Here is a 57,671-nt window from a genome sequence, read left to right as displayed (position 1 = left end):
GCGACAATCTGGCTGGCGTGGGCGTGGTCAGCGGTGACCACCACCAGTGTGTTGCCATCCTTTTTGGCAAATTCCAGCGCCCGCTGTACGGCTTCATCGAGATCGACCGTCTCGCCAATTTGGCCACAAGGATTCGCGGCGTGATCCTGTTTATCGATCGACGCACCTTCAACTTGCAGGAAGAATCCTTTCTCATTTTTGCTCAGTAGTTCAATGGCTTTATCGGTCATCTGCGCCAGCGTAGGCACACTGTCATTGCGTTGCGGATTCGGGGTACAGGTGACTGCGGGCTTATCGATATTACCGTGGTACGTTGCTTTCGGTCCTTGCCAGCGCACTGGCATATTGCCGTCAGCAAACAGTCCAAGCAGGGGCTTTTGCTGGTTCGCTTCCGTCACCGCATTCAGCGATGCGGTATCGCTGACTAACTGATAACCACGCGCCTGCGCCTGTTCACGCAGCGTTTTTCCCTGCCATTCACCGGCGGTAGCCGTTTCAGCAAAGGTTTTTGCACCGCCGCCAAGCGTAACATCTGCACGGGCGTTAAGCAGTTGTTCAGTAATCGATCCTTTTCCACCTTTTTCCAGCGCGTTGCTCGGGCATTTTTCGCTGGTAACGCTCGGACCATAGCATTTGCGCGAGGTCACATGTGCCACTAGCGCGGCGGGAGTGGCATCCTGTATTTCAGCCGTTGAAACGTTGCCGGTCGCCAGCCCTGCGGCTTTTGCCAATTCCAGAATCGTTGGATGATCTTTTTCATGAATATCGACACCCAGCGCGCCGTTATACGTTTTGACGCCAGTTGACCAGGCTGTTGCTGACGCTGCGGAGTCGGTCACGTAGTCTGGTTTTCCGGTTTTTTTATCCAGCGCATAATGGGTGTATTGTCCGGTAAGCGGCAAGGCATCGATCCCTTTAAAAAAACCGCCCGCGCCTTCAGCATAATTGCGTGCGGCAGTGATTTCCGAATCCCCCATCCCATCACCAATCAATAAAATAATATTTTTCGCGGGTTTATCGCTAAGAGAATCGCGTAAGGCAACGGTCTGATCGCTCGTTAATCGGCGAGCGCCGCCAGGCGCGGTAATATCCCCCTGTGCCGCCCGGTTTTCCAGAATTGGCATCTCTGGGGTCCGGGCTTTAGTAACAGGGGTAAACAGTAACGGCAAGAGAGCCAGTGCAATAGTGCTTTGTTTCACTTTATTTTCTCCATGTACAAATACATTAAAAAATAAAAACAAAGCGACTATAAGTCTCTGGCATGACAGCATTATGACAACTGTTGGAGGGCTTAACTTTTTACTGACGAGGATGCCTCAATAACTTCTTTACGTAATCGCGCAGCAGCTCCGTATCGTCATCAGGAATGCTGGCATCGGGCTTTACCGAGTATAGCGCCCCTTCAACCTGATCAATCAACCGCTGTTGGTCATTTTGCGCCATATTGCGAAGCATCGCAGTAACGATAATCTCTAGTGCTTCGACCTGCGCGCACAATTCTTTCGACTCCTCTTCCTTTTGGGCAAGCTTAAATAACAACTCAGCAATGAGATTTTTCATATCTGTATTTCCTTATCCAAAGTATGGAGAAGTTAACATTATGTTTCACAACTGCATAGAGTCTTGATGTAGTATTTTTATGACAGAGGAAATAATTTTAGCAAATATTTTTTTCACATTTATCAGCGAAACGTTTCTCTATTTTTAAATAATTCCACACATAAAATATAGGTATACAATTATTAATGTTTTTTATAATAAAAAGTTATGGAATATATACTCTTGGTTAACTTATTATTACGTATAATAACCATCCAGGCAGCAATTCACACCAGGAATAAATTAGTTTCCCGTTCATCATTTTTGTGATCTTACGCACATAATTTAGTCAGCGATGAATCTTACCCCGCAAGCTGCACGGTTTATCAGCAGAAGATTGCAACAAACTGTCAGAAGGCCGCGAATCCCCCGTTTTGTCGTGGTAATGTATGCTCTTTGTGTTCTACGGGATAGGTTTTTAAGATGGAAAAACTGCGGGTAGGAATCGTTTTTGGTGGAAAGTCAGCAGAACATGAAGTGTCTCTGCAATCGGCAAAAAACATTGTCGATGCCATTGATAAAAGTCGCTTTGACGTTGTGCTGCTGGGCATTGATAAACAAGGGCAATGGCACGTCAGCGATGCCAGCAATTATTTGCTGAACGCAGACGATCCTGCCCATATTGCGCTGCGCCCTTCGGCCACCAGTCTCGCGCAGGTGCCGGGTAAACATGAACAGCAACTTATTGATGCGCAGAACGGCCAGCCGTTGCCGACGGTGGATGTCATTTTCCCAATTGTCCACGGTACGTTGGGTGAAGATGGTTCCTTACAGGGAATGCTGCGGGTCGCCAATCTACCGTTTGTCGGTTCCGATGTTCTGGCTTCTGCTGCATGCATGGATAAAGACGTCACCAAACGTCTGCTGCGTGACGCTGGATTGAACATCGCGCCATTTATTACCCTGACGCGCGCCAATCGCCACAAAATCAGCTTCGCCGAAGTGAAGTCTAAACTTGGGTTGCCGCTGTTTGTAAAACCAGCTAATCAGGGTTCCTCTGTTGGCGTCAGCAAAGTGACCAGCGAAGAGCAGTATGCCCTTGCTGTCGATCTGGCGTTCGAATTCGATCACAAAGTGATCGTTGAGCAAGGGATCAAAGGTCGTGAGATCGAATGTGCGGTTCTGGGTAATGACAATCCGCAAGCCAGTACCTGTGGCGAGATCGTACTGACCAGCGATTTCTACGCCTACGACACCAAGTACATTGACGAAGATGGCGCGAAAGTGGTGGTTCCTGCGGACATTGCGCCGGAAATCAACGATAAGATTCGGGCGATTGCCGTTCAGGCTTACCAGGCGTTGGGATGTGCTGGCATGGCGCGTGTAGACGTCTTTTTAACGCCGAAAAACGAGGTGGTGATCAACGAGATCAACACGCTGCCAGGGTTCACTAACATCAGTATGTATCCGAAGCTGTGGCAAGCCAGTGGCCTGGGCTACACCGACCTGATCACACGTTTGATTGAGCTGGCGCTGGAGCGTCACGCAGCGGATAACGCATTGAAAACCACTATGTAATTTTTGGATGCCCAATAACTTTTTTGTTGGGCATTTCAGGCTGATGGCAAACGTAAGATTGCCTGATGCGCTTCGCTTATCAGGCCTACCAGATAATTGCAATATACTGATTTTGCACGATTTTGTAGGCAGGATAAGGCGTTTACGCCGCATCCGGCATAAACAACGAGCACTTTGCCGGCACTCCAGAACGCCCAATCTTCTGTTATTGGGCGTTTTCAGTATCGTCATCGCGACGACGAATAATCAGCCCCGCCAGCCAGAAACTCATCACCCACGTCACCAGACCGACGGCATAGGTCTGCCAACCTTTAGCTTCAAACCCCAGCAACCCCACCACGCCATTAAGAATGAATATAAGGCCAATGGCGAACGCATAGTAATGCCAGTCGCGGCGGATTTTTACAGGCAGATTCATGGCAGCTCCGTTAACGAAAAACAACATCCTTGCATATTCTGCAACATCCGTCTGTGGTGTAGACAGCATTTCCAGAACCGTTAAGAAATTTAACTTAAGGTTGCAATTTTGTGAGTCATGACGAAGATTCTCGCTTCGGGAATATTCCCAACATCAATTTACCATGATTCTGATATTGACAATCCCAATGACCTGTCAGACTTGCCATAAGCCGCTGGTATCACACCAGAAGAGAAGCAGATGACTTCCGGAGGTTTTTATGGCTGATTTCACCCTGTCAAAATCGCTGTTTAGCGGAAAATATCGCGATGCCTCTTCAACGCCTGGCAACATTGCCTATGCATTGTTTGTGCTGTTTTGCTTTTGGGCTGGGGCGCAATTGCTGAATTTGTTGGTGCATGCGCCAGGTGTCTATGAGCGTTTAATGCAGGTCCAGGAGACAGGCCGCCCACGAGTGGAAATTGGTCTGGGAGTCGGCACCATTTTCGGGCTGATCCCGTTTTTGGTTGGCTGCTTCATCTTTGCGGTGGTTGCGGTGTGGCTGCACTGGCGACATCGCCGCCAGTAAGATTTATTTTGCCAGATGCGACGTAAACATCTGGCCTACGATTACCTATTGGTCACGGCCTCATACAGCGCGCTCGTCTTTCATCGACGCGCTTCGCAAACCATGCGGTGGTAAGGTTACGGGTGATTTTCGGGCTTTCCAGTTGAATACCGGGCAACATTTCTCGCGGTAGCAATTTACCCGTTTTCGCTTCGGCGAGTTGATAAACCTTCTTATACAACGCCGTCTCTTCAAAAGAGAAACTATCCCCTTTCTCGAGCTGACGACGAATTTCGCTGTCGCTCATTCCCAGTTTGCCCGCCAGCTTACGCGTCGCCAGTTCTGTTTTACCCGGCTCTTTACTGTCATAACGAATCAAATCACCATCCAGCGCCAGCTTCACGCCGCTGGCTTTGCTGACCGCATTCTGAAACGCGGCATTACGACTAGCGTACCAACCGGCATTAAAATCGGCGAAACGGAAAATCGGCGCGCTATAGCTGGCAGGATAATTAAGTAAATGGTAAGTCCCGAACCATAATCCGCCGCGACGACTGAAGACCTCCTGACGTACCGTACCGTCCATTTTCCACGGATACCCCCTGGTATGCTGTTCGGCAAAAGCAATGCTGACCTGCATCGGCCCACCGGTGCGCACCGGGTTAAGCGAACCAAACAGTGTCTGCCCCATCGGCACCATGCTGATCAGATCGTCAAAAATTGCACTCAACTGCTTTTCCGTGCGCACGGAATCTAACCGTTCGCTGTAGCTTTTACCGTTTGGCGATTTGATTTTTAGCGCGGTATGAACCAGAAAAGCAGGAATGTGCATCCGTTCGGCGCGGCGGTCAATCTCTTGCCAGGCGATTTTACTTAATCCAGGAACGACCGGATCCGCCTGATAATTTGACTCCTGTTGCACCACCGCCAGCACCGAGCAGACATTTTCCAGTGTCGGTGCCAGCCCCTGGCTTTCAAAAGTAGTGGCAAGATCTTTCGCCCAGGCATCGCGGTCTTTTACGCTGGCGGGTAACTTCTGCCGCACCACGCTCGCCACATCTATCGCTTTTTCGCCCTTTTTCAACGGCTGTGGCGCCTGATTGCTACACCCCGCTAAAACCAGAACCGCCAACAATGAAAGCGAAGACAGATGATTGACTCGCGACATTACCTCTCCTTTTTAACTCAATGTATGGGTTACTTCCTGAATTTTGTCATTATCCAGTTCATGTTCAAAGCTGCGCAGACGTTTGTAGATCGACATCAACTCGACCAGCGTGGTCCATGAGTTAATCAGATACTGGAAAGCGCCGCGAACCTGACCAAAAACGTTGGTGATTTGGGTCATCAGGCCGAGCGTAATCGTACCGGCAACAATCGACGGAAACAGCAAGAACAAACCGAAAACGTTATCGACCTGCAGGTAGAGGATGCGGGCGATGTTGAAATACATATAGTGAAAATAGAGGCGGAAATAGTTCTTCCGTACCGCGCTGAACAACTCGCGCACCGTTGGCGGTGTCGCACGCGTGGCGTCGTCTTCACCATAGACCAGCTCTTTACGGAAAGCTGCTTCTACTCGCTGGTTTTTAAACTCAAGTCCCGGCAGTTTGATCCCCACAACCGCCAGTAATCCGGTCCCCATCAGCGACCAGATAATCGCGGCAATCACCAAACCATACGGAATGTGCCCCACAATCGGCAACTCTGGCACGTGCGCGGAGAGCGTCACCAACACCGGCAAGAAGGCGATCAGCGTCATGATGGCATTAATAAAGCTGACGCCCATATTCTCAAGCGTTGAAGCAAAACGCATGGTGTCTTCCTGCACACGCTGCGCGGCCCCTTCGATATGGCGCAGTTGCTGCCAGTTCGCCATGTAGTATTCGTTCATCGCCGTACGCCAGCGGAACACATAGTGGCTGACAAAGAAATTGTTCAACACACTGATAACCACCGCGATCAGCGCTATCCCCAGAAAGACGCCCACCTCGCGATAAAACTGTTCGATGGTCACTTTATGCGGCGAACTGAGCGCGGTTTGAATCAGGTCATAAAACGGTGCATACCAGGCGTTGACTGCAACCCCAACTTCCACCAGAAACCAGGTCACGAAGATAATTAGCGCAGTGCCGAGTATTGACCAGTATTGCCAACGATGTGGGCTGTAGATAAACCAGAACAGCGCGAAAAGTCCTACGCAAACAATGTAATAAGCGTAAAAAACCAGGAAGTCTAACGACCAGAAACGGGCAGCGCTAATCGGTATCTGCCCAGAAGCCCCGGTGATGTGGGCAACCCAGTCACCGCCTCCCGCTTGCCAGAAGATGACGGCAATCAATGCCCAAACAAAGGCCGAGAGAAAAAAGGCTCCCGGTTTTGGGAAAAAAGACTTAAACATATGCTCTCCTGCTAGCTTCTTATCGTTTTAGCAACTGCTGTGTATTAACCGCATGGCCGCTTCAAAGAATCAGCCAAATGAAACCGCCCATTGTGACCAACCGCGGGGCGCTTAGTTCGTCCTCCTGACCGGAAGAATTGTTTCGACGGATTTCACAAACAAAGGATTGTTTACATAAGCGCATTAACACGAACAGGATCACAAATGCAGACATTGGTGAGCAGGAAAAAGATCGTGTTTACGCGCCGTTACGTTTTTAACACTATTATTGCACTAATTTGCGCTTTGCAATCCATCAACGAGTAGTATAAATACGCTCAGTTACCTTCATTTAATTTATGGACACCACCGTTGAAACGTAGTCTGCTTTTTTCTGCCGTGCTGTGTGCGGCGTCATTGACCTCTGTCCACGCGGCGCAACCTATCGCCGAACCTGAATTCGCCTCTGATATTGTTGATCGCTATGCCGATCATATTTTTTACGGCAGCGGTGCCACCGGGATGGCGCTGGTCGTTATCGACGGTAATCAGCGTGTCTTTCGCAGTTATGGCGAAACTCGCCCTGGTAATAACGTTCGCCCGCAGTTGGATTCAGTAGTACGTATTGCTTCGCTCACCAAGTTGATGACCAGTGAGATGCTGGTGAAATTGCTGGACCAGGGGACAGTGAAGTTAAACGATCCACTGAGTAAATATGCCCCGCCAGGCGTACGCGTGCCAACTTATAACGGAGCCCCCATCACATTGGTGAATCTGGCAACCCACACCAGCGCCCTGCCCCGTGAACAGCCCGGTGGCGCGGCAAATCGTCCGGTGTTTGTCTGGCCGACGCGAGAGCAACGCTGGAAATATCTTTCTACGGCGAAGCTAAAAGCCGCGCCAGGCAGCCTGGCCGCGTACTCCAACCTTGCGTTCGACCTGCTGGCGGATGCGCTGGCGAATGCTTCCGGCAAGCCTTATACCCAGTTGTTTGAAGAGCAAATTACCCGTCCGCTGGGGATGAAAGACACCACCTACACACCATCGCCGGACCAGTGCCGCCGTTTGATGGTTGCCGAGCGCGGTGCCAGTCCGTGTAACAATACGCTGGTGGCCATTGGCAGCGGCGGCGTTTATTCCACACCTGGCGATATGATGCGCTGGATGCAGCAATATTTGTCTTCTGATTTTTATCAGCGCAGTCACCAGGCGGATCGCATGCAGACGCTGATTTATCAGCGTGCACAGTTTACGAAAGTGATTGGCATGGATGTGCCAGGCAGAGCGGATGCACTCGGTTTAGGCTGGGTGTATATGGCACCGAAGGATGGACGTCCGGGTATTATTCAGAAGACCGGTGGTGGCGGTGGTTTCATTACCTATATGGCGATGATCCCGCAAAAAAATATCGGTGCGTTTGTGGTCGTGACCCGCTCACCATTAACACGGTTTAAAAATATGAGCGATGGCATCAATGATTTGGTGACCGAACTTAGCGGGAATAAACCGATGGTCATTCCCGCTTCCTGATTAATACTCTGAAGGCAAACGGTTGATAGCGACCAGTTTGCCTTTATTCATTTCGATATAGCCGCCCTTGCGTAAAGCCGCAAGAACTTCTGCCACGACGGAACGTGATATGCGTGTACGTTGATGGATATAATTCATTACGCCAATGCGTGATCGTAATTCATCATTCCAATCAATCATTGATAATAATGTCGCACGGATTTGCTCGTAGGAATTATGCCCAATGAGCTGAACGTCGCGTAATTCCAGGATTTTATTTTGCCAGGCTAACCAGTAAAAAGCGTCACGCCAGAGTTGATTTTGTTCAATAAGAGTAATGGTTTGTTTGGCTGGTAGATGATATCCCGTACAGTTTCCTTCTGATATTAATTTGTATGGTATATCGTTTTTCATTAAACCATCAGTCAGTCCCATAATATAAGGGGCTTGCGTAATACCGATAAGTACGTTTTCTTCTCTACGGAGAGAGATAACACCTTCTAAAATAACGAATGTATCTTCGCTGTTTACATCACTGGAGAATATGACTTGTTTTTCATTATTAAACTCGAAGCGCGTGCCGTATCTGGACAAACATTTATCGAGCTTACCAAATTCCTGAAGAGGTTTAACTACAGATAACATTTGCGCGTCCTTTGCAGTAATGCCCGTCAAATCCTTGACGGGCATTATTTAGATTAAATTACCAGTATTTCTTCAGAGTGAAGAATATTACCAGGTATATTTAACACCCACGTTCGCGGACCAATCTTGATCTACGTCACCACCACCGAGGTAGTTAGCATCGGTATAGGCGCTGAAGTTCTTGGTGAAGCTGAACTGAGCCCCCAGACCAACACGTACCGCAGACCCTTCAGTACCGTTATCGATGGAATCGCCGTTCACATCGTTATCGTTGTTAGAGTCGTCGTAGACGTAAGCCAGTTTGAAGTACGGAGTCAGAGCCTGGTCTTCGCTGTAAGTGAAGGTATAACCTGCATCTACACCCAGTTCATAACGCATGCTGTCGTAAGACTGACCGTCAACTTTCATGTCGTTGCTCAGCTGGTAGTCATCACCAGACTGGAACAGACCAGAAATGCTGCCGTAAGGAGTTACGTAACCAGCATCACCCAGTTTGAAGTCGTAACCGGCTTTCAAACCGAAGCCCCACGCGTCAGAGTTGGTGCTACCGTCAACGTAAGTACCGTTGCTCATGGTTGCAGACAGATCGTTGTTGAAGTGAGAGTAGCTCAAGCTACCATCAACAAAGATATTGTTCGCGAAGCGAGCAGAAGAGTAGATGTAGGCAGACTGGCTGTCTTGATCCACCTGACCAGAACGGTCATTCATGTCGCCTTTACCGAAGCCTGCAGCCGCACCGACGATCCACTTAGCGTTGTTACCATCAATTTTGGTATCAACACCGACCATGATGCCGTTAACATCCTGATCGTAGTCAATGGTACCGTTGTTGCCGTTGAAGTTACCACCGAAGTAGCTTACCCATGCGCCGCCGTTATCAGCCAGACCATGACGAGAGTTGGTCAAACGAGTACCAACGGTGTCTTGTTCCAGGTTCCAGATATTGGTATTTGCAGACGGGATGCTCAGCGCCATGTTAGCGTAGTCAGTCAGCTCGGTCTGATGCAGAACAACGGTGTTACCTTCCTGACGAGCTTCGTAGGTGTATGCACCCAGGTCAGCTTTGTTAGCAGCAGAGAAGGTAGCGTCGCTGTTTTTGTCGTTAACGTAGATCAGCTCGTTGCCGTTGTAGTCAGCGATAGAACCAGCACCAGTAGCGTTGTCGATACGAACTTTGTAGTTACCGGTTGCAGCTGCAACATGGTCACCATTGTTATCAACTTCGTTCTGACCAGCTTCGATAGAAGCAGTGTTATCGTTATCGCCGTTACCGTTAATAGTCAGGTGACCATCAGAGTTCATTGCGATTAAGCCATAACCGTAGTTTGACTTGGTAGTGTCGTTGGTACGGTCGTTGGTCAGGTCTGCATCAAGTACGAAGCGGTTGCTTTCGATGTTGAATACACCAGCGTGAATGTTACCACTGGTATCAGTGGTGCTGGTCAGGTTCAGAGTATCAACCTGAAGAGCATTCGCCGCGGTGTTACCTACATCCAGAATACCGTCGTTAGTCACTTTGATATTGTTCGCATACAGAGCTGCATCACCTACAGCCCAACCAGCAGAAACTTCATCAGAGATGGTTACGGTACTGTTGTCGATAGTCAGTGAATCAGTTGCAACGTGACCATCTTCGTTGATGTTCAGCGCAGAAAGACCTGTCAGAGAGATAGAGTCAGAAATCAGCATTGAATCAGCAACATTAACAGTTGAACCACTGTTGATGCTCAGAGTGTCGATCAGAGAAGTTTTGGTGGTATCCCACTGTGAACCGGTGTTCAAGGTCACATTGAACAGACCGCTCTGGTAAACTTCGTTACCGATGATGTGATCAAATTCGCTGTATGCAGAGTCGCTGTTTTCCACGCCCACTGTTGATAAAGGCCACAGGCTGTTAGCTGCGATGTCGATCAGAGTGGCAGTGGCTTCGGTATTGATATCATAGGTATAAGATTCATTTACACCATCGCCATCAATATCAACACCAACCTGATGTGCAGACATTGCCGCACCAACCCACTTGCTACCATTGTTCAGGGTCAGATCCAAGCGATCGGTACCATCCCAACCGTTAGTATCTACATCACCGTCAGCATCACGATAGCTATCACGACCATGTGGGAAGAAGTTCTCATCAAAGTTACTTGAGAAGAATACATCACCCATCAGTGTGGAATTATCGAATGTTGCAGTGGTCTGCATAGCGTTATCAGCATCAGGATGTGCAATAACGGCTAATGCGATATCATCAGCATTCCAGCCATTACCATTGTAATCACTGGCATTACCGGTATTACCAAACCAACCAGTAGTACCTTCATCAGTCCATGAACCAGAGGTCACGGTAGAATCTTTAACAGTGATGGTATTATTAAATACTTCGCTGCTGTTTACACCAGTGCTGACAGTGTTGTCGTCGATATCTTCCCACTCATAACCCTGAGTCAGCGTAATACCTGCTACGTGAGAGTTATTAGAGATGGACAGATCAACTTCCTGATCCAGAGTGATAGCCGTGCCAATGTTAAATACGTTTACAACATGAGTATCAGCGGCATTATTGTAGGTGCCGTTATATGTATAGTGTTCGTAGTTGTCGTCGATCGTTGAGTTATCAACGGTCAGCGCCAGACGGTCATGGTAGTAATCATCCGCACGATCAGCACAATCAGTTGTCATGCACTCGGAATAAATCATACCGTGAATAGTGCTGTTTTTGATTGTCAGACTATTGGCGTTGGTATTAGTAGAAATACCGTCGTCCAGATAGTAGGTAGAAATTACGCCGTTAACGGTAGCGTTATTAATGACCGGGTAGATATCGCCGTTGTAATAGCTATCAGCGGCATAGTTGTTCCAGCCTACATAACCATCATAGTAAACGTCATCAGCATAAGTGGTGTCGTTGTAGTGATGAAAAGTATTGTAAGTTTGACCAGAAATATCGTTGGTCGCTGCATTAGCCTGAGAGGTGATAGCCAGAGTGCAAGCCAATGCTAATTGTGATACTACAAGTTTCTTTTTCCAGGAGTGCATTTGTCATCCCTCCTCAGGGACGTAATAAGTTGATCCATCAATTATCAATGCATAGAAAACATCTTATGTTTCGCGTTTACGATTATGCGGCGTTATAGAGGAATGGTTCAATTATTCTTTCCCCTAAGTCCGATTGTGGACATATATAAAAAACATCTACCCACGCAAAGAAAAAACTGACAAAAACACAGTTTTTCAACACGTTAATGAAAGCGTTAATTTTGAATTATAGCTTCTAAAAATATCAAACCAACAAACCAGATAAATAATTTATCAATAAACAATGAACTTTAATCCATTCAATTTTTGACAGCTCAACCAAATCAACAAAAACAATAATTGAGGATTATAAATAAAAATTAAAAATATTTGCAGTGAATATAAAATCATTGCTATTTCTATTACAAAGATGTCCTGACCTCTCTTTCGTTCTCTTCTTATCAACATCGCGACAACTTTCGTAAAACACTCCCGCCCAGCATCAGGTATACTGTGCACCTTAATTCCACAAAAATCAGGCAGACCATGACAGATTTAATCCAACGCCCTCGTCGCCTGCGCAAATCTCCTGCGCTGCGCGCTATGTTTGAAGAGACAACACTTAGCCTTAACGACCTGGTGTTGCCGATCTTTGTTGAAGAAGAAATTGACGACTACAAAGCCGTTGAAGCCATGCCCGGCGTAATGCGCATTCCAGAGAAACATCTGGCGCGTGAAATCGAACGCATCGCCAACGCCGGTATTCGTTCGGTGATGACTTTCGGCATCTCTCACCATACTGATGAAACCGGCAGTGATGCCTGGCGGGAAGATGGTCTGGTGGCGCGTATGTCGCGCATCTGCAAGCAGACCGTGCCTGAAATGATCGTCATGTCAGACACCTGCTTCTGTGAATACACTTCTCACGGACACTGCGGCGTATTGTGCGATCACGGTGTCGACAACGACGCAACTCTGGTGAATTTAGGCAAACAAGCGGTGGTTGCAGCTGCTGCCGGTGCTGACTTCATCGCCCCTTCCGCTGCAATGGACGGTCAGGTGCAAGCGATTCGCCAGGCGCTGGACGCTGCGGGCTTTACCGACACCGCGATCATGTCGTATTCGACCAAGTTCGCCTCCTCCTTTTATGGTCCGTTCCGTGAAGCGGCCGGAAGCGCATTAAAAGGCGATCGCAAAAGCTATCAGATGAACCCAATGAACCGTCGTGAGGCGATTCGTGAGTCACTGCTGGATGAAGCCCAGGGCGCAGACTGCCTGATGGTTAAACCAGCTGGCGCGTACCTCGACATCGTGCGTGAGCTGCGTGAACGTACTGAATTGCCGATTGGCGCGTATCAGGTGAGCGGCGAGTACGCGATGATTAAATTCGCCGCGCTGGCAGGTGCTATAGATGAAGAGAAAGTGGTGCTCGAAAGCTTAGGTTCGATTAAGCGTGCGGGTGCGGATCTGATTTTCAGCTACTTTGCGCTGGATCTGGCTGAGAAGAAGATTCTGCGTTAATGATCATTATGCCGGGTTATCCCAACCCGGCATTTCCCCTTCACCCCGCCCGATAAAACGGTTTATCCCCGAGAATCGTCGCGCGATGCATAATACGCCGCTGCGGCAAATAATCGGCATTCGCATAATGCTGAGTCACGCGATTATCCCAAATCGCAATATCATTCGGTTGCCAGCGCCAACGCACCTGAAACTCCGGTTTGGTGATATGGGCAAACAAAAAGCCTAACAAGGCTTCGCTCTCTTTCTCGCTGACATCAACAATTCGCGTGGTAAATCCTTCATTAACAAACAGTGCCTGTTTGCCGCTCACCGGATGAGTACGCACCACTGGATGTAACAACGGCGGATTTTTCGCAGCCGCCTCGCGCCAACGTTGATGTTCCTCTTCAGTTTTGCGGTACTTGTATTCCGGGAACGATTTACGGAAATCATGCTCCGCGCGCAGCCCGCTCAAAAGCTGGCGGAAAGGAACAGAAAGCGCCTCATAGGCCGCAATACCGCTGGTCCAGAGCGTATCGCCACCGGTCGATGGCAACTCTTTCGCTGCGAGAATCGCCCCTGCTGGCGGCGTCTCAATAAATGTCACATCGGTGTGCCAGTTGTCGTTATCCGGCGGATTATCGTTATGGGTGTCCAGTACGATGATCTCGTCAACCCCTTCGGCATGAGGATAAACAGGATGAATATGCAGTTCGCCAAAACGCTGGGCCAGCGCACGTTGCTGCAGTGGCGTTATCGCCTGTTCACGCAGAAAAACCACCTGATGACGCAGCACCGCATGGTAAAGCTGTTCAAACTGATTATCGCTTAACGGGCGCGTCAGGTCGGCACCCGAAATTTGTGCGCCAATATACGGCCCCAGCGGGGTAATGCTCAGACGTTCACTCATTGTACTTCTCCATGCCAGGGCGTCAGGCGGCGTTGTAACGCACGCAGACCCAGTTCTAAAAGAAAGGCGATAATCGCAATCACCGCGATCCCCGCCAGCACCACGTCAGTCGCGAGGAATTCACCTGCTGACTGGACCATAAAACCTAAGCCTCGCGTTGCGGCAATCAACTCCGCCGCCACCAACGTAGACCAGCCCACACCCAGACCAATGCGTAATCCGGTGAGGATTTCCGGCAGCGCGCCAGGCAAAATGACAAACCACAGCACCTGTATACGGCTGGCCCCCAGCGACTGCGCGGCACGAATGCGAACCTGCTGCGCGCTTTTCACCCCCGCCAGCGCCGACATCGCCACCGGTGCAAAAATCGCTAAATAGATCAATAAGATCTTCGACGTCTCGCCAATACCAAACCAGATCACCATCAGCGGCAAATAGGCCAGCGGCGGCACCGGACGATAAAGCTCGATTACCGGATCCAGAATGCCGCGTACCGTAGGGCTAAGTCCCATCGCGATCCCGACCGGAATACCGATCAACACCGCTGCAAATAGCGCCAGCATAATACGCGTCAGGCTGGCAGCCAGATGCTGCCACAGCGTGGCGTCCATAAAGCCTTGCGGTCCGGCAATGGTGAGCAGTTTTTCCAGTACCTGTTGCGGCGGCGGCAAAAACAGCGGGCTAATCAGTTGCAGCGTCGCCACCGTCCACCATATGGTGAGTAAAACCGCTAACGTACCAATGCTTAAGGTCACTTGCCGTGAGAGCGGCCAGCGCCATTTCAACCGACTCGAATGCAGTTTTTCGTTAATGAGCACACTCATGAGAACGCCTCCCGTTGCTCAAATACGCGGCTTAAAACATATTCGCGAATGGCAATAAACTGCGGATCGGACTTGATGCTGCGACTCGATTCTCCCGCAACAAAACGGCGAGCGAAGTCGAGCGGAAGACGCTCCAGCACACGCCCTGGCCCTGGCGAAAGCAGAACCAGCTCGGTCGCCATAAACACCGCTTCCTCTATATCGTGAGTAATCAACAATACCTGCTTGCCCGTCTCCTGCCAGAGTTTCAGCAACAAGGTTTGCATCTGGTCGCGGGTAAAGGCGTCCAGCGCACCAAACGGTTCGTCGAGTAATAACAGTTGGGGATTTGCCGCCAGCGCGCGGGCAATCCCCACTCGCTGACGCTGGCCTCCAGAAAGCTGCCAGATGAAGCGTTTTTCTGCGCCTTCCAGACCTACTTTTTTCAGCATCTGGAGAGCAATTTCCAGACGCTGCATTTTCTCCATCCCCGCCAGTTGCAGACCGAACGCCACGTTATCCTGCACATTGCGCCACGGTAGCAATCCTTCATTCTGAAAAACCACGCCGCGTTCTGCTCCCGGTCCCTGAATGTGTTTGCCCGCCAGTTGAATGCTGCCGTGCTGATAAGGCACAAAACCAGCAATTAAATTCAGCAACGTGGTTTTGCCGCAGCCGGACGGTCCCAGCACAACCAGCAGCTCGCGGCTTTCCAGCATCAGGTTGATATCTTCCAGTGCTGGTTTACCGCCATAATCGGCGTAAAGATGAGAGATTTGCAGCATCTGCGCCTCCTTTTATTGCACGAAGCGAGAGGTAACGTACTGGCTGTAATCATTTGCCACGGCGGGGACTTTGCCCTGATCTTTCAAAAACTGGGCAGTGTCGATGATCGCTTTGTTCACCGGTCCGGTCAGTTCTGCCGTTTGCTGCTGCGGCGTCAGATAGGTGTTTCCCTTCACTAGCCCCGGCACATCGCCTTCCGGCACGCCGCTTAAACGCGCCAGTTTGCTGATGTTTTCCGACTGTTTCAGCCAGGCGTCAGGGTTAGCAATATACGGTTGCTGAGCATTGATGGCGCTTTTGGCGAACGCTTTCACTACCTCTGGATGTTTCTCGGCAAAATCTTTCCGCACTACCCAGACGTCCAGCGTCGGCGCGCCCCACTGCCCGACCTGTTCAGAATCGGTCAGCACCTTGCCGTCTTTTTCCAGGGCGTTAACCGCAGGCGCCCAGACATAAGCGCCATCGATATCTCCTCGTTGCCAGGCGGCGATAATCGCGGGCGGCTGCAGGTTCACTATCTCCACTTGCCCAGGTTTAATGCCCCAGTGTTTCAGCGCCGCCAGCAGGCTGTAATGTGTAGTGGAGATAAACGGCACGGCGATACGTTTACCAATCAAGTCTTCCGGTTTGCTGATGGTTTTCTTTACCACCAACGCCTCTGAGTTGCCCAGTTTTGACGCCAGCAAGAAGACTTCAATCGGCACTTGTTGGCTGGCAGCTACCGCCAATGGGCTGGAACCAAGATTACCGATTTGCACATCGCCCGAGGCCAAGGCCCGCACGATGCTGGCCCCGCTGTCAAACTTACGCCAGTCCACCGTCGCCCCGCTCTCTTTGGCAAAGGTGTTATCAGCCTGTGCGACTTTCGCCGGTTCGGCGGAGGTTTGATAGGCCACGGTGACGTTCACCGCCTGCGCCTGAAAAGCGATGAATGCCAGTGCGGCAAGAAGTGTGTTACGCGATGAAATTGCCATGATTGTCTGCTCCCCTGTCTTGTTATGGGAGCAGTATTCGCGGACAAAGACATTTGATAAAAGAATTAGTCGTTATGGTACAGATAATTTTATTCTTAGCAAAAAAACAGCAAAGGAAAGGTTAATTATGCAATTAGCATCATCCCACAACTCGGGGAAATTGCTGTACTGCATTTTATTGATGCATAAAAAGTCAGATTACGAGATTTACTATCTTCTGATTTTTATTAAAACCAAAATATATGACAAAGTTATTATATTCGCATTAAATATACTACTGTATTGTTTTTCACCCACCGCATATTACATTCACAACATGTATATAAACAATATCCGTTCATTGAACATATTTTTTAAATGCAATTAATTGACAAACTAATTCACATCTAAATACAATGCGCAAAAGAAAATAACTATACATAGCAAACACACAAAAAACTAACATATGAACTACGTAAAAAAAACTTTGCCCTGTCGATTTTCAGGCCCTCATAGCATCCTGGCACTAAGTTATTAGCAACTTTCACTACGTATAAATTTTAACGTCTGTTTGCGCCAGAGATTACGTCTCTGCGCGTATCGCTGCGCTTGTAGTATAATAATTAAAAATGGAGTGTCATTAAGTGGATAAGGTTTTAAATTCTGTTCTCCTTTCTTCAAAAAATAAAAAGAAAGGTATTCTTGCTATTGGCGCACACCCTGACGATATAGAATTAGGCTGCGGCGCATCGCTCGCTCGTCTTGCGCAAAAAGGGATTTATATTGCTGCCGTAGTTATGACTACCGGCAATTCTGGCACAGATGGAATAATCGATCGCCACGCAGAGTCACGCGAAGCCCTAAAGATATTAGGATGCCAGCAGACTATTCATCTTAATTTTGCTGATACCCGTGCTCATTTACATCTCAATGATATGATTACCGCCCTGGAAAATATCATTAAGTCTCAAATTCCGTCTGATGTTGAAATCATTCGTGTCTATACCATGCATGATGCCGACCGCCATCAGGATCATCTGGCCGTTTATCAGGCGTCAATGGTGGCCTGTCGGGCAATTCCTCAAATTCTCGGCTACGAAACGCCAAGTACCTGGCTTTCATTTATGCCCCAGGTTTTTGAATCCGTGGAAGAGAAATATTTTTCTATAAAACTAAACGCGTTACAAAAACATAAAAGTCAGAGTCTGCGTGATTATATGCGCCCGGAACGTTTGCGTGCTGTCGCACAATTTCGCGGACAACAGGTCAATAGCGACCTGGGTGAAGGCTTTGTTATTCATAAAATGATTCTTTGAGCAGATTGCATGAAAACCTGGATCTTTATATGTATGGCCGTAGCAATATTACTATGGTTCCTGAGTACGTTAAGGCGTAAGCCCAGCCAAAAAAAAGGCTGTATTGACGCAATTATTCCTGCCTATAACGAAGGCCCTTGTCTGGCACAGTCGCTGGAAAATCTGCTACGCAACCCTTATTTTTGCCGGGTAATTTGCGTTAACGACGGCTCCACTGATAATACCGAAGCAGTCATGGCAGAAGTAAAACGTAAATGGGGCGACCGCTTTGTTGCCGTCACGCAAAAAAATACCGGTAAAGGCGGTGCGCTAATGAATGGCCTCAACTACGCCACCTGCGACCTGGTTTTTTTAAGCGATGCTGATACTTACGTCCCGCCCGATAAAAACGGCATGGGCTATATGTTGGCGGAAATTGAGCGCGGCGCTGACGCCGTAGGCGGCATTCCCTCCACCGCGTTAAAAGGCGCTGGCCTGTTGCCGCACATCCGCGCGACGGTGAAGTTGCCAATGATTGTTATGAAGCGCACGCTACAACAACTATTGGGCGGTGCGCCGTTTATTGTCAGCGGAGCCTGCGGGATGTTTCGCACCGATGTGCTGCGTAAATTTGGTTTCTCTGATCGTACCAAAGTCGAAGATCTCGACCTTACCTGGACGTTGGTGGCTAATGGCTACCGTGTTCGTCAAGCGAATCGCTGCATCGTTTATCCGCAGGAATGCAATAGTCCGCTTGATGAATGGCGACGCTGGATTGTGGGCTACGCGGTATGTATGCGCCTACATAAAAAACTTTTATTTAGCCGCTTTGGCATATTCAGTATTTTCCCCATGCTGCTGGTTGTGCTTTATGGCGTTGGGATTTATCTCACTACCTGGTTTAATGAATTCATCGCCACCGGGCCACATGGCGTAATATTGGCAATGTTTCCGCTTATCTGGGTCGGCGTAGTTTGTGTTATTGGTGCTTTTAGCGCCTGGTTTCATCGTTGCTGGTTATTGGTGCCTTTAGCGCCTTTTTCCGTTGTGTATGTATTATTAGCTTATGCCATCTGGATTATTTATGGACTTATTGCCTTTTTTACTGGACGCGAACCTCAGCGCGACAAACCCACCCGTTATTCCGCACTGGTGGAAGCGCCAACCGCTTATTCCAACTCTTCTGTCGCAGGAACTGAAAAGCTATCTGAAGCTTAATGTTAAAGAGAAAAATATTCAGATTGCAGACCAGGTAATTATTGATGAGAGTGCCGGCGAAGTTATTATTGGCACCAATACCCGTATTTGCCACGGTGCAGTGATTCAAGGACCGGTAGTGATTGGCGCAAATTGCCTGATTGGCAATTATGCTTTTATTCGCCCCAACACGGTAATCAGCAATGGTGTAAAAATTGGTTTTGCCACAGAAATAAAAAATGCGGTTATTGAAGAGGAAGCAACGATTGGTCCGCAATGTTTTATTGCCGACTCGGTGGTAGCAAGCGGGGCATATTTAGGCGCGCTGGTGCGTACCAGTAATCATCGTCTGGATGAACAGCCAGTATCGGTTCGCACCGCGGAAGGTACTATCGCTACCGGATGCGATAAATTAGGTTGTTATATTGGTCGGCGTTCACGACTTGGTGTGCAGGTTATTATTTTACCGGGGCGAATTATTTCTCCGAATACACAGCTTGGTCCACGCGTTATTGTAGAACGTAATTTACCTACCGGAAATTACTCACTCCGGCAAGAACTTATCCGTACAGGAGCTTAAAATGATAAAACGGACGTTATTAGCGGCAGCAGTCTTTAGCGCATTGCCCGCTTATGCCGGGTTAACATCTATTACCGCAGGCTACGATTTTACCGATTATTCTGGCGATCACGGTAACCGTAATTTAGCGTATGCCGAACTGATCGCAAAGGTTGAAAACGCAACACTGCTTTTCAATCTTTCCCAGGGACGTCGAGATTACGAGACTGAAAGTTTCAATGCCACACGCGGCCAGGGTGCTGTCTGGTATAAATGGAATAACTGGCTGACGACCCGAACGGGTATTGCATTTGCAGATAATACGCCGGTCTTTGCCCGCCAGGATTTTCGTCAGGATATTAACCTAGCCCTGCTGCCAAAAACGGTGTTCACGACCGGTTATCGCTACACCAAATATTACGATGACGTTGACGTTAATGCCTGGCAAGGTGGCGTTTCGCTTTATACCGGCCCGGTGATCACCAGCTATCGCTATACCCATTATGACTCAAGCGATGCGGGCGGCAGTTACAGCAATATGATTTCCCTGCGCCTGAACGATACGCGCGGCGGTGGTTATACCCAGCTTTGGCTAACTCGCGGGACCGGAGCTTACACTTATGACTGGTCGCCAGAGACACGACACGGCAGTATGAAGAGCGTCAGTTTACAGCGTATTCAGCCTTTAACAGAGCAACTTAATTTGGGGCTGACGGCAGGTAAAGTGTGGTACGACACCCCAACCGATGATTATGACGGCTTGCAACTCGCAGCTCATCTGACCTGGAAATTTTGATTCCTTCTGCCGCCCGCTATCCAGGGCGGCCTTCCCTGCCGATTAGCGCCCAAACATTTTCCTTTTCGTTTTCCACCCACATTCACCGGATAAATTTTATTCTCCAGTGTTATATACTATAGGGGGGTATGCATTGACACATAGCATACCCCCCTATAGTATATTGCGTGCAGATGATGAGGTGCGAAATGCCCAGTACTCCGGAAGAGAAGAAAAAGGTCCTTACTCGAGTTCGTCGTATTCGGGGGCAGATTGATGCTCTGGAACGGTCGCTGGAGGGTGATGCCGAATGCCGTGCCATACTCCAACAGATAGCCGCCGTTCGGGGCGCGGCTAACGGGCTGATGGCAGAAGTGCTTGAAAGCCATATCCGGGAAACGTTTGACCGAAATGACTGCTACAGCCGTGAAGTCAGCCAATCCGTTGACGACACTATTGAACTGGTTCGAGCCTATCTTAAATAGCTGAATCTATTACCATATTGAGGAAGAGCGAAAGATGAAATCACGTGCTGCCGTTGCATTTGCTCCCGGTAAACCGCTGGAAATCGTTGAAATTGACGTTGCACCACCGAAAAAAGGTGAAGTGCTGATCAAAGTTACCCATACCGGCGTTTGCCATACCGACGCATTTACCCTCTCCGGCGATGACCCGGAAGGTGTATTCCCGGTCGTTCTTGGTCACGAAGGGGCTGGCGTTGTGGTTGAAGTCGGTGAAGGCGTAACCAGCGTCAAACCTGGCGACCATGTGATCCCGCTTTATACCGCAGAGTGCGGCGAGTGTGAGTTCTGTCGTTCCGGCAAAACCAACCTCTGTGTCGCGGTTCGCGAAACCCAGGGCAAAGGCCTGATGCCAGACGGCACCACCCGTTTTTCTTACAACGGGCAGCCGCTTTATCACTACATGGGCTGTTCTACATTCAGTGAATACACCGTGGTCGCGGAAGTGTCTCTGGCCAAAATTAATCCAGAAGCAAACCATGAACACGTCTGCCTGCTGGGTTGTGGCGTAACCACCGGCATTGGCGCAGTGCATAACACCGCTAAAGTCCAGCCAGGTGATTCTGTTGCCGTGTTTGGTCTTGGCGCGATTGGTCTGGCAGTGGTTCAGGGCGCACGTCAGGCGAAGGCGGGACGGATTATCGCTATTGATACGAACCCGAAGAAATTCGATCTGGCGCGTCGCTTCGGTGCCACCGACTGCATTAACCCGAATGACTACGACAAACCGATTAAAGATGTCCTGCTGGATATCAACAAATGGGGTATCGACCATACCTTCGAGTGCATCGGTAACGTCAATGTGATGCGTGCGGCGCTAGAAAGTGCGCACCGCGGCTGGGGTCAGTCGGTGATCATCGGGGTAGCAGGTTCTGGTCAGGAAATCTCCACCCGTCCATTCCAGTTGGTCACCGGTCGCGTATGGAAAGGTTCCGCGTTTGGCGGCGTGAAAGGTCGTTCCCAGTTACCGGGGATGGTTGAAGATGCAATGAAAGGTGATATCGATCTGGAACCGTTTGTGACGCATACCATGAGCCTGGATGAAATTAATGACGCCTTTGATCTGATGCATGAAGGCAAATCCATTCGAACCGTAATTCGTTACTGATTTCCCGCAGGTTTACCCCGTCCAGTTTAGACGAGGTTCTTAATACCGTCCCCGGGCAGCCGTCCGGGGAATTAACCATGAGATAATGGCTGATGGAACTCATTGAAAAACATGCCAGCTTTGGCGGCTGGCAAAATGTGTATCGGCATTATTCCCAATCACTGAATTGTGAAATGAATGTCGGCGTCTATCTCCCACCAAAAGCTGCGAGTGAAAAATTGCCGGTGCTTTACTGGCTTTCGGGCCTGACCTGCAACGAGCAGAATTTCATTACCAAATCGGGAATGCAGCGTTACGCGGCTGAACACAACATTATTGTTGTTGTGCCGGACACCAGTCCGCGAGGCAGTCATGTCGCAGATGCCGACCGTTACGATCTCGGGCAAGGTGCTGGGTTTTACCTGAACGCGACGCAAGCGCCGTGGAAAGAGCATTACAAAATGTATGACTATATCCGCAGCGAGCTGCCGGATTTAGTGATGCAACATTTTCCGGCAACGGCCAGAAAGTCTATCTCAGGTCATTCTATGGGCGGGCTGGGCGCGCTGGTACTGGCGCTGCGTAACCCAGATGAGTATGTCAGCGTCTCGGCGTTTTCGCCCATTGTTTCCCCTTCGCAAGTACCGTGGGGCCAGCAAGCCTTTGCCGCGTATCTTGGTGAAAATAAAGAAACCTGGTTGGATTACGATCCGGTGAGCCTTATTTCACAAGGTCAACACGTTGCAGAAATAATGGTTGATCAGGGATTGAGTGATGATTTTTACGTGGAACAGCTGCGGACTCAAAATCTTGAAAAGGTCTGTCAGGAGATGAATATCAAGGCGGTAATCCGGTATCACGAAGGTTACGACCACAGCTATTATTTTGTCTCCAGTTTTATTGGCGAGCATATTGCGTACCACGCCAATAAATTGAATATGCGTTGAGCATCTGCGCACGCCTGCCGGATGCGGCGCAAACGCCTTATCCGGCCTACATTTCGCCCATAAACCGTAGGCCTGATAAGACGCGCAAAGCGTCGCATCAGGCATCTGCGCACGGCTTATCTATGTTTACCACATCAAATCATCAGGCACTTTGAAGTCGGCATACGGATCATCTTCATTCTGCTCTTCGGCGCTGAGTGCACTATGCAACACAATACTGCTGGCATCGCGCTGAGCAATTTTATCGGCAACGCTGGCGGGAATAATGGCGTATTCACCTTCGCTATTGTTATCGGCCAACAAGCGGGCAATCGCCAGACGACCATTAATCAACTGCGCTTGCGTGAGCTTATCGACAAAGATTTTCTTAATCAGATTACCGTCAGTGAAGTTAAAACCAATATCGCCATTGGCAATGGTGATTCGGTTCATTTCAATAAGCTGCTTCACCTGGGCTTTATATTCTTTCGCCAACGCCGCTTGTTTTTGTTGCTCGCTAAGCTGTTTATCACGCTCAAGCTGAGCCTTTTTATTTTCTTCTACTGCCGCCCGAGCTTCACGCGCCTGAACGCGCGATTTTTTCGCCGTTCTCTCGACCTTCGCCGCTTTTTTGCTGGTGACTAATCCTGCTTTGAGCAACTGCTCTTGTAAGGTAAGTTTTGCCATCTTTGTTTCCAAACCCGCTGAATAATTTTTAGCGAGTATACCTGTAAACGCCGTAGGTGTATTGAGGGCAAGTCCCTTTCGCCCCTGCTTAATAAGGCGCGTCAGGCATCGGCGCACGGCTGCATTCGTGACCTCCGGCTCATCAAAATAAACACCGCCAACCCAGCAACAAGAATACCCGGCGCAGAAGCGGCCATTACGCCGACCGTGCCAGTGCCTAATGCCAGCATTTTCCCGGCCAGTAACGGACCGCTCATAGCCCCCAGACGCCCTACCGCCACGGCTGTTCCCACACCTGTTGCGCGGATCTGCGAACTGTAAAACAACGGTGCCAGGGCATACAAAACGCTTTGCCCACCTGTCGCAAACAACCCCGCGACAAATCCCGCCAGCAACATACCGTTAAATGACGACACCGTTCCCAGCGCCAGCAGCGAAGCTAACATGCCGCTATAAATCAGTAGCGACATGGTTACTGGGCGCAGCTTATCCATCAATGCGCCCAACATTAACGTCCCGCTCGCCGCCCCCATTTGCAGTGCAAACATCACCCCTGCCGCCTGCGATGGCTGGAATCCTTGCTCCACCAAAAGCAGCGGCAGCCAGTTGATCAACATGTAGACCACCAGCAGAGTGAAGAAATAACACAACCACAGCAGCAGCGTCGCGGTGGCCGTTTCTGGCGCAAATAACGCACGCAGTGGTGGCGCAGCCTGTTTTTCGCCAGCGAAAACCGCCGACTCCGGCAGCCAGCGCATTAATAGCGGCACCAGAATCAACGGCACCACACCACCTACCCAAAACACCGTTTGCCAGGCTAAGTTTGCCCCCGCGAAACCCAGCGTCGCCGCCAGCGCCGCACCAATGGGAACACCGCAATACATCAGGCTCACAGCCGTCCCACGAAAACGTGGACCCGCGGCTTCAGACGTCAGGGCGATAAGATTCGGCAACGCTGCCCCCAGCCCGACACCGGTCATCAGCCGTGCAAAGACCAGTGAGGGGAAATCCCAGGCAATCGCCGTTGCCAGTGAGAACAAACCAAACAGCGCAACTGAGCCAATCAAAATGCGCTTGCGACCATAACGGTCCGCCAGCATTCCGCCAACCAACGCGCCGGGTAGCAAACCGAGTATTCCGGCGCTGAATATCCAACCCATTTGCATTTTATCGAGTGCAAAAGCCTGGGCGATGCCACCCGCCGCAATGCCAGCCGCCTGAAGATCCAGTCCTTCCATCAGAGCGACCAAAAAACAAAGCCCGATGGTCAGCATCAGGCGGGATGAAGATGATGAAGGGAGACGAGTCGACATAAGATGAACCTCGTTGTGAGTACAGGTGAATCGCGGCTGATACATTGCCAGCCGCGTAATCAGAACCATTTAATGACGGCCTGCGGGCGAAATGTAAGCCGGATAAGGCATTTACGCCGTATCCGGCAGTCGTGCGCAGACGCCTGATGCGACGCTGGCGCGTCTTATCATGCCTGGGATGGGCATACAAAATGCACGTTCTCGGCAGTCATCATTATTTGTTGTTGCGCAGATCCAGCGCCACGTCGACGATCATATCCTCCTGGCCGCCAACCATCCGGCGTTTGCCCAGCTCAACGAGAATATCCACCGCGCTTAAGCCATAACGCGCCGCCGCCGTTTCACAGTGACGCAGGAAGCTGGAGTAAACACCAGCGTATCCCAGCGCCAGCGTTTCGCGATCGACTCGTACCGGACGATCCTGCAACGGACGCACCAGGTCATCAGCGGCATCCATTAACGCATAGAGATCGGTCCCATGCTGCCAGCCCAGTTTATCCGCGGCGGCAATAAACACTTCCAGCGGCGCGTTACCTGCGCCCGCCCCCATTCCCGCGAGACTGGCATCGATTCGGTCACAGCCCTCTTCCACCGCCGCGATAGAGTTCGCCACGCCAAGACTCAGGTTATGGTGAGCGTGCATGCCGGTTTGCGTTTCTGGTTTCAGCACTGCTTTCAGGGCGCGGAAACGGTCACGGATATCGCTCATGTTCATCGCACCGCCAGAATCCACCACATAAATACAGGTCGCACCGTAGCCTTCCATCAGCTTTGCCTGCTTCGCGAGATTTTCCGGCGTGGTCATATGGCTCATCATCAGAAAACCAACGGTGTCCATACCGAGCTCGCGGGCATACTGAATATGCTGGGCGGAAACATCAGCTTCGGTACAGTGCGTTGCCACACGAACCACCCGCGCGCCAGCCTGCCAGGCATTTTTCAGATCGTGAATAGTGCCGATTCCTGGCAGCAACAACGTCGCGATTTTGGCGTGCTTCACCACATCCGCCGCCGCTTCAATCCATTCAAGGTCGCTATGTGCGCCGAAACCATAGTTAAAGCTGGAACCCTGCAAACCGTCGCCGTGGGCCACTTCAATCGAATCCACGCGAGCATCATCCAGTGCTTTGGCAATCTGGCGGACATTTTCCAGCGAATACTGATGACGAATGGCGTGCATACCGTCACGCAACGTGACGTCCGAGATATAAAGTTTTTTACCGTTCATGCCGCTTCTCCTGCCTTGCGCGCCAGTGACTGGGCCATTTTTTCCGCTGTCGCCAGCGCACTGGAAGTCATAATGTCGAGGTTGCCCGCATAGGCAGGCAGATAATGCGCTGCGCCTTCGACTTCCAGCCAGACCGCCGTTTTCAGCCCGGAGAACTGCCCCACGCCCGGCAAATTAACCGGTTTATCCTGCGGGATAACTTCAAACTGCACGCGCTGTTTCAGGCGATATCCCGGTACGTAAGCCTGCACCGCCTCAGCCATTTCATTGATTGAGGCTTCGATATCATCTTGTGAAGCTTCGTCGCTCAATACATACACCGTGTCACGCATCATCAACGGTGGCTCTGCTGGGTTAAGCACGATAATCGCCTTCCCTTTTGCCGCGCCGCCCACCACTTCAATGGCGCGCGAAGTGGTTTCCGTAAATTCATCGATATTGGCACGCGTGCCAGGTCCGGCAGATTTACTGGCGATAGAAGCGATAATTTCGGCGTAATGAACACGCGCCACGCGTGAAACCGCCGCCACCATTGGAATGGTGGCCTGGCCGCCGCAGGTGACCATGTTGACGTTCAGTTGATCGACGTTCGCCTCGAGGTTAACCACCGGCACGCAGTAAGGGCCGATGGCAGCAGGCGTCAGGTCAATTAAGCGAATATCCGGTTTCGCTTCGCGCAAAGCGGCATCGTTTTTCACATGCGCGCCCGCGCTGGTCGCATCAAATACAATGTCGATATCAGCAAATTCAGGCATGTTCATCAGTCCGATCACCCCTTCATGGGTAGTGGCGACCCCCATACGTCTGGCACGCGCCAGACCGTCGGACTGAGGATCAATGCCGACCATCACCGCCATCTCCAGATGCTGACCGTGACGCAAAATTTTAATCATCAGATCGGTGCCAATGTTGCCAGAACCGATAATGGCGACTTTACGCTTACTCATGACAGACTTCCTTTTGGGGCTGCGCTTGAAAATGTCGCAGCAACTGAACCTATGCCTTCAATATGGGCTTCAAAACGATCGCCCGCATTCACCGCCACCATCGGACCTAATGCCCCGGTAAGAATGATATCTCCGGCGCGCAGCGGTTGACCCAGGCTGGCCATTTTGCGTGCCAGCCAGACGGCGGCGTTAAGCGGATGTCCCAGGCATTCGCTGCCGCGCCCGCTGGAAACCTCTTCGTTATTACGCGTCATCTTCATGGCGCAGTTTTTCAGGTCTAACCCCGCCGGACGTTGCGCCGGACCGCCGATGACATACACCCCGCAGGAGGCGTTATCTGCCACGGTATCGACAAACTGAATCGACCAGTCGCGAATGCGGCTACCCACCACTTCCAGCGCCGGAAGTACCCATTCAATGGCGTTATACAGTTCGTTAAACGTGGTATCGGTCGCGGGCAAATCGCGGTTCAAAACCAGTGCGATCTCCGCTTCAATGCGGGGTTGCAAGACGCGGGAAAAAGGAATGGTTTCATTATCGCCATAACACATATCGGCAAATAACGTCCCAAAATCCGGTTGATCAACGCCCAGTTGTTGTTGCACTTTCGGATGCGTCAGTCCCACTTTGCGCCCCACCACTCGCCGTCCCTGAGCGACGTCATGTTGCACATTGATGCGCTGAATGGCGTAGGCGGCTTTCGCGTTTTCAATACCAATCAGATCGCGCAGCGGCGCAATCGCTTCGCCCTGCTCTGCGGCGCGGCGTAAATCCGCCGCCAGTTGCTCAAGAGTATGCTTCGTCATGACCATTCCTTAAGGGCGCGCGAGGAAATTCAGCACCAGTTGATTGAAAGCGTCGGCATATTCCCACTGCGCCCAATGACCACAGTCGCGGAAGATATGCAGTTCAGAACCAGCAATGCCGGAAAGCAGACGCAGACCCGCATCCATCGGCACAAAACGGTCGTTGCGCCCCCAGACAATCAGGGTTTGTGCTTTGATTTCCGCCAGGCGTGGACCAAAATCCGGGAACTGTTTCGGATTGGCTTCCAGGCTCTTAACGAAGTTTTCCAGGTGATCGCGACGCGACAGCATATTATTCAGGCGCGCTTCAAACAGGGCGTCGGTCAAATCGCTGGTATCAAAAACGAAGATATCCATCATCAGCTTCAGGTTTTCGATAGTAGGCTGGCGATAAAGCTGATTCAGTCGCTTAATACCTTCGGTTGGCATTGGCGTAAACAAACTCATTCCGCCCGTACCGCCGCCCATCAGCACCAATTTGCCGACGCGCTCCGGCCAGTTAAGGGTGAACGCCACAGAACTGTGGCCGCCCATCGAGTTGCCCAGCAAGTGGATTTTGGCGATATCCAGTTGATCCACCACGCTTTTCAGGATTCGTGCATTAAGATCCGATCGCGAACCACTATTAACGATCGAATCGCTCTTACCCCAGCCCGGACAATCCAACAGGATCACTCGATAGCCCGCCTCTACCAGCGGATCGATATTGCGGCTGAAGTTCGCCCAGCCCGTAGCACCCGGGCCGGAACCGTGCAGCAGGACAACGGTTTCGTCGCCTTGTCCACAGTCATTAAAATGGATGCGCAGCGTTTTACCCGCTTCTTCTACATTCAGAAAACGGCTGGTGGCGGCTTCGGTTTGTGGCTGATAACTCATCATCTTCTCCTGCATATTCAGTTCTCTGTTCTGGCGCTTAACGAGCCAAATCCGGCAATCCACTCCGGGATTGGGCGGTAATAACGCCCTTCGCTACGCCAGTTGCCAAACGCAGAGATAGCGGCAAAAGCGGCGACCCAGGTTTTGATTTCATGTGTCGACTTTCCGGCAATGGCGGAAAGCTCTTCGTTACTGACGGCATCCAGTTCCTGTATGCGTCCCTGCTCCAGCAAAGTCATGAACTGGTTATCCCAAATCGGGTTGAGCGGATGCAGAGTTCTCTGATCCTCAACAAACTTCTCAGCGGCGCTAATCACCCGTTGCTGACGCAATTCGCGTTCACTGGCGGGTAAATCTTTCCCGCTCCCCAACAAACGGTCGCGCATATGGGCATCGGCTTTCGCCAGTTCGGGCACCGGCGGCTGATGGGAAAGCCCACCGGACCCAAGGAACAGCACGCGTTTATTGAGAGTGCTGGTGAAACGTCCAATGGCTTCACCCAACATGCGGGTACGCTGGAAACCGGGCAACGGCGTGGCGACACCGTTGATGAACACAGGTAGAACTGGCACTTTATCCAGCCCACCGAGCAGGAACTCCAGCGGCTGGGCAAAACCGTGATCCACCTGCATACAGTAAGAAACGGCAAGATCGATCCCGCTCTTCATGACGGCATGCGCACAGGACTCCGCCAGCTCCACAGGCACGGGCAGCTCTCCTGCCGCACTGCCGAAATCACCAATTGCCGTCGCCCCAACGCCTAAACAGAACGGTGGCATCACGTCATAGAAAAAACCGTTGTAGTGATCTGGCGCAAACAGCACCACCAGTTCAGGGGAGAAAGCCGCAATACGCTCGCGGGCGCTGGCAATCACACCATTGACCTCATCGAGCACCTCTTGCGCCGGGTCGACATACCCCACCAGCGGCGAGTGGGAAAGACAGTGAAGATAAGCGTGCATATCAGGCTACCTTTTCGACAGAAACGTCGGCATCAGGGCGGGTCAGCGTCATCACCGACGCCAGTTTATTCAGGGCCTTGCCCTGGGTTTGCGGAATGGCGATGGCGGCAACAAAGCGATCCGGGCGCATCACCACCAGCGAAGCATTGTGTTGCGCAAACCAGCTACGCAGACGACCTTGCGTATCGCCCACGCGTAGCACGCCGTCGTGATTATCCTGTGCGGTATGAATTTGCACTTCCGGCACCACCTGAATGAAGCGTGTGCCCAACGCACGCCACTGCTGGATTTGCTCGTTGCTCATTCCCCACAGTGGATTGCATCCCCAGCCAATTACCGCGAAGTTCGCGCCGATCGCGTTATCGAGCAGCGTCACGTCGCCGTTTTCCAGCGTGACTTTCGGCTGAATAAACATCTTGCCGACCGGAGAGTGCTTCGCTTCGCCCTCACGCACCAGCGCACCGCCGTAATATTGCGGCATCGGCTTGAAGCGCATTTCGAGGAAGTAGCGTTTTACTGGCGGCAGATAATTCAGTAGCCAGGAAACGCCGTCACGTAACGTACCCTGCCAGCGTTTCGGCGGAGCCAGCACGTTGCCCGCGGTCACGGACAGGTCAATCATCGCTTTGGCGTGATCGCGACGTTCTTGTTGATAGGTATCGAGCAGCGCATCGCGGGCTTTCCCCTGGATAACCAACGCCAGCTTCCAGGCGAGGTTAAAGGCGTCGCGCATACCGCTGTTATAGCCCTGCCCCTGCCACACCGGCATGATGTGCGCGGCATCGCCCGCCAGCAGTACGCGATCAATACGAAAACGTTGCGCCAGTCGCGCGTTGTGGGTGTAGACACGCTGGCGAATCAATTCAACATTGTCCGGATTAGGCAGCACTTTGCTTAACAGCTTGCGCATATTTTGCGGCTCACGCAGCTGTTCCTCGGTTTCTCCCGGCATCACCATAAATTCAAAGCGACGAACCGCATGAGGCAGCGCGGCAGAAACATACGGGCGCACTGGATCGCAACACAAGTAGATATGCGGCGTACTTAACGGATCGTTGGCGATATCTACCACAATCCACTGATTTGGCGCGGTTTTACCTTCAAACGGCACATTCAGGGTGCGACGGACAAAACTTGCCCCACCATCACAGGCCACCAGCCATTGGGCTTTGACCGTTTCCCGCTGCCCTTCTGCCGTTTTCAGGTGCAAGGTCACTTCGTCATCTTGCTGGCTGAAGGCCTCCAGCTCGCGGGAAAACAAGCAGCGTACATTCGGAAAACGCGACAACCCTTCCAGCATCACCGCATCGACCTGCGGCTGAATAAAGGCGTTACGGCGCGGCCAGCCAAATTCATCGGTCATTGGCTGAATATCAGCAAAACAGCGGCCTTTTGGGGTGAGAAAACGCATCGCATGCCACGGCGTAGTGTGCGGCAGAACATTATCGACCAGGCCAACCGACTGCATGGTGCGCAGCGCCTCGTCATCAATACCAATCGCACGCGGGTAGTCGATCAACTTATCGAGTTTCTCCACCACCAGCACGTCAATGCCCATCTGGCCGAGATAGTTCGCCATCATCAGCCCGACCGGACCGGCACCAGCAATCGCCACCTGAACGCTATGGTTAACAGCAGGCTGGATGTCAGGGTGTTGTATTGCCATTTCAGTACCTCACGACTCGGACAAAATGCCGTTGCGCGCACAGTACAGCGCAACTTATTTTGTTAAAAACATGTAAATGATTTTTTATTGTTCGCTCAGTATAGGAAGGGTGTTTTCGGCTACAATCAAAACATGCCCGGATGTGCACCAGGTGCACAACGTTGTTTTAACTATAGAAATGTCAATTAATATGCAGAACGATGAGCAGACGGAATACAAAACCGTGCGCGGATTAACCCGCGGTATAATGTTATTAAATATGTTAAATAAACTTGACGGCGGTGCCAGCGTCGGGCTGCTGGCGGAACTCAGCGGTCTGCATCGCACCACTGTGCGGCGACTGCTGGAGACGTTACTGGAAGAGGGATATGTCCGGCGCAGTACCTCCGATGACAGTTTTCGTCTGACCATCAAAGTGCGGCAATTAAGCGAAGGGTTTCGTGACGAACAGTGGATTTCTGCGCTGGCGGCCCCGCTGCTGGGCGATCTATTGCGCGAAGTGGTGTGGCCGACAGATGTTTCCACGCTGGATGTTGATGCAATGGTGGTACGCGAAACCACTCACCGTTTCAGTCGATTATCCTTTCACCGGGCAATGGTCGGGCGGCGTTTACCGCTCCTGAAAACCGCCTCGGGCCTGACCTGGCTGGCCTTTTGCCCGGAACAAGAACGCCAGGCGTTAATCGAAATGTTAGCCGCCCGCCCCGGTGATGACTATCAACTGGCACGGGAACCGTTAAAGCTGGAAGCCATTCTGGCGCGCACACGCAAAGAGGGGTACGGGCAGAACTACCGCGGCTGGGATCAAGAAGAAAAGATCGCCTCCATTGCCGTACCGCTGCGCAGTGAACAACGGGTGATTGGCTGTTTGAATCTGGTGTATATGGCCAGTGCGATGACCATTGAACAGGCGGCAGAAAAACATCTTCCGGCGCTGCAACGGGTAGCAAAACAGATTGAAGAAGGGGTGGAATCGCAGGCTATTCTGGTGGCCGGACGGCGAAGCGGCGTGCATTTGCGCTAGCGACGTCAATGTGTAATTTGGCCCATTCTCATCGTTATTCGCCCATTTGCCCACATGCACAGTACGGGCTGCACGCTACGCTAATGACATCAATACTGTGATGTGGAGCAAATCATGAAAATTACTCAAATTCGTAATGCCACCCAAATTATCCAATACGCTGGCAAAACATTTCTTATCGACCCGTTACTCGCGCCTAAAGGAAGTTATCCGGGTTTTGCCGGAACTGCACGCGCAGAAATCCGCAATCCAACGGTAGAATTACCGTGCGATTTAACAACGTTACTCAACGTTGACGCCCTAATCGTGACTCATTTGCATGAAGATCACTGGGACGAAACAGCCTCCCGCGTCGTCCCCAAAGATAAACTGATTTATGTGCAAAATGAGCAAGATGCTGAATCACTGCATAAACAAGGATTTACGCATCTTACCGTACTTACCGACGAGACTAAATTTGGTGATATAACTCTGCATAAAACGACAGGGCAGCACGGCTCCGATCGCACCTATGCCGACCCGGCTATGGCGAAGCGTTTAGGCGCAGCCTGCGGCGTTGTTTTCCAGCACCCGACAGAGAAAACGCTCTATCTGGCTGGCGATACCCTCTGGCGTGACGACGTCGAGGCTACAATGCTAACTTTCCAACCAGAAGTGGTTGTGTTGAATGCCGGATTTGCGCATGTTCTGGGGCATGGCGCGATAATTATGGGAGCAGAAGATATTCTCAAAGCACATTTTACCCTGCCAGAAGCGCAAATTGTCGCGACACATATGGAGGCCGTAAACCACTGTTTGCTGACGCGTGATGCGCTCAAGGAATACGCCAGAGATAATCAAATTATCGAATTTGTGAACGTACCAGAAGATGGTGAAACGTTGACATTCTAATTCGGAGATAAAGAGTGTTATGCGCCCGCTAACTGTTGCCATTATCGCCGTTGCCGGTTTTAGCCCTTTTCACCTTTCCGTACCGTTTATCGTGTTTAGCGAAAAAATGGCGGAGAAAAAACGCTTTCACGTAATTATCTGCGCTGAAAATCTGGGAAACGTGGACTCTGCCGATGGGTTTTCCGTAACCGCCACCCATGACTATACCGCAGTCATCCAGGCGGATATTGTGATAATTCCTTACTGGGGAACAATTACACAAAAACCGCCACAAAAGCTGCTGGAAGCCTTAACGACCGCACGGGATAACGGCGCACAGATTGTCGGGCTTTGCCTGGGCACGTTTGTGCTCGGCTATGCAGGTTTACTGAACAATAAGCGTGCTGCCACGCACTGGGAGTTCGAGCGTGAATTTCAGGCACGTTTTCCACAAACATATCTGGATATTAACGCGTTGTATGTAGACGATGACGGTATTATTACCTCTGCCGGTACTGCCGCGGCGCTGGATTGCTGTTTGTATATTGTTCGGCAACATTTGGGCAGCGACTATGCTAACCATATTGCCCGACGGATGGTCGTACCGCCATATCGCACCGGCGGTCAGGCGCAGTTTATAGAGCAACCGGTGCCGAAAAATACCCATGATGAACGCATTAACCTCCTGCTGGATTACCTGCGGCAAAACATTGTGCAACAGCATGATCTCGACTCGCTGGCGCAGCGAGTAATGATGAGTCGCCGCACGCTAACCCGTCATTTTATGAAAGCGACCGGTTCGAGTATCGCCGAATGGCTCATCACTGAACGCTTACGCCGTAGCCAGGAACTGTTGGAAACCAGTCAGTTGCCCGTTGAGAGGATAGCGGCTGAGGTGGGTTTTCTCTCACCTGTGACCTGGCGTCAGCATTTTAAATCTCACTTCGGCGTCAGCCCCGCCGAATGGCGAAAAACCTTCCGTGGTATGGCATGATAGCGCCCGGAAGAAAGTGAATTCAGGGTGGTGAATGTGAAACCAGTAACGCTATACGATGTCGCAGAGTATGCCGGTGTCTCTTATCAGACCGTTTCCCGCGTGGTAAATCAGGCCAGCCACGTTTCTGCGAAAACGCGGGAAAAAGTGGAAGCGGCAATGGCGGAGCTGAATTACATTCCCAACCGCGTGGCACAACAACTGGCGGGCAAACAGTCGTTGCTGATTGGCGTTGCTACCTCCAGCCTGGCCCTGCACGCGCCGTCACAAATTGTCGCGGCGATTAAATCCCGCGCCGACCAACTGGGTGCCAGCGTGGTGGTGTCGATGGTAGAACGAAGCGGCGTCGATGCCTGTAAAGCGGCGGTACACAATCTTCTCGCGCAACGCGTTAGCGGTCTGATCATCAACTATCCGCTGGATGAACAAGATGCCATTGCTGTGGAAGCCGCCTGTGGTAACGTGCCAGCGTTATTCCTTGATGTCTCTGACCAGGCCCCCATCAACAGTATTATTTTTTCCCATGTAGACGGTACGCGGCTTGGCGTGGATCATCTGGTCGCATTAGGTCACCAGCAAATCGCGCTGTTAGCAGGCCCATTAAGTTCTGTCTCCGCGCGTCTGCGTCTGGCGGGCTGGCACAAATATCTCAAACACCATCAAATTCAGCCAATAGCGGAACTGGAAGGCGACTGGAGCGCCATGTCCGGTTTTCAACAAACCATGCAGATGCTGAATGAGGGCGTTATTCCCACCGCGATGCTGGTTGCCAACGATCAGATGGCGTTGGGCGCAATGCGCGCCATTACCGAGTTCGGGCTGCGCGTCGGCGCGGATATCTCGGTAGTGGGATACGACGATACCGAAGACAGCTCGTGTTATATCCCGCCGTTAACCACCATCAAACAGGATTTTCGTCTGCTGGGGCAAACCAGCGTAGACCGCTTGCTGCAACTCTCTCAGGGGCAGGCGGTGAAGGGAAATCAGCTACTGCCCGTCTCACTGGTGAAAAGAAAAACCACCCTGCCACCCAATACGCAAACCGCCTCTCCCCGCGCGTTGGCCGATTCATTAATGCAGCTGGCAAGGCAAATTTCCCGTCTGGAAAGCGGACAGTGAGCGCAACGCAATTAATGTGAGTCAGCTCACTCATTAGGCCCCCCAGGCTTTACACTCTATGCGTCAGGCTCGTATGTTGTGTGAAATTGTGAGCGGATAACAATTTCACACAGGATACAGCTATGACCATGATTACGGATTCACTGGCCGTCGTATTACAACGTCGTGACTGGGAAAACCCTGGCGTTACCCAACTTAATCGCCTTGCGGCGCATCCCCCTTTCGCCAGCTGGCGTAATAGCGAAGAAGCCCGCGCCGATCGCCCTTCCCGACAGTTGCGCAGCCTGAATGGTGAGTGGCAATTTGCCTGGTTTCCGGCACCAGAAGCGGTGCCGGAAAGCTGGCTCGAGAGCGATCTTCCTGACGCCGATACTGTCGTCGTCCCCTCAAACTGGCAGATGCACGGTTACGACGCGCCCATCTACACCAACGTGACCTATCCTATTGCGGTCAATCCGCCATTTGTTCCCGCAGAAAATCCGACAGGCTGTTACTCGCTCACATTTAATGTTGATGAAAGCTGGCTACAGGAAGGCCAGACGCGAATTATTTTTGATGGCGTTAACTCGGCGTTTCATCTGTGGTGCAACGGGCGCTGGGTCGGTTACGGCCAGGACAGTCGTTTGCCGTCTGAGTTTGACCTGAGCGAATTTTTACGCGCCGGAGAAAACCGCCTCGCGGTGATGGTGCTGCGCTGGAGTGACGGTAGCTATCTCGAAGATCAGGATATGTGGCGAATGAGCGGCATTTTCCGTGACGTCTCGTTGCTGCACAAACCAACCACGCAAATCAGCGATTTCCATGTTGCCACTCACTTTAATGATGATTTCAGCCGCGCTGTACTGGAGGCAGAAGTTCAGATGTACGGCGAACTGCGCGATGAGCTGCGGATAACAGTTTCTTTATGGCAGGGTGAAACGCAGGTCGCCAGCGGCACCGCACCTTTCGGCGGCGAAATTATCGATGAACGTGGTGGTTATAGCGATCGCGTCACGCTACGTCTGAACGTCGAAAACCCGGCGCTGTGGAGCGCCGAAATCCCGAATCTCTATCGTGCGGTGGTTGAACTGCACACCGCCGACGGCACGCTGATTGAAGCAGAAGCCTGCGATGTCGGTTTCCGCGAGGTGCGGATTGAAAATGGCCTGCTGCTGCTGAACGGCAAGCCGTTGCTGATTCGCGGCGTTAACCGTCACGAGCATCATCCTCTGCATGGTCAGGTCATGGATGAGCAGACGATGGTGCAGGATATCCAGCTGATGAAGCAGAACAACTTTAACGCCGTGCGCTGTTCGCATTATCCGAACCATCCGCTGTGGTACACGCTATGCGACCGCTACGGCCTGTATGTGGTGGATGAAGCCAATATTGAAACCCACGGCATGGTGCCGATGAATCGACTGACGGATGATCCGCGCTGGTTACCTGCGATGAGCGAACGCGTAACGCGGATGGTGCAGCGCGATCGTAATCACCCGAGCGTAATCATCTGGTCGCTGGGGAATGAATCAGGCCACGGCGCTAATCACGACGCGCTGTATCGCTGGATCAAATCTGTCGATCCTTCCCGCCCGGTACAGTATGAAGGCGGCGGAGCCGACACCATGGCCACCGATATTATTTGCCCGATGTACGCGCGCGTGGATGAAGACCAGCCCTTCCCGGCTGTGCCGAAATGGTCCATCAAAAAATGGCTTTCGCTGCCTGGAGAGACGCGCCCGCTGATCCTTTGCGAATATGCCCACGCGATGGGTAACAGTCTTGGCGGCTTCGCTAAATACTGGCAGGCATTTCGTCAGTACCCCCGTTTACAGGGCGGCTTTGTCTGGGACTGGGTGGATCAGTCGCTGATTAAATATGATGAAAACGGAAACCCGTGGTCGGCTTACGGCGGTGATTTTGGCGATACGCCAAACGATCGCCAGTTCTGTATGAACGGTCTGGTCTTTGCCGACCGCACGCCGCATCCGACGCTGACGGAAGCAAAACACCAACAGCAGTTTTTCCAGTTCCGTTTATCCGGGCGGACCATCGAAGTGACCAGCGAATACCTGTTCCGTCATAGCGATAACGAGATCCTGCACTGGTCGGTGGCGCTAGATGGCAAGCCGCTGGCAAGCGGTGAAGTGCCTCTGGATGTCGCCCCACAAGGTAAACAGTTGATTGAACTGCCTGAACTACCGCAGCCGGAGAACGCCGGGCAACTCTGGCTCACAGTACGCGTAGTGCAACCGAACGCGACCGCATGGTCAGAAGCCGGACACATCAGCGCCTGGCAACAATGGCGACTGGCGGAAAACCTCAGCGTGACACTCCCTCCCACGTCCCACGCCATCCCGCAACTGACCACCAGCGAAACGGATTTTTGCATCGAGCTGGGTAATAAGCGTTGGCAATTTAACCGCCAGTCAGGCTTTCTTTCACAGATGTGGATTGGCGATGAAAAACAACTGCTGACGCCGCTGCGCGATCAGTTCACCCGTGCGCCGCTGGATAACGACATTGGCGTAAGTGAAGCAACGCGTATTGATCCGAACGCCTGGGTCGAACGCTGGAAGGCGGCGGGCCATTACCAGGCCGAAGCGGCGTTGTTGCAGTGCTCGGCAGATACACTTGCCGACGCGGTGCTGATTACGACCGCCCACGCGTGGCAGCATCAGGGGAAAACCTTATTTATCAGCCGGAAAACTTACCGGATTGATGGACACGGTGAGATGGTCATCAGTGTGGATGTTGAAGTGGCGAGCGATACGCCGCATCCGGCGCGGATTGGCCTGACCTGCCAGCTGGCGCAGGTAGCAGAGCGGGTAAACTGGCTCGGATTAGGGCCGCAAGAAAACTATCCCGACCGCCTTACTGCAGCCTGTTTTGACCGCTGGGATCTGCCATTGTCAGACATGTATACCCCGTACGTTTTCCCGAGCGAAAACGGTCTGCGCTGCGGGACGCGCGAATTGAATTATGGCCCACACCAGTGGCGCGGCGACTTCCAGTTCAACATCAGCCGCTACAGCCAACAACAACTGATGGCAACCAGTCATCGCCATCTGCTGCACGCGGAAGAAGGCACCTGGCTGAATATCGACGGTTTCCATATGGGGATTGGTGGCGACGACTCCTGGAGCCCGTCAGTGTCGGCAGAATTTCAACTGAGCGCAGGTCGCTATCATTACCAGTTGATCTGGTGCCAAAAATAATAATAACCGGGCAGGCTATGTCTGCCCGTATTTAGCGTAAGGAAATCCATTATGTTCTATTTAAAAAACACAAACTTTTGGATGTTCGGCTTATTCTTTTTCTTTTACTTTTTTATCATGGGTGCCTATTTCCCGTTTTTCCCGATTTGGCTACATGACATCAACCATATCAGCAAAAGTGATACCGGAATAATTTTTGCCGCTATTTCTCTGTTCTCCCTGTTATTTCAACCGCTGTTTGGTCTGCTTTCTGACAAACTCGGGCTGCGCAAATACCTGCTATGGATTATCACCGGCATGTTAGTGATGTTTGCGCCGTTCTTTATTTTTATCTTCGGGCCACTGTTACAGTACAACATTCTAGTAGGCTCGATTGTTGGTGGCATTTATCTTGGCTTTTGTTTTAACGCCGGTGCGCCAGCAGTAGAGGCATTTATCGAGAAAGTCAGCCGTCGCAGTAATTTCGAATTTGGTCGTGCGCGGATGTTTGGCTGTGTTGGCTGGGCGCTGTGTGCCTCGATTGCCGGCATCATGTTCACCATCAATAACCAGTTTGTTTTCTGGCTGGGTTCTGGCTGTGCGCTCATCCTCGCCGTTTTGCTCTTTTTTGCCAGAACGGATGCCCCTTCTTCCGCCACGGTTGCCAATGCCGTAGGCGCCAACCATTCTGCATTTAGCCTTAAGCTGGCACTGGAATTGTTCAGACAGCCCAAACTGTGGTTTTTGTCGCTGTATGTTATTGGCGTTTCCTGTACCTACGATGTTTTTGACCAACAGTTTGCTAATTTCTTTACTTCGTTTTTTACCTCCAGTGAACAGGGGACGCGGGTATTTGGCTACGTAACGACAATGGGCGAATTACTTAACGCCTCGATTATGTTCTTTGCGCCGCTGATTATTAATCGCATCGGTGGGAAAAACGCCCTGCTGCTGGCTGGCACTATTATGTCTGTACGCATTATTGGCTCATCGTTCGCCACTTCAGCGCTGGAAGTGGTCATTCTGAAAACGCTGCATATGTTTGAAGTACCGTTCCTGCTGGTGGGCTGCTTTAAATATATTACCAGCCAGTTTGAAGTGCGTTTTTCAGCGACGATTTATCTGGTCTGTTTCTGCTTCTTTAAGCAACTGGCGATGATTTTTATGTCTGTACTGGCGGGCAATATGTATGAAAGCATCGGTTTCCAGGGCGCTTATCTGGTGCTGGGTCTGGTGGCGCTGGGCTTCACCTTGATTTCCGTGTTCACACTTAGCGGCCCCGGCCCGCTTTCTCTACTGCGTCGCCAGGTGAATGAAGTCGCTTAAGCAATTAATGTCGGATGCGGCGCAAGCGCCTTATCCGACCAACATATCAGGACGGAATGACCAAAATGAACATGTCGATGACCGAAAGAATAAAAGCAGGCAAGCTATTTACCGATATGTGCGAAGGCTTACCGGAAAAAAGACTTCGTGGGAAAACGTTTATGTATGAGTTTAATCACTCGCATCCATCAGAAGTTGAAAAAAGGGAAAGCCTGATTAAAGAAATGTTTGCCACAGTAGGGGAAAATGCCTGGATAGAACCACCCGTCTATTTCTCTTACGGTTCCAACATCCATATAGGCCGCAATTTTTACGCAAATTTCAATTTAACCATTGTCGATGACTACACGGTAACAATCGGTGATAACGTACTGATTGCACCCAACGTTACTCTTTCCGTTACGGGACACCCTGTACACCATGAATTGAGAAAAAACGGAGAGATGTACTCTTTTCCGATAACGATTGGCAATAATGTCTGGATCGGGAGTCATGTGGTCATTAATCCAGGCGTCACCATCGGGGATAATTCTGTTATTGGCGCGGGTAGTGTCGTCACAAAAGACATTCCACCAAACGTCGTGGCTGCTGGCGTTCCTTGTCGGGTTATTCGCGAAATAAACGACCGGGATAAGCAATATTATTACAAAGATTACAAAGTTGAATCGTCACTTTAAATTATAAAAATTGCCTGATGCGCTTTGCTTATCAGGCCTACAAATTCAGTGATCTACGTTGGCCGCATCCGGCATGAACAAAGCGCAGGAACAAGCGTCGCATCATGCCTCTTTGACCCACAGCTGCGGAAAACGTGCTGGTGCAAAGCGCAGGGTTATGATCATCAGCCCAACGACGCATAGCGCATGAAACGCCCAGTCCATCAGGTAATTGCCGCTGATACTGCGCAGCACGCCAGAAAACCAGGGGGCAAGCCCGGCAATGACAAAACCAATCCCCTGCATAAACGCCACCAGCTTGCCAGCAATAGTCGGTTGCACAGAGTGGTCGAGCGCCAGCAGCAAACAGAGCGGAAACGCGCCGCCCAGACCTAAACCACACACCATCGCCCACAATACCGGCAATTGCAGCGGCAGCCAGATAAAGCCGCAGAAACCCACCAGTTGTAACACCAGCGCCAGCATTAACAGTTTGCGTCGGTCCTGATGGCGAGCCATAGCAGGCATTAGCAATGCCCCTGCGGCTTGCCCAAGCGTCATCAACGCCAGCAAGGAACCGCTGTACTGCGCGCTGGCACCAATCTCAATATAGAAAGCGGGTAACCAGGCAATCAGGCTAGCGTAACCACCGTTAATCAGACCGAAGTAAAGGCCCAGCGTCCACGCGCGGGGAGTGAATACCACGCGAACCGGAGTGGTTGTTGTCTTGTGAGAAGAGGCGACCTCGCGGGCGCTTTGCCACCACCAGGCAAAGAGCGCAACAACGGCAGGCAGCGCCCACCAGGCGAGTGTTTGATACCAAGTTTCGCTGTGATGAACTAACCAGGGCGTCAGGGCGGCACCAAGTCCACCGCCGCCCATCAGAGCCGCGGACCACAGCCCCATCACCAGTGGCGTGCGCTGCTGAAACCGCCGTTTAATCACCGAAGGCATCACCGCCTGAATGATACCGATCCCCACCCCACCAAGCAGTGCGCTGCTAAGCAGCAGCGCACTTTGGGGGTAAAGCTCACGCATCAATGCACCGACGGCAATCAGCAACAAACTGATGGCGACGCTGCGACGTTCGCTGACACGCTGATGAAGCCAGCTTCCGGCCAGTGCCAGCCCGCCCATGGTGACCACCGGCAGAGCGGTCAACAGGGCAGCCACGCTAAAGCTCATTCCGCTCGCCTGGCGCAATTGCGGTAGCAGTGGCCCGACGGAGGTGAGCAGTGGTCGCATATTAAGACCAATCAGCACCAGAACCAACAGCATCGTGAACGTCTTTTGATGGTCGCGCATGACTGTCAGAACGGTTTGGTCGGCAGATATTTACCATCTAAGGTGATGACCGCACGTTCGCCACCTTCCGGGTCCGCCACTTTCTTAACGTCGAGTTTGAAGTTAATCGCGCTGATAATGCCATCGCCAAACTTCTCATGAACCAACGCTTTCAGGGTTGTGCCGTACACCTGCAACATTTCATAGAAACGATACATCGTTGGGTCGGTTGGAATACGGTCATCAATGCAGCCACGCAGTGGCACAGTTTGTAATAACAGAATGGCGTCTTCGTCGAGATCCAGTTTCGCCCCGACCAGGCGGGCGGCGTCGGCAGGAAGCGCCTGCTGACCCAGCAAAGCCGCGGTTACGAAGGCTTCTGCCAGACCGGTGCCATCGGCAATCTCGGCAAATGAGAGATCTTTTTTAGCTTTGCTGAGCAAAATGGCATCGGCAAGATCAAGACGAATATTGCGGTTAATTTGCGACTGAATCATGGTGGATCTCCTGATGGTTTAAAAATAAGGTTACGCTGCGGTCGGTTGGCGTAGCGGTATGGCACAAACGCGAGGATTAGCTGCCAGTGGCACAAACTGGCGGGTTGCGCCGTCAAAAGCTGCGATGCTGCCGCTTTCAATGTCGTAGACCCAGCCGTGCAGGGCGATCCGCCCCTCTTCGAGCGCCAGGCGCACCGATGGATGAGTTTGCAAATTAGCCAACTGAGCAATGACGTTTTCACGTACCATCGCCGCAGCTTTTGACGGTAAATCGGGATGCGGGCGCGCCTCATTAACGACGCGGGCAGAATCGGCATAACGCAGCCAGTGGGAGACGGCAGGCATATGGTCCATGCACTGACAGCTGGCAATGGCGGTCATCGCGCCACAGTTGGAATGACCACAAATCACAATGTCAGATACCCGAAGCGCAGCGACGGCATACTCCACCGAAGCAGAAACGCCACCGGGTTCCGGCCCGTAGGAAGGGACGATATTGCCCGCATTGCGAATAACGAACAGATCGCCGGGTTCACGTTGCGTCACCAGCTCAGGGACCAGACGGCTATCGGAGCATGAGATAAAAAGTGTGCGCGGGCTTTGCTGTGTCGCCAGCTGTTTAAACAAGGCTTCCCGCTCAGGAAATGCCTCGCGCTGGAATTTAAGGAATCCATCAATAATCTCTTTCACCGTTAACCTCTGTCTGTCTCTGGAATGAGAGGCAGACTACTCGCCGATTGTCATAAGGTAAAAGACTCATTTATGATGAGTTCTATTGGATTTACTTATAGGTTGGCGAATGCTCTCTCGACATATCAATTACTTTCTTGCCGTGGCTGAACATGGCAGCTTCACCCGTGCCGCCAGTGCGTTGCACGTCTCCCAGCCTGCGCTTTCCCAGCAGATTCGCCAGTTAGAGGAGAGTTTAGGCGTGCCGCTGTTTGACCGTAGCGGGCGAACGATTCGTCTCACTGATGCGGGGGAAGTCTGGCAACAGTACGCCAGCCGGGCGTTACAGGAACTGGGGGCGGGTAAACGGGCGATTCATGATGTTGCCGATCTGACGCGAGGATCGCTGCGTATCGCCGTCACCCCCACCTTTACGAGCTACTTTATCGGCCCCTTAATGGCGGATTTCTATGCGCGCTACCCCGGCATCACGCTCCAGCTACAGGAAATGTCGCAGGAGAAAATCGAAGATATGCTTTGTCGCGACGAGCTGGACGTTGGGATTGCCTTCGCGCCTGTGCATTCGCCGGAGCTGGAGGCAATTCCTTTACTGACAGAAAGTTTAGCGTTGGTGGTGGCGAAACATCATCCGCTGGCTGACCAGGAACAGGTGGCATTGAGTCGCTTGCATGATGAAAAACTGGTGCTGCTCAGCGCGGAATTTGCCACCAGAGAGCAAATTGACCACTACTGCGAGAAAGCGGGGCTGCATCCACAGGTGGTGATAGAAGCGAACTCAATTAGCGCGGTTCTGGAGCTGATTCGCCGCACTTCTCTTTCCACATTGTTACCAGCAGCGATTGCCACACAACATGACGGGCTTAAAGCGATTTCTCTTGCCCCGCCACTACTGGAGAGAACGGCGGTTTTGTTGCGGCGGAAAAATAGCTGGCAGACAGCCGCCGCGAAGGCATTTTTGCAAATGGCACTGGAAGAATGCGCGGATGTTGGCGGGAATGAATCACGGTAGCCACTGACACAGGTCAGCGGCTGGAATTGCCCGATGCGCTACGCTTATCAGGCCTACGAGTTCAGTGCAAAGCGTTCACGCCGCATCCGGGCATAAACTACAGCTGGCAGACAGCCGCCGCGAAGGCATTTTTGCACATGGCGTTGGAGGAATACGCGGATGTTGGCGGGAATGAATCACGGTAGCCGCTGACACAGGTCAGCGGCTGGAATTGCCTGATGCGCTACGCTTATCAGGCCTACGAGTTCAGTGCAAGGCGTTCACGCCGCATCCGGCATAAACTACGCTCGCTGTAACCCAGTCGATTATCGTTTGTAATCGATGGCTTCTGGCTGCTCCAGATACACGGTGGTTTGTGCCGGTTGTGTACTGGCGATCACTTTACCGCCACGTACCGAATAACGTACCGGAACCTGACGGCGCAGCGCGTCAAACCCATTTTCAGCCGGCAGGATAATCAGGTTAGCGCTGTTTCCGGCGGCAATGCCGTAATCCTGCAAATTCAACGTTCTGGCGCTATGGTGAGTGATTAAATTCAGGCCATCGTTAATCTGCCCGTAGCCCATCAACTGACAAACATGCAGCCCCATATGCAGCACTTGCAGCATATTCGCCGTTCCCAGCGGATACCACGGATCGAAGACATCATCGTGACCAAAGCAGACGTTAATGCCAGACTCCAGCATCTCTTTAACGCGCGTGATGCCGCGACGTTTTGGATACGTATCGAAACGCCCTTGCAGATGAATATTGACCAGCGGGTTGGCGACAAAGTTAATACCGGACATTTTCAGCAAGCGGAACAGGCGCGAGGTATATGCCCCGTTATAGGAGTGCATTGCCGTGGTGTGGCTGGCGGTGACTCGCGCGCCCATGCCTTCACGGTGCGCCAGGGCGGCAACGGTTTCGACAAAGCGCGACTGTTCGTCATCAATCTCGTCACAGTGAACGTCGATGAGACGGTCGTATTTTTGCGCCAGAGCGAAGGTTTTATGCAGCGACTCCACGCCGTATTCACGGGTAAATTCAAAATGCGGAATCGCCCCAACAACGTCTGCCCCTAAGCGTAACGCCTCTTCCAGCAACGCTTCACCGTTGGGATACGACAAAATCCCTTCCTGCGGGAAAGCGACGATTTGCAGATCAATCCACGGCGCGACTTCCTGCTTCACTTCCAGCATTGCTTTCAGCGCAGTCAGGGTTGCATCCGAAACATCGACATGGGTACGCACATGCTGAATGCCGTTGGCAATCTGCCATTTCAGCGTTTGCCAGGCGCGTTGTTTCACATCGTCATGAGTTAATAACGCTTTGCGCTCGGCCCAGCGTTCAATGCCTTCAAACAGCGTGCCGGACTGATTCCAGTTCGGTTGCCCGGCGGTTTGCGTGGTGTCCAGGTGAATATGCGGCTCCACAAACGGCGGTAAAACTAAACCTTGCTCTGCATCCAGGCTGTTTTCTGTTACGGGCATCACACCGGATTGCGCATCAATGGCGCTGATTTTTCCGTCGTGAAGATGAATCTGCCACAGCCCCTCTTTGCCGGGTAACCGGGCGTTAATAATTGTTTGTAAAGCGTTATTCGACACTGTTAGCCTCCACATGCGTCATTGCAGCTGTCGTTTTACGATTCAAAATCGGGTTAAGGATCAGATAGCTCAGCGCGCCACCTAATACCGCGTTGACCGGAACAATTCCCGGTAACCAGTGGCCTGCGGCAATCCCCAGCGCGACCGCCAGAATCGCCACCCAATTGACACTCATCATACGCGTGGTCGCAAAGTGCTCATAGCGGCGACGGTTCATCAGATAGTCGGCGATGATCACGCCACCCACCGGAGGAATAGCTGCCGAAAGGAAGGTCAGCCAGCCGACAAAATTGTTATACAGCCATAATGCGCAGACCGTACCGATAATACCGTTAATCACCGAAAGGGTTTTGCTCGACATACCAGTAATGTTGGCGAAACCTAAACCCGACGCATACAGCGCGTTATCGTTGGTGGTCCAGATATTCAGCCCCAGCACCACAATCGCAGGCAGCAGCAGGCCCTGAGCAATCATCACGTCAGAGATATCTGCCATCCCCAGTGCCGCAGCGCCCGCTGCACCGAAAATAAACATCAACGAGTTGCCGAGGAAAAAGGCCACCATCGCCACCAGCACGGCGAGTTTGGCATTGCGACCAAAGCGGACAAAGTCAGCGGTGAGCGTACCCGCACTGATAAATGACCCCACAACCAGCGCCAGCGCGACATTGAAATCTAACGGTTGTGCGGGAACGACCGCTTTTAATGCGTCCAGGCCGCCCATGCCGTTAACGGCCAGCCACACGGAATAACCGCCAAGGCAGGCGATAGCCGGAACCGCAATCACCGAAAGAACCGTCAGCGCCGAAATGCCAAAGAAGACGGTGACGGTCATCAGTAAACCGGAGACGGCAATCAGCAAATTAATATCCAGCCCGGTTGCCTTGCCCACCGGAATGGCAAACATCGCCACGCCAACGCCAAACCAGCCAACCTGGGTGCCTCCCAGCAGCAGTGAAGGCAGCCATGAGCCTTTAACACCAAACGAGAAACGAGCAAGAAGATGAGTGGTCAGGCCGGTTTTTGCGCCAATGTAACCAAGAAATGAAGTGTAAATACCGAGGAGAAGATTACCGATGAGGACTGCGAGGAAGAAATCATGATAGCTAAGACCGGTTCCGAGAGTGCCGCCGGTCCACATACTGGCGGAAAAGAAGGTTAATCCCAGCATGACGAACGTCAATGCCAATCCCCCTTTCCGCGCCGACTGCGGGACTGGCCCCTGGCTAAAGTTGTTATCTTGCGACACGAAATTCCTCCGTTTGCTGTTTGAAACCCAAAAAATCCGCCGCATTCTATTCATCTGAAGATAAAAAGCAATCGTTTTCGTGGGGAAATATATTTTTTATATGAATGAGTGCGAAAAGGTGGGGGAAAACTTATCTGTGTAAAAACAGTGGGTAGGCATGATAAGACGCGTCAGCGTCGCATCAGGCATCGGTGCACGGTGCCGGATGCGCCACACGACGCATCCGACAATAACTTACTCTTCCATCGCCTGGCGGATCTGATCCAACGACGCAGGATCATCAATGGTCGTCAGATCCCCAGGATCGCGTCCTTCGCAAATCGCCTGGATCGTGCGGCGCAGCATTTTTCCGGATCGCGTTTTCGGCAATTGCGAGACAAACCAGACGTGCGCCGGGCGGCCAAAGTTGCCAATCTGGCTGTCCACCAGCGCCATAATCGCCTTCTCTTGCGAGTGCGCCACCTCGCGGTCTTCCAGACTGTCGCTCTCTTTCGGAATGACAAACGCCACCGCCACCTGCCCTTTCAGCGCATCTTTCACCCCAACCACCGCCACTTCGGCAACGCCCGGATGGCTGGAGATACTCTCTTCAATCTCGCGCGTACCCAGCCGATGCCCGGCAACGTTAATCACGTCATCAGTGCGCCCGAGAATAAAGTGATAACCGTCAGCATCGCGGATGCCCCAGTCAAAGGTGGCGTACACCGAGCGGGAAAACAACGACCAGTAAGTCTTCACAAAGCGGTCGTCGTCGCCCCAGATGGTTTGAATACAGCCCGGCGGCAGCGGCCCTTCCACCACCAGCATCCCTTTCTCATTGACGCCGCACGGTTCGCCGGTGACTTCATTGAGCAACTGCACGTTGTAGCCATACATCGGCACACCAGGGCTTCCCAGACGCGTCGGCCTGTCATCCAGACCGCGAGCAATCGCCATAATCGGCCAGCCGGATTCGGTCTGCCAGTAGTTGTCGATGACCGGCACATCCAGCGTATTGCTCACCCAACTGGCGGTCGGCTCGTCCAGCGGTTCTCCAGCCAGATAGAGCACTTCCAGCGACGAGAGATCGTGTTTGCGAATTTCGGCAGTAGGGAATTTTTTCAGCACGCGAATGGCGGTCGGCGCTGAGAACATGCGGCTCACCTGATATTTCTCGACGATTTTCCACCACACACCGCAGTCCGGCCAGGTCGGCAATCCTTCGTAAACGATAGTCGCCATCCCCGCCAGTAGCGGCGCGTAGACGATATACGAATGCCCCACCACCCAGCCGATATCCGAGGCGCAAAAGAACACGCCGCCCGCTTTGCCGCCAAAAATGGTGTCCATCGAGGTCGCCAGCGCCACCGCATAGCCGCCGACGTCACGCTGCACGCCTTTAGGTTTGCCGGTCGTGCCGGAGGTGTAAAGAATGCAGGAGGTTTCGTTGGATTCCAGCCACGCCACCGGCACCCGCGCGCCGATGTGTTGATGGCGCAACGACGCGAAATCGACATCCCGCCCACTAACACGCGGCATTTTCGCCAGCCCGCGATCCACCAGCAAAACGTGGCGCGGCTGATGCTGTGCCTGACTTATCGCATCGTCGAGCAATTTTTTATAGGGAATGATTTTGCCACCGCGCGCTCCGGCATCAGCCGAGACAATCAGCACCGGTTTAGCGTCATCAATTCGCGCCGCCACGCTGTGCGAAGCAAATCCACCAAACACCACCGAATGAATAGCGCCAATGCGCGCGCAGGCCAGCAGGATAATATGCGCTTCGGCAATCATCGGCATATACACCAGCACCCGATCGCCACGCTGCACGCCCAGCGAGCGCAGCATTGACGCCACCGCGTTCACTTCGTCATGCAGCTGGCGAAAGGTAAAGGTGCGCTCTTCTTCTGTTTCCGAAGAGACGGCAATCAGCGCCAGCGCCTCTGGCTGTTTCTCCAGCCAGCGGTCGATAGCGTTGTGGCACAAGTTGGTTCGGCCTTCACAAAACCAACGGGCAAACGGCGGATTGCTGTGATCGAGCGTTTGCGTAAAGGGCGTCTGCCAGTCAATACGCCGGGCCTGCTCGGCCCAGAACTGCTCCGGTTCGTTAATCGAACGCTGATAAAATTCGCTAAAAGACATAATGCTCTCCTGTTGAACTTACGCCTTACCGCCGTTTACTTAAATGACGTACAGGTCGAGATACTCATTGACCGGCATCTGTTCGAGGCGAGCTCTGTCGAGAGAAACCTCCAGAATGCGCTGCTGTTGGCGAGTCGGGAACTGGCGCGCGAGATTGATTTTGAATTTATCGACCAGTTTCGGAATGCCGTCCTGGCGGCGACGAGCATGACCAATTGGGTACTCCACCACCACTTCTTCAAAGCGCGTGCCGTCGGTGAACTCAAGGGTTATGGCATTGGCGATGGCGCGTTTTTCCGGGTCGTGGTAGTCAGCGGTAAACGCAGGATCTTCAAAGCAATTGATCTTCTCGCGCAGAGCGTCGATGCGTTTATCTTGCGCAACCTTATCTTCGTAATCTGCCGCCGTTAAGCGCCCGAATAGCAGCGGGATCGCCACCATGTACTGAATGCAGTGATCGCGATCCGCCGGGTTATTGAGCGGCCCTTTTTTGTCGATGATGCGAATACAGGCTTCGTGGGTGCGAATGGTCACTTTTTCGATATCCGCCGCCGTTTTGCCTGCTGCCTGCATCTGTTCATAGAGCGTCATCGCCGCTTCAACGGCCGTCTGGGAGTGGAACTCCGCCGGGAAGGAGATTTTGAACAGCACATTTTCCATCACGTAAGAACCGTACGGGCGCTGGAAGCGGAACGACTCGCCTTTAAAGGAGACGTCGTAAAAACCCCACACCGGCGCGGTCAGGGCTGACGGGTAACCCATTTCGCCCGTTTTCGCCATCAGTGCCAGACGTACCGCACGGGAAGTGGCATCACCCGCCGCCCAGGATTTACGCGTGCCGGTGTTCGGCGCATGGCGATAAGTGCGCAGCGACTGACCATCTACCCACGCCAGCGAAACGGCGTTGAGAATTTCCTCGCGGGTCAGGCCGAACATTTCGGCAACCACGGCGGTGGAAGCCACTTTCACTAACAGAACGTGGTCGAGACCGACGCGATTAAAGGAGTTTTCCAGCGCAATGCAGCCCTGAATTTCATGGGCTTTAATCATTCCGGTCAGCACCTGTTTCATGGTTAACGGGGCTTTGCCGCTGGCGACTGCGTTACGTGAAAGCCAGTCTGCCGTTGCCAGAATGCCGCCGAGGTTGTCGGAAGGATGGCCCCACTCCGCCGCCAGCCAGGTATCGTTGAAATCGAGCCAGCGGATCATCGCACCAATGTTAAATGCCGCCTGGACGGGGTCGAGCTGGAACTGAGTTCCGGGGACGCGCACGCCGTTAGGTACAACGGTGCCGGGGACAATTGGCCCCAGCAGTTTTTTGCAGGCCGGGTATTCAAGGGCTTCAAGACCGCAGCCGAGAGTGTCGAGCAGGCAGTAATGAGCGGTGTCGTAGGCCACTCTGGAGCTGATTTCGTAGTTCATCACGTAATCGACGATATCAACGATTTCACGATCAAATTCCGGGCGGATGTTGTTGATTTGAGCTGACATTGGGTACGTTTCCTTATTGTTATTCGTAGAGGTTTACTGGCGCTTATCCAGCGCGACAAACGGACGGTCTTCCGGTCCAACATAATTGGCGGAAGGACGGATAATTTTGTTGTCCTGACGTTGTTCAATAATGTGCGCCGCCCAGCCAGTGACACGGGCGATAACAAACAGTGGTGTGAACATCTCGGTGGGAACGCCCATCATGTTGTAGGAAACAGCGGAGAACCAGTCGAGATTGGGGAACATCTTTTTCGTCTCCCACATCACCGTTTCCAGGCGATCGGCGATGTTGTACATCTTCAGCGAGCCGCCTTCCTGCGAGAGCTGCTTCGCCACGCGTTTGATCACCTGATGACGCGGGTCGGCGATGGTGTAAACCGGATGTCCAAAACCAATGACCACTTCTTTGTTTTCCACCCGCTTGCGGATATCGGCTTCGGCTTCGTCCGGCGTTTCATAGCGTTGTTGGATCTCCAGCGACACTTCATTCGCCCCGCCGTGTTTCGGCCCGCGCAGTGCGCCAATCGCGCCAATAATCGCGGAATACATATCCGAGCCAGTACCCGCAATCACCCGGCTGGTAAAGGTGGAGGCGTTAAACTCGTGCTCGGCGTACAGCACCAGCGAAATTTGCATCGCCTTTTCCCAGCTTTGCGACGGCTTTTCGCCGTGCAGCAGATGCAGGAAGTGACCGCCGATGGAGTCGTCATCGGTTTCCGGCTGGATGCGTTCGCCGTTGTGGCTGTAGTGATACCAGTAGAGAAGAATCGAGCTCAGCGACGCCAACAGTTTGTCGGCTATATCCCGCGCGCCAGAGACGGTGTGCCCCTCTTTTTCTGGCAGCGTGCAACCGAGCGCGGAAACGCCGGTGCGCATGACATCCATCGGGTGCGACGCCGCTGGTAAGGCTTCCAGCACGGTACGCACGTTAGCCGGTAAACCGCGCAGGGCTTTCAGTTTGGTTTTGTAGGCGGCGAGTTCGTCACGGGTCGGCAGTTTGCCGTGGATCAGCAGGTGCGCCACTTCTTCAAATTCGCAATGTTCCGCGAGATCAAGAATATCGTAGCCACGGTAATGCAGGTCATTGCCGCTTTTACCCACGGTGCAGAGCGCCGTATTGCCCGCCGGAACGCCAGAAAGCGCCACTGATTTTTTCGGTTTAATGACATGGGTACTGTTTTGCAGGATCGTTGTGTCGCTCATGTTGTCCTCGTCATTGTTATCATTTGTAGGGTCGAGATTGTTGTCGGATGCGACGCTATGCGTCTTATCCGACCTACAGTTCAGTGCATCCCGTAGGCCTGATAAGTCGCGTCAGCCACGCATCAGGCATCTGTTGTCGGATGCGACGCCATGCGTCTTATCCGACCTACAGTTCAGTGCATCCCGTAGGCCTGATAAGTCGCGTCAGCGACGCATCAGCGACGCATCAGGCATCGGTTGTCGGATGCGACCAACGGGCGTTTATTATTTCGTCTGGCTACGGGCAAACAGGTCGTCGAGCTTCTCTTCGTACTGGTAGTAGTTGATGCTTTCGTACAGCTCGTTGCGGGTCTGCATGGTGTCGATGACGCTTTTCTGCGTGCCTTCCTGGCGCAGGACGTTGTAGACATGTTCGGCGGCGCGGTTCATGGCACGGAACGCTGAAAGCGGGTACAGCGCCATCGCCACATGAGCGCTGCGTAATTCGTCGGTGGTAAACAGCGGCGTGGCGCCAAATTCGGTAATATTGGCGAGGATCGGCACCTGCACCGCATCGGCAAACTGGCGGTACATGGCGAGTTCGGTAATCGCCTCCGGGAACAACATCTCGGCACCCGCTTCAACATAGGCCTGCGCGCGTTCGATCGCGGCATCCAGTCCTTCAACCGCCAGCGCATCGGTGCGCGCCATGATCACAAAATCAGGATCGGTTTTCGCATCCACCGCCGCGCGGATCCGATCCACCATCTCCTCTTTCGAGACGATCGCCTTGTTCGGACGATGACCGCAGCGTTTCGCGCCAACCTGATCTTCAATATGCAATCCTGCCGCACCGGCTTTAATCATCGATTTCACAGTGCGGGCGACGTTAAAAGCCGAAGAGCCAAAACCGATATCCGCATCCACCAGCAGCGGCAGCGAACAAACGTCGGTGATACGACGAATATCGGTCAGCACATCATCAAGGGTAGAAATACCGAGATCGGGCAGCCCCAGTGAACCTGCCGCCACGCCACCGCCGGAGAGATAAATCGCCTGATACCCGGCACGCTGTGCCAGCAGCGCATGGTTAGCGTTAATGGTGCCGACAATTTGCAACGGGGTTTCTTTGCTTAGTGCAGCGCGAAACGCTTTACCTGGAGAGTGTAGAGACATAGCCCATCCTTTGTTATCAACTTGTTATTTGCGTTGATAAAGACAAAGCAAGGGGTGTGCCACAATTGCCTGAATAAAATTAAATGTTTTATTTCAATTTGTTAGAGATAAACTCATGAAATAATCCGCAAATATGCGTTTCAGTTAACGTTTCAGACAATGTTTCACTGCATTTCATTGCAACAATTATGAAACAAGACTAAACCCAATACTCTGTTTCTTAACTTTGCGGTGCGCTATGGCACATCCACCACGGCTGAATGACGACAAACCGGTTATCTGGACGGTATCGGTGACGCGGCTGTTCGAGTTATTTCGCGATATCAGCCTCGAGTTTGATCACCTGGCGAACATTACCCCTATCCAGCTTGGCTTTGAAAAAGCGGTGACCTACATCCGCAAGAAACTGGCAAACGAACGCTGCGACGCCATCATCGCAGCTGGCTCTAACGGCGCGTACCTGAAAAGCCGCCTGTCAGTGCCAGTTATTTTGATTAAACCGAGCGGCTACGATGTGTTACAGGCACTGGCAAAAGCCGGAAAACTCACCTCTTCTATCGGCGTTGTCACCTATCAGGAAACTATTCCGGCGCTGGTGGCGTTTCAAAAAACCTTTAATTTGCGCCTCGACCAACGTAGCTACATTACCGAAGAAGACGCACGCGGGCAGATTAACGAGCTAAAAGCTAACGGCACCGAAGCGGTGGTCGGCGCAGGGCTGATTACCGATCTGGCAGAAGAAGCCGGAATGACCGGAATTTTTATCTATTCCGCCGCCACCGTGCGCCAGGCGTTCAGCGATGCGCTGGATATGACGCGCATGTCGTTACGCCATAACACTCACGATGCCACCCGTAACGCCCTGCGTACTCGTTACGTGCTGGGCGATATGCTCGGTCAATCACCACAGATGGAACAGGTACGGCAGACTATTTTGCTTTATGCCCGTTCCAGTGCAGCGGTGTTGATTGAGGGGGAAACGGGAACGGGCAAAGAGTTGGCGGCCCAGGCGATTCATCGGGAATATTTTGCCCGCCACGATGCGCGACAGGGCAAAAAGTCGCATCCGTTTGTTGCCGTCAACTGCGGGGCGATTGCCGAATCGCTGCTGGAAGCGGAGCTGTTTGGCTATGAGGAAGGGGCGTTTACCGGCTCGCGACGCGGAGGTCGCGCCGGGCTGTTTGAAATCGCCCACGGCGGCACGCTGTTTCTGGATGAGATAGGCGAAATGCCTCTGCCATTGCAGACTCGCCTGTTACGAGTACTGGAAGAAAAAGAGGTCACCCGCGTCGGCGGGCATCAGCCTGTTCCGGTGGATGTGCGGGTCATTAGCGCCACTCACTGCAATCTGGAAGAAGATATGCAGCAAGGGCAGTTTCGCCGTGATCTGTTTTATCGGCTGAGTATTTTGCGTCTGCAATTACCGCCACTGCGTGAGCGAGTGGCGGATATTCTGCCGCTGGCAGAGAGCTTTTTGAAAGTGTCTCTGGCAGCGCTCTCCGCCCCGTTTTCTGCCGCATTACGCCAGGGGTTACAGGCAAGCGAAACTGTGCTGTTGCGCTACGACTGGCCGGGCAATATTCGTGAACTGCGTAATATGATGGAGCGACTGGCGCTGTTTTTAAGTGTGGAACCGACGCCAGATTTAACGCCGCAATTTTTGCAGCAATTATTGCCAGAGCTGACACAAAAATCGGGTAACGTCATCGCCCCACCCTTGCTGACACCACTACAGGCACTGGACAAATTTAATGGTGATAAAACAGCAGCAGCGAATTATTTAGGCATCAGCCGGACGACGTTCTGGCGGCGGCTAAAAAATTAAATTGCCGGATGCGGCGTTAACGCCTTATCCGGCCGACAAAAACATGAATTTCAATATATTCCGTTCACCGATAGACGTGCGCATCGGGTTTGTTTACATGAGCTTCAGAATTACTTCTTCTTATAAAGATCTGCCGTGCCGTGGATCTTATTGTCAGTCTGACCGGAGGTCAGAACCAACACATCCGCACCTTTTTCATCCGCTTTTTTGATCAGATCTTCTTTTGCATCTGCGGTCGACATTTCATTACTGGTTGAAATATCACCTATTTTCTCATATTGCGATTCAACTTTTTCAAATTCCGCTTTGGTCATCAATTCAGCGGCATAGACATTTGTGACAACAAAAGCTAACGCACCAACTAAGAGCTTAGTTCCAGTTTTCATCGATGAACTCCATAATGTGTGATTGGCCAATGCCCTGAAGCTAACAGTCATCATCAGGGTTGATTAATAAGTAGTTCAGCGGTTAGGAAAAATCTATAGGAAAAGAGAATATATTTGTATTTTTCTCAACGATAGCCACATTCTCCCTGTTGTTTAACAACGCTTACTACAATTATCACAGGTGTTCCTTAAATTAATTTTCATAAAAATCTCAAATTCCTTCATTCGCTAAAATCCAATATAAAATTCACATGAGCCACATTACTTTTCTGAACAAGAAACCACCAACCATATATTGATGTGATTTCCATACTTTTTCTTTATTTCACTTACATAAAGTTTAGGATTATTAGATGTATTTTTTCTAAACGACATAAAAAAACCCGCATTAACACAACTTACAAACCACTAAAACCAATCAATGCAATGAACAACTAACACTTTAATAAATTTATTACACCTAATATTACATATATTCTTATTTAGTAACTTGCATGTTTGTGCCTTACAAGGCTTCAGGAAGAAAACAGTGCAATAAAAAACATCTTGCCATTTAATTTTTAAGGATAAAAGTGAGTGATATGAAATCAGCAAAAAAAAGCTTATCGACACGGGCGATAGCCATTTCCACCATATTATTTACGCCAGTATCCTTGGCTATCACCCCACCTACAAATTCAGATAGTAATGTTGTCATTAATAATAATGAAGAGATAAAACTCATTGCATCAGAAGGCTACGATCCCGGATGGGAGCATTTTAACTCATTGAAAGTAGGTGAAGAATCTAATGGTTCATTACTCATTGATAATCTTTCACTTACCACTTCAGCAGCCAGCATTGGTAATAATGCTGAAGGCTCCATCACTTTAACAAACCATACCAACTGGCAGTTCGACACCCCTACCTCCAATATTTTTTTAGGCACCAACGAAGGCTCCGGTACGTTATACGTGTTAGATGGTAGTAAGATAAGTGGCCTGCAATCAATAAGAGTTGGTGAGTTTTATGGTGACGCCAGGGGGACGTTGGTTATTGATGGGGAAAGCTCATCAGTCACCTCTAACATTGCTATTGTTGGCGATCAGGGAACAGGGAAAGTATCTGTTACTAACGGCGGTACACTCACTTCCCTGACTCAACTGAATATTGGGTATGTTGACGCCCATTCTTCTCTGTCAGCTAACCAGAGTAGTTATGGAGAAGTTCAGGTCGCCGATAAAAATTCAACAGTGAATGCCCCAAATATACTTCTTGGCGGATATAACACATCTTCTACTTCTGATACTACCGGAGTTCTCACTGTCAGCAACGATGGTGTAATCAATGCGAATTCATATATCTGGGTTGGTGTCTCCTCTAACGGAACAGGAATATTAAATATTGGAGGTGCGCAAGGTGAGGCTGCGCAACCTGCTGGTTCAATTAATACTCCCCGAATTTATTTAGGGGGGACAAATGCGTCAACCACTTCAATATTAAACTTTAATCACACCAACGCTGATTTTGTTCTGACCTCATACATAGACGGTAAAGGCCAGGTTAACCAGGTAGGTTCCGGGACAACCACATTATCCGGCGCGAATATCTATACCGGTAATACTTATATTAGCAACGGAAGTCTGCGCGCTGGCACGGTTGATACCTTCAGCCCAAACTCCGATTATATCGTCGACAGTGAAGGCCATCTCGATTTAAACACTTATTCGCAAACATTAAATACTCTGGCGCTGGCTGGAACAGCAACGTTGTCTTCGTATGAACAGGGTCACGAGTTCACGCCGACCACACTGACCATTAACGGCAACTATGCTGCCAATGATGGCCTGTTAGTCATGCATACTGTATTAGGCGATGATAATTCCGCAACGGATAAGCTCATCGTAAAAGGTGATACTTCCGGTAGTACCCGCGTCATGGTCAACAATGCGGGCGGTCTGGGCGCGGCTACTCTGGAAGGAATAAAAATTGTCGAGGTTGACGGCCTGTCAGAGGGCGTTTTCAGTAAAGAAGGTCGTATTGTTGCCGGTCCCTATGACTACAACGTGGTAAAAAGCGACAACCAGAACTGGTTTTTAACCAGTGAAATTCCCGCAGGACCGTATACTCCGGTACTACCCGTCATCCCGGATCCCGATCCTGAGCCCCCTGTAACACCAGAACCGCCAGTAACACCGGAGCCGCCTGTTACGCCATCTGTTCCACAACCAGAACGAAAACATCTGTATCGCCCGGAAATTGGTAGCTATCTGGCCAATATTCAGGCGGCAAATACGCTGTTTAATACCCGGCTGCATGACCGTCTGGGGGAAACACAATACACCGACCTGCTCACCGGCGAACAGAAAGCAACCAGTCTGTGGATGCGTAACATTGGCGGGCATAACCGCTTTAAAGATCGTTCGGATGAATTGAGCACCCAGAGCAATCGTTATGTTCTGCAACTTGGCGGCGATCTTGCGCAATGGAGCAGTAACGCACTCGATCGCTGGCATCTCGGCCTGATGGCTGGCTATGCCAACAGCAAGAGTCACACGCATTCCAGCCTGACCGGATACAGCTCACGTGGGCAAATC

50 protein-coding genes (1 of these 50 running past the window's edge) are annotated in these 57,671 nt (G+C 51.7%); 21 read left to right on the top strand and 29 right to left on the bottom strand.

Annotation, left to right across the window (positions count from 1 at the left end; genetic code table 11):
- Positions 1-1,199 carry the 5' portion of an alkaline phosphatase gene (phoA, locus tag D9734_RS06345; RefSeq protein WP_130206183.1) on the bottom strand. The gene continues 217 nt to the left of window position 1, outside the view, so 1,199 of the gene's 1,416 nt are visible here — the first part of the coding sequence; it begins with the start codon at positions 1,197-1,199; its stop codon lies off the left edge, out of view.
- A gap of 100 nt (positions 1,200-1,299) precedes the next feature.
- Positions 1,300-1,560 (bottom strand): anti-adapter protein IraP, encoded by a 261-nt coding sequence (gene iraP / locus D9734_RS06340; protein ID WP_064527081.1) that lies wholly within the window; start codon positions 1,558-1,560, stop codon positions 1,300-1,302.
- Between the two features lie 462 nt (positions 1,561-2,022).
- On the opposite strand from iraP, the gene ddlA reads away from it, so the two are divergent.
- Positions 2,023-3,117 (top strand): D-alanine--D-alanine ligase, encoded by a 1,095-nt coding sequence (gene ddlA / locus D9734_RS06335; protein WP_130206181.1) that lies wholly within the window; start codon positions 2,023-2,025, stop codon positions 3,115-3,117.
- 205 nt (positions 3,118-3,322) lie between these two features.
- Here the strand turns inward: ddlA and D9734_RS06330 are convergent, their stop codons facing one another.
- The gene (locus D9734_RS06330; protein WP_130206179.1) at positions 3,323-3,535 is read right to left on the bottom strand and encodes a DUF2754 domain-containing protein; all 213 of its coding nucleotides are present in this window, start codon (positions 3,533-3,535) and stop codon (positions 3,323-3,325) included.
- Between the two features lie 259 nt (positions 3,536-3,794).
- On the opposite strand from D9734_RS06330, the gene D9734_RS06325 reads away from it, so the two are divergent.
- The gene (locus D9734_RS06325; protein WP_064527077.1) at positions 3,795-4,103 is read left to right on the top strand and encodes a YaiY family protein; all 309 of its coding nucleotides are present in this window, start codon (positions 3,795-3,797) and stop codon (positions 4,101-4,103) included.
- Between the two features lie 52 nt (positions 4,104-4,155).
- Here D9734_RS06325 and yaiW read toward each other — a convergent pair whose 3' ends face one another.
- Positions 4,156-5,250, bottom strand: a complete 1,095-nt coding sequence (gene yaiW / locus D9734_RS06320; RefSeq protein ID WP_130206177.1) for a surface-exposed outer membrane lipoprotein YaiW — start codon at positions 5,248-5,250, stop codon at positions 4,156-4,158.
- A 12-nt stretch (positions 5,251-5,262) separates the two neighbouring features.
- Positions 5,263-6,483, bottom strand: a complete 1,221-nt coding sequence (gene sbmA, locus D9734_RS06315; RefSeq protein WP_130206175.1) for a peptide antibiotic transporter SbmA — start codon at positions 6,481-6,483, stop codon at positions 5,263-5,265.
- A 351-nt stretch (positions 6,484-6,834) separates the two neighbouring features.
- Here sbmA and ampH point away from each other — a divergent pair, with 351 nt between their 5' ends.
- The gene (ampH, locus tag D9734_RS06310) at positions 6,835-7,992 is read left to right on the top strand and encodes a D-alanyl-D-alanine-carboxypeptidase/endopeptidase AmpH (RefSeq protein ID WP_130206173.1); all 1,158 of its coding nucleotides are present in this window, start codon (positions 6,835-6,837) and stop codon (positions 7,990-7,992) included.
- Here the strand turns inward: ampH and iprA are convergent, their stop codons facing one another.
- A complete protein-coding gene (iprA, locus tag D9734_RS06305) occupies positions 7,993-8,616 on the bottom strand; it encodes a hydrogen peroxide resistance inhibitor IprA (protein WP_130206171.1) in 624 nt (207 codons plus the stop codon). It abuts the gene before it with no gap.
- Between the two features lie 87 nt (positions 8,617-8,703).
- Positions 8,704-11,652 (bottom strand): autotransporter adhesin EhaB, encoded by a 2,949-nt coding sequence (gene ehaB, locus D9734_RS06300; protein ID WP_130206169.1) that lies wholly within the window; start codon positions 11,650-11,652, stop codon positions 8,704-8,706.
- Positions 11,653-12,177: 525 nt separating this feature from the next.
- Between ehaB and hemB the strand changes: the two genes are divergently transcribed.
- Entirely contained in the window at positions 12,178-13,152 is a 975-nt protein-coding gene (hemB, locus tag D9734_RS06295) for a porphobilinogen synthase (RefSeq protein ID WP_130206167.1), read from the top strand.
- Between the two features lie 40 nt (positions 13,153-13,192).
- On the opposite strand, the gene tauD is transcribed toward hemB, so the two are convergent.
- The 4 genes from tauD to tauA are packed head-to-tail and all read right to left on the bottom strand — an operon-like array spanning position 13,193 to position 16,607.
- Entirely contained in the window at positions 13,193-14,044 is an 852-nt protein-coding gene (gene tauD / locus D9734_RS06290; protein WP_130206165.1) for a taurine dioxygenase, read from the bottom strand.
- Entirely contained in the window at positions 14,041-14,868 is an 828-nt protein-coding gene (gene tauC / locus D9734_RS06285; RefSeq protein ID WP_130206163.1) for a taurine ABC transporter permease TauC, read from the bottom strand. The genes tauD and tauC overlap by 4 nt, the downstream gene beginning before the upstream one ends.
- Positions 14,865-15,632 (bottom strand): taurine ABC transporter ATP-binding subunit, encoded by a 768-nt coding sequence (tauB, locus tag D9734_RS06280; protein WP_130206161.1) that lies wholly within the window; start codon positions 15,630-15,632, stop codon positions 14,865-14,867. Before tauB ends, tauC begins: the two co-directional genes overlap by 4 nt.
- A 12-nt stretch (positions 15,633-15,644) precedes the next feature.
- Complete coding sequence (gene tauA, locus D9734_RS06275) at positions 15,645-16,607, bottom strand: taurine ABC transporter substrate-binding protein (RefSeq protein WP_130206159.1); 963 nt, start codon at positions 16,605-16,607, stop codon at positions 15,645-15,647.
- 623 nt (positions 16,608-17,230) lie between these two features.
- Here tauA and D9734_RS06270 point away from each other — a divergent pair.
- The 7 genes from D9734_RS06270 (at position 17,231) to fghA (ending at position 22,967) form a co-directional block, all read left to right on the top strand.
- Positions 17,231-17,902 carry a PIG-L deacetylase family protein gene (locus D9734_RS06270; protein ID WP_130206157.1) on the top strand — a complete coding sequence of 224 codons (672 nt, stop codon included), beginning with the start codon at positions 17,231-17,233 and terminating at the stop codon, positions 17,900-17,902.
- Between the two features lie 9 nt (positions 17,903-17,911).
- Positions 17,912-19,099, top strand: a complete 1,188-nt coding sequence (locus D9734_RS06265) for a glycosyltransferase family 2 protein (RefSeq protein WP_130206155.1) — start codon at positions 17,912-17,914, stop codon at positions 19,097-19,099.
- A complete protein-coding gene (locus D9734_RS06260; protein WP_240780536.1) occupies positions 19,065-19,658 on the top strand; it encodes an acetyltransferase in 594 nt (197 codons plus the stop codon). The genes D9734_RS06265 and D9734_RS06260 overlap by 35 nt, the downstream gene beginning before the upstream one ends.
- Before the next feature lies 1 nt (position 19,659).
- Complete coding sequence (locus D9734_RS06255) at positions 19,660-20,433, top strand: YaiO family outer membrane beta-barrel protein (protein ID WP_130206153.1); 774 nt, start codon at positions 19,660-19,662, stop codon at positions 20,431-20,433.
- Positions 20,434-20,621: 188 nt separating this feature from the next.
- On the top strand, positions 20,622-20,897 hold the full coding sequence (gene frmR / locus D9734_RS06250) for a formaldehyde-responsive transcriptional repressor FrmR (protein WP_001141271.1): 276 nt from the start codon (positions 20,622-20,624) through the stop codon (positions 20,895-20,897).
- A 34-nt stretch (positions 20,898-20,931) separates the two neighbouring features.
- A complete protein-coding gene (gene frmA / locus D9734_RS06245) occupies positions 20,932-22,041 on the top strand; it encodes an S-(hydroxymethyl)glutathione dehydrogenase (protein ID WP_000842102.1) in 1,110 nt (369 codons plus the stop codon).
- Between the two features lie 92 nt (positions 22,042-22,133).
- The gene (fghA, locus tag D9734_RS06240; RefSeq protein ID WP_130206151.1) at positions 22,134-22,967 is read left to right on the top strand and encodes an S-formylglutathione hydrolase; all 834 of its coding nucleotides are present in this window, start codon (positions 22,134-22,136) and stop codon (positions 22,965-22,967) included.
- A gap of 126 nt (positions 22,968-23,093) precedes the next feature.
- On the opposite strand, the gene D9734_RS06235 is transcribed toward fghA, so the two are convergent.
- The 8 genes from D9734_RS06235 to D9734_RS06200 all read right to left on the bottom strand — a co-directional run bounded on the left by D9734_RS06235 (position 23,094) and on the right by D9734_RS06200 (position 31,431).
- The gene (locus D9734_RS06235; RefSeq protein WP_130206149.1) at positions 23,094-23,633 is read right to left on the bottom strand and encodes a DUF2058 domain-containing protein; all 540 of its coding nucleotides are present in this window, start codon (positions 23,631-23,633) and stop codon (positions 23,094-23,096) included.
- A 101-nt stretch (positions 23,634-23,734) separates the two neighbouring features.
- Positions 23,735-24,946: a 3-(3-hydroxy-phenyl)propionate transporter MhpT gene (gene mhpT, locus D9734_RS06230; RefSeq protein ID WP_130206147.1), complete on the bottom strand. Its 1,212-nt coding sequence runs from the start codon at positions 24,944-24,946 to the stop codon at positions 23,735-23,737.
- Between the two features lie 214 nt (positions 24,947-25,160).
- Complete coding sequence (gene mhpE / locus D9734_RS06225) at positions 25,161-26,174, bottom strand: 4-hydroxy-2-oxovalerate aldolase (protein ID WP_001013507.1); 1,014 nt, start codon at positions 26,172-26,174, stop codon at positions 25,161-25,163.
- The gene (mhpF, locus tag D9734_RS06220) at positions 26,171-27,121 is read right to left on the bottom strand and encodes an acetaldehyde dehydrogenase (RefSeq protein ID WP_000044314.1); all 951 of its coding nucleotides are present in this window, start codon (positions 27,119-27,121) and stop codon (positions 26,171-26,173) included. The genes mhpE and mhpF overlap by 4 nt, the downstream gene beginning before the upstream one ends.
- Entirely contained in the window at positions 27,118-27,927 is an 810-nt protein-coding gene (gene mhpD / locus D9734_RS06215; protein WP_130206145.1) for a 2-keto-4-pentenoate hydratase, read from the bottom strand. Before mhpD ends, mhpF begins: the two co-directional genes overlap by 4 nt.
- 9 nt (positions 27,928-27,936) lie before the next feature.
- Positions 27,937-28,803 carry a 2-hydroxy-6-oxonona-2,4-dienedioate hydrolase gene (gene mhpC / locus D9734_RS06210; protein WP_001570752.1) on the bottom strand — a complete coding sequence of 289 codons (867 nt, stop codon included), beginning with the start codon at positions 28,801-28,803 and terminating at the stop codon, positions 27,937-27,939.
- A 17-nt stretch (positions 28,804-28,820) separates the two neighbouring features.
- Positions 28,821-29,765 (bottom strand): 2,3-dihydroxyphenylpropionate/2,3-dihydroxicinnamic acid 1,2-dioxygenase, encoded by a 945-nt coding sequence (mhpB, locus tag D9734_RS06205; RefSeq protein WP_130206143.1) that lies wholly within the window; start codon positions 29,763-29,765, stop codon positions 28,821-28,823.
- Position 29,766: 1 nt separating this feature from the next.
- Positions 29,767-31,431: a bifunctional 3-(3-hydroxy-phenyl)propionate/3-hydroxycinnamic acid hydroxylase gene (locus D9734_RS06200; RefSeq protein WP_130206141.1), complete on the bottom strand. Its 1,665-nt coding sequence runs from the start codon at positions 31,429-31,431 to the stop codon at positions 29,767-29,769.
- Positions 31,432-31,621: 190 nt separating this feature from the next.
- Here D9734_RS06200 and D9734_RS06195 point away from each other — a divergent pair, with 190 nt between their 5' ends.
- The 7 genes from D9734_RS06195 to lacA all read left to right on the top strand — a co-directional run bounded on the left by D9734_RS06195 (position 31,622) and on the right by lacA (position 40,617).
- Complete coding sequence (locus D9734_RS06195; RefSeq protein WP_240780531.1) at positions 31,622-32,455, top strand: DNA-binding transcriptional regulator; 834 nt, start codon at positions 31,622-31,624, stop codon at positions 32,453-32,455.
- 114 nt (positions 32,456-32,569) lie between these two features.
- Entirely contained in the window at positions 32,570-33,346 is a 777-nt protein-coding gene (locus D9734_RS06190; RefSeq protein ID WP_130206137.1) for an MBL fold metallo-hydrolase, read from the top strand.
- Between the two features lie 19 nt (positions 33,347-33,365).
- Positions 33,366-34,319 (top strand): GlxA family transcriptional regulator, encoded by a 954-nt coding sequence (locus tag D9734_RS06185; RefSeq protein WP_130206135.1) that lies wholly within the window; start codon positions 33,366-33,368, stop codon positions 34,317-34,319.
- Positions 34,320-34,355: 36 nt separating this feature from the next.
- Positions 34,356-35,438, top strand: coding sequence for a DNA-binding transcriptional repressor LacI (lacI, locus tag D9734_RS06180; protein WP_130206133.1), 1,083 nt, complete (start codon positions 34,356-34,358; stop codon positions 35,436-35,438).
- 122 nt (positions 35,439-35,560) lie between these two features.
- Positions 35,561-38,635 carry a beta-galactosidase gene (gene lacZ, locus D9734_RS06175; RefSeq protein WP_130206131.1) on the top strand — a complete coding sequence of 1,025 codons (3,075 nt, stop codon included), beginning with the start codon at positions 35,561-35,563 and terminating at the stop codon, positions 38,633-38,635.
- Positions 38,636-38,686: 51 nt separating this feature from the next.
- Entirely contained in the window at positions 38,687-39,940 is a 1,254-nt protein-coding gene (gene lacY, locus D9734_RS06170; RefSeq protein ID WP_130206129.1) for a lactose permease, read from the top strand.
- A gap of 65 nt (positions 39,941-40,005) precedes the next feature.
- Positions 40,006-40,617, top strand: coding sequence for a galactoside O-acetyltransferase (lacA, locus tag D9734_RS06165; protein WP_130206524.1), 612 nt, complete (start codon positions 40,006-40,008; stop codon positions 40,615-40,617).
- A 102-nt stretch (positions 40,618-40,719) separates the two neighbouring features.
- Here the strand turns inward: lacA and cynX are convergent, their stop codons facing one another.
- Genes cynX through cynT form a run of 3 tightly spaced genes read right to left on the bottom strand, consistent with a single transcriptional unit; the run spans position 40,720 to position 43,067 of the window.
- Positions 40,720-41,901 carry a cyanate transporter CynX gene (gene cynX / locus D9734_RS06160; protein WP_130206127.1) on the bottom strand — a complete coding sequence of 394 codons (1,182 nt, stop codon included), beginning with the start codon at positions 41,899-41,901 and terminating at the stop codon, positions 40,720-40,722.
- 5 nt (positions 41,902-41,906) lie between these two features.
- The gene (gene cynS, locus D9734_RS06155; protein ID WP_130206125.1) at positions 41,907-42,377 is read right to left on the bottom strand and encodes a cyanase; all 471 of its coding nucleotides are present in this window, start codon (positions 42,375-42,377) and stop codon (positions 41,907-41,909) included.
- Positions 42,378-42,407: 30 nt separating this feature from the next.
- Positions 42,408-43,067: a carbonic anhydrase CynT gene (gene cynT / locus D9734_RS06150; RefSeq protein WP_130206123.1), complete on the bottom strand. Its 660-nt coding sequence runs from the start codon at positions 43,065-43,067 to the stop codon at positions 42,408-42,410.
- 109 nt (positions 43,068-43,176) lie between these two features.
- Between cynT and cynR the strand changes: the two genes are divergently transcribed.
- Complete coding sequence (gene cynR, locus D9734_RS06145; protein ID WP_130206522.1) at positions 43,177-44,076, top strand: transcriptional regulator CynR; 900 nt, start codon at positions 43,177-43,179, stop codon at positions 44,074-44,076.
- 305 nt (positions 44,077-44,381) lie between these two features.
- Here the strand turns inward: cynR and codA are convergent, their stop codons facing one another.
- The 6 genes from codA to prpB all read right to left on the bottom strand — a co-directional run bounded on the left by codA (position 44,382) and on the right by prpB (position 52,884).
- Positions 44,382-45,665, bottom strand: coding sequence for a cytosine/isoguanine deaminase (codA, locus tag D9734_RS06140; RefSeq protein WP_033549206.1), 1,284 nt, complete (start codon positions 45,663-45,665; stop codon positions 44,382-44,384).
- Positions 45,655-46,914 (bottom strand): cytosine permease, encoded by a 1,260-nt coding sequence (gene codB / locus D9734_RS06135; RefSeq protein ID WP_087905417.1) that lies wholly within the window; start codon positions 46,912-46,914, stop codon positions 45,655-45,657. Before codB ends, codA begins: the two co-directional genes overlap by 11 nt.
- 234 nt (positions 46,915-47,148) lie before the next feature.
- Positions 47,149-49,035, bottom strand: coding sequence for a propionate--CoA ligase (prpE, locus tag D9734_RS06130; protein ID WP_130206121.1), 1,887 nt, complete (start codon positions 49,033-49,035; stop codon positions 47,149-47,151).
- 39 nt (positions 49,036-49,074) lie between these two features.
- Complete coding sequence (prpD, locus tag D9734_RS06125; RefSeq protein ID WP_130206119.1) at positions 49,075-50,526, bottom strand: 2-methylcitrate dehydratase; 1,452 nt, start codon at positions 50,524-50,526, stop codon at positions 49,075-49,077.
- A gap of 33 nt (positions 50,527-50,559) precedes the next feature.
- A complete protein-coding gene (prpC, locus tag D9734_RS06120) occupies positions 50,560-51,729 on the bottom strand; it encodes a 2-methylcitrate synthase (protein ID WP_130206117.1) in 1,170 nt (389 codons plus the stop codon).
- Positions 51,730-51,993: 264 nt separating this feature from the next.
- The gene (gene prpB / locus D9734_RS06115; protein ID WP_130206115.1) at positions 51,994-52,884 is read right to left on the bottom strand and encodes a methylisocitrate lyase; all 891 of its coding nucleotides are present in this window, start codon (positions 52,882-52,884) and stop codon (positions 51,994-51,996) included.
- 238 nt (positions 52,885-53,122) lie between these two features.
- Between prpB and prpR the strand changes: the two genes are divergently transcribed.
- Positions 53,123-54,709, top strand: coding sequence for a propionate catabolism operon regulatory protein PrpR (prpR, locus tag D9734_RS06110; protein ID WP_130206113.1), 1,587 nt, complete (start codon positions 53,123-53,125; stop codon positions 54,707-54,709).
- Between the two features lie 110 nt (positions 54,710-54,819).
- Here prpR and yahO read toward each other — a convergent pair whose 3' ends face one another.
- A complete protein-coding gene (gene yahO / locus D9734_RS06105; RefSeq protein WP_130206111.1) occupies positions 54,820-55,095 on the bottom strand; it encodes a DUF1471 family periplasmic protein YahO in 276 nt (91 codons plus the stop codon).
- A gap of 572 nt (positions 55,096-55,667) precedes the next feature.
- On the opposite strand from yahO, the gene D9734_RS06100 reads away from it, so the two are divergent.
- On the top strand, positions 55,668-57,671 hold a 2,004-nt coding region (locus D9734_RS06100), incomplete at its 3' end, for an autotransporter outer membrane beta-barrel domain-containing protein (protein WP_130206109.1).

The organism is Escherichia sp. E14S1, from assembly GCF_004211995.1.
Classification (GTDB): Bacteria; Pseudomonadota; Gammaproteobacteria; order Enterobacterales; family Enterobacteriaceae; genus Escherichia.
Note: the sequence above shows the minus strand (reverse complement) of the source record. Positions and strands in the feature narration are given on the sequence as shown.

Bases quoted from the DNA above. Each gene is read 5' to 3' on its own strand.
- iraP (WP_064527081.1), bottom strand. From the start codon at position 1,560: ATGAAAAATCTCATTGCTGAGTTGTTATTTAAGCTTGCCCAAAAGGAA.
- ddlA (WP_130206181.1), top strand. From the start codon at position 2,023: ATGGAAAAACTGCGGGTAGGAATCGTTTTTGGTGGAAAGTCAGCAGAA.
- D9734_RS06330 (WP_130206179.1), bottom strand. From the start codon at position 3,535: ATGAATCTGCCTGTAAAAATCCGCCGCGACTGGCATTACTATGCGTTC.
- D9734_RS06325 (WP_064527077.1), top strand. From the start codon at position 3,795: ATGGCTGATTTCACCCTGTCAAAATCGCTGTTTAGCGGAAAATATCGC.
- yaiW (WP_130206177.1), bottom strand. From the start codon at position 5,250: ATGTCGCGAGTCAATCATCTGTCTTCGCTTTCATTGTTGGCGGTTCTG.
- sbmA (WP_130206175.1), bottom strand. From the start codon at position 6,483: ATGTTTAAGTCTTTTTTCCCAAAACCGGGAGCCTTTTTTCTCTCGGCC.
- iprA (WP_130206171.1), bottom strand. From the start codon at position 8,616: ATGTTATCTGTAGTTAAACCTCTTCAGGAATTTGGTAAGCTCGATAAA.
- ehaB (WP_130206169.1), bottom strand. From the start codon at position 11,652: ATGCACTCCTGGAAAAAGAAACTTGTAGTATCACAATTAGCATTGGCT.
- hemB (WP_130206167.1), top strand. From the start codon at position 12,178: ATGACAGATTTAATCCAACGCCCTCGTCGCCTGCGCAAATCTCCTGCG.
- tauD (WP_130206165.1), bottom strand. From the start codon at position 14,044: ATGAGTGAACGTCTGAGCATTACCCCGCTGGGGCCGTATATTGGCGCA.
- tauC (WP_130206163.1), bottom strand. From the start codon at position 14,868: ATGAGTGTGCTCATTAACGAAAAACTGCATTCGAGTCGGTTGAAATGG.
- tauB (WP_130206161.1), bottom strand. From the start codon at position 15,632: ATGCTGCAAATCTCTCATCTTTACGCCGATTATGGCGGTAAACCAGCA.
- tauA (WP_130206159.1), bottom strand. From the start codon at position 16,607: ATGGCAATTTCATCGCGTAACACACTTCTTGCCGCACTGGCATTCATC.
- D9734_RS06265 (WP_130206155.1), top strand. From the start codon at position 17,912: ATGAAAACCTGGATCTTTATATGTATGGCCGTAGCAATATTACTATGG.
- D9734_RS06255 (WP_130206153.1), top strand. From the start codon at position 19,660: ATGATAAAACGGACGTTATTAGCGGCAGCAGTCTTTAGCGCATTGCCC.
- frmR (WP_001141271.1), top strand. From the start codon at position 20,622: ATGCCCAGTACTCCGGAAGAGAAGAAAAAGGTCCTTACTCGAGTTCGT.
- frmA (WP_000842102.1), top strand. From the start codon at position 20,932: ATGAAATCACGTGCTGCCGTTGCATTTGCTCCCGGTAAACCGCTGGAA.
- fghA (WP_130206151.1), top strand. From the start codon at position 22,134: ATGGAACTCATTGAAAAACATGCCAGCTTTGGCGGCTGGCAAAATGTG.
- D9734_RS06235 (WP_130206149.1), bottom strand. From the start codon at position 23,633: ATGGCAAAACTTACCTTACAAGAGCAGTTGCTCAAAGCAGGATTAGTC.
- mhpT (WP_130206147.1), bottom strand. From the start codon at position 24,946: ATGTCGACTCGTCTCCCTTCATCATCTTCATCCCGCCTGATGCTGACC.
- mhpE (WP_001013507.1), bottom strand. From the start codon at position 26,174: ATGAACGGTAAAAAACTTTATATCTCGGACGTCACGTTGCGTGACGGT.
- mhpF (WP_000044314.1), bottom strand. From the start codon at position 27,121: ATGAGTAAGCGTAAAGTCGCCATTATCGGTTCTGGCAACATTGGCACC.
- mhpD (WP_130206145.1), bottom strand. From the start codon at position 27,927: ATGACGAAGCATACTCTTGAGCAACTGGCGGCGGATTTACGCCGCGCC.
- mhpC (WP_001570752.1), bottom strand. From the start codon at position 28,803: ATGAGTTATCAGCCACAAACCGAAGCCGCCACCAGCCGTTTTCTGAAT.
- mhpB (WP_130206143.1), bottom strand. From the start codon at position 29,765: ATGCACGCTTATCTTCACTGTCTTTCCCACTCGCCGCTGGTGGGGTAT.
- D9734_RS06200 (WP_130206141.1), bottom strand. From the start codon at position 31,431: ATGGCAATACAACACCCTGACATCCAGCCTGCTGTTAACCATAGCGTT.
- D9734_RS06195 (WP_240780531.1), top strand. From the start codon at position 31,622: ATGCAGAACGATGAGCAGACGGAATACAAAACCGTGCGCGGATTAACC.
- D9734_RS06190 (WP_130206137.1), top strand. From the start codon at position 32,570: ATGAAAATTACTCAAATTCGTAATGCCACCCAAATTATCCAATACGCT.
- D9734_RS06185 (WP_130206135.1), top strand. From the start codon at position 33,366: ATGCGCCCGCTAACTGTTGCCATTATCGCCGTTGCCGGTTTTAGCCCT.
- lacZ (WP_130206131.1), top strand. From the start codon at position 35,561: ATGACCATGATTACGGATTCACTGGCCGTCGTATTACAACGTCGTGAC.
- lacY (WP_130206129.1), top strand. From the start codon at position 38,687: ATGTTCTATTTAAAAAACACAAACTTTTGGATGTTCGGCTTATTCTTT.
- lacA (WP_130206524.1), top strand. From the start codon at position 40,006: ATGAACATGTCGATGACCGAAAGAATAAAAGCAGGCAAGCTATTTACC.
- cynX (WP_130206127.1), bottom strand. From the start codon at position 41,901: ATGCGCGACCATCAAAAGACGTTCACGATGCTGTTGGTTCTGGTGCTG.
- cynS (WP_130206125.1), bottom strand. From the start codon at position 42,377: ATGATTCAGTCGCAAATTAACCGCAATATTCGTCTTGATCTTGCCGAT.
- cynR (WP_130206522.1), top strand. From the start codon at position 43,177: ATGCTCTCTCGACATATCAATTACTTTCTTGCCGTGGCTGAACATGGC.
- prpE (WP_130206121.1), bottom strand. From the start codon at position 49,035: ATGTCTTTTAGCGAATTTTATCAGCGTTCGATTAACGAACCGGAGCAG.
- prpD (WP_130206119.1), bottom strand. From the start codon at position 50,526: ATGTCAGCTCAAATCAACAACATCCGCCCGGAATTTGATCGTGAAATC.
- prpC (WP_130206117.1), bottom strand. From the start codon at position 51,729: ATGAGCGACACAACGATCCTGCAAAACAGTACCCATGTCATTAAACCG.
- prpB (WP_130206115.1), bottom strand. From the start codon at position 52,884: ATGTCTCTACACTCTCCAGGTAAAGCGTTTCGCGCTGCACTAAGCAAA.
- prpR (WP_130206113.1), top strand. From the start codon at position 53,123: ATGGCACATCCACCACGGCTGAATGACGACAAACCGGTTATCTGGACG.
- yahO (WP_130206111.1), bottom strand. From the start codon at position 55,095: ATGAAAACTGGAACTAAGCTCTTAGTTGGTGCGTTAGCTTTTGTTGTC.